Genomic DNA, 54,419 nt, shown 5'->3' with positions numbered 1-54,419 from the left:
CGCGGGGACCGCAGCCTCGCCTTATGTCGCGGTGTCGGGTGGCAACGACGTGCTGGGCTATGACAAGCTCAACAAATATCGCGTCTTCGGCTATATCGGCCAGGCGGATTACGACTTCGGCTTTGGCAAGCTGCGGCTCGGCGGCTGGTATGAATATGCCGTCACCGATCGCCACAATTTCGATCTCGACCGCACCACCAACCAGCCAAGCTACAACGAGAAGTTCAACAGCGGCACGGCCGCGACCAGCACGCTGCCGCCCATTTCCCAGGCGAACATCAACTTCGCGCAGCATTCGACCTGGCACCAGTATCAGCTGTTCGGCGAGGTCGAACTCCGCCCGATCGACGGCGTGTCGATCACGCCGGGCGTCAAATACGTCCACTTCACGCGCGGCGTGGATGCGGTCCTGCAACAGAAGACCCGCACGCCGCTCGACCTCAGCGCGACCTGGACCAAGACGCTGCCGTTCCTGACCGCCAATTGGCTGGTGACGAACAACTGGTCCTTCTATGGCCAATATGCGCAGGGCATGTACGTGCCCGACCTGTCGAGCTTCTATTCCGCCTCGGGCCAGCTCGTCACCGCGCTCGATCAGCTGAAGCCACAGACGACGACGAACTACCAGATCGGCACCGTCTGGCACGGCCACAGCATCTCGCTCGACGTCGACGGCTATATCATCAACGTCGACAACAAGATCGGCAATTGCACGACCACCGGCTGCGACACGACGCTGCTCGTGAACCAGGGGCAGGTCCGCTACAAGGGCGTCGAGGGGCAGCTCAGCGTCATGCCGATCCACGGCCTGACCCTGTTCGGCAATGCCAGCTACAACCAGGCGCGCAGCGTGCAGACTGATGCGCAGATCGGCAAGGCGCCCTTCGCCACCGCGGCGGCGGGCTTCATCTTCCGCAAGGACGGCTTCCGCGTGTCGTTCGACCAGAAATATACCGGCCCGCAATATGCCAATGATTACAACGGCAGCCCCGGGTTCCGCCTGTATCGCATCCGCCCCTACAGCATCGGCCAATTCGCGATCAGCCAGACATTCGAGGGCGGATTGAAGCTGGGCGTGACGGTTAACAACGTCTTCAACAGCCGCGCCGTGACGCAGATCGCGACCAGCAGCACCGGCGCCCCGACGACGACCATCAACGGCAAATCGTACCAGTCTGGCTATGGCCAGCTCGACCAGTTCAATTATTTGCCGCCGCGCTCCTTCCTGCTGACCGCGGGCATCTCCTTCCGGTAAATCCTGCCGGCCCGACGGCGTGGAGATCGACGAGGGGGCGTCCGCCCGACCGCGGCGGACATAAGAGGGCTTGGACGTGCCGGCTTTTGTGGCCGGCACGTTCATGCTGGCCCTCAGGCCGTTGCACCGCCATCGATGCTGAGCGTGGTGCCGGTGATGTAGCTGGCATCCGGGCCGGCGAGGAAGGCGACCGCCCCCGCAATCTCCTCGACCTTGCCATAGCGGCCGAGTGGTATGGATTGCAGCAGCTGTGCGGCGAAGTCGCTGTCGGCGGGGTTCATGTCGGTGTCGATCGGCCCCGGCTGCACGGTGTTGACCAGAATGTTGCGGGGAGCGAGGTCCTTGGCCCAGCCGCGTGCCAGCGCCGCCACCGCCGCCTTGGTCGCGCTGTAGACCGTGGTCGCGGGGAAGGCCATTTCGCCCGAGATGCTGCCGATCAGGATGATCCGGCCACCGTTGCGCAGGTGCGGCAGGGCCGCGCGGGTGCCGACGTGCAGGCCCTTCACGTTGACGGCGAACTGACGGTCGTAGGTCTCGTCGGTGTCCTCGGTGATGGACGCGAACTCGGCGACCCCGGCATTGTGGACCAGGATGTCGATCCCACCCAAAGCCGCGGCGGCTTGTTCGACGCCGGCGCGCTGCGACGCCGGATCGGCGGCATCGGCCAGGAAGGCGAAGGCGGTGCCGCCCGCACGCTCGATCGCCGCCACCGTGGCGTCGGCGGCTGCCTTATTGCCCGCATAGGTGATCGCCACGGTCGCGCCCTCCGCTGCCAGCCGCTTGGCGATGGCCGAGCCGATGCCGCGCGATCCACCGGTGACGAGCGCTGTCCTGCCCTGAATCGACATATAAAATCTCCAAAAATGCTGGCCCGCGATCACGGCATCGTGCGCTGTCGGCAGGCGAGAAATGGGGTGACGTTTCAACAGTCCAATAATGCCGAACTATTAAATTCGCTGCGACGTCCTATATCGCTGGCATGGCCCGCTTCACGCACCCCAGGCTGGAGGACGTTCCGCTCGATCTGGCGCTGCACGCGCTCGCCGATCCCAATCGGCTGGCCATGGTGGCGCGCCTGGCCGCGACCGAGCGGCTGAGCTGCACCGATGCCGCGCCGTGCGATACGATCCCGAAAAGCACGCTGTCCAACCATTTGAAGTTGCTGCGTGCGGCCGGGCTGATCGAGACGACGCAGGCCGGGCGAGAGATGATCAACACGCTGCGCCGGGACGAGTTCGACCGGCGTTTCCCGGGCCTGCTCGACGTGGTTCTCGCCAACCGGCCGGGCTGAGCCGGCCGATCGCGGCCGCCGCATCGTCGTCGCGGTTTGTTTCGCGCGTCTTGCATCTTGCCTAGTTTTTATAGACTTGGGTGACGGTCGGCACCGTCTTGGCTGGACTATGGTTCGTTCGAAGGTTGGGAGAGCGCGGGGAAAGGCCCCCCAGAGCCCGAAACGAGGACGGAGGGTGGTAGGATGCGGCCCCGCGCGGGATCGATGCAGAGGGTCGGGGCGATGCGGCGCAGCGGGGACGACGCATCGAACGAAGAAAATGCCGGTGCGAGTATATTTTTAAGGGGTGGTCATACGGACCACTTTGTCCGCATCCTTTGTACCCAAGGATAGGTAGAGCGTCCAGGAAGACGGCCTGAACCGCGCACATCCGCCATTCTGGCGAGCGCTGGTGACCCCTACGGGAATCGAACCCGTGTTTCAGCCGTGAAAGGGCCGCGTCCTAACCGCTAGACGAAGGGGCCGTGAAGGCGTTGGGGGCGGTTAGGGGAGGCGGCGCCGTCGGTCAAGCCTCTTTTCGTCAATCGGCCCAGGCGGCGTCTTCCAGATGCAGTTCGGCGGCGGGGCGGCTGCCCCAATCGTCGATCTTGGCGCGGCCGGCGAGCCACAGGCGACGGTGCGGGGCGGCGGCGAGCAGCGCCTGCCCCAGCGCGCTGTCGGCGGCGCGGAAGGCGACCGCCTTGAAACTGCGGCCGTCGTCGCCCGCGACGATGGCGCGGACATGGCCGTTGCCGACCACGTCGGCCTTGATGATGCGGACCGGGCCAGCGGCAATGCGCGGCGCGGGCCAGCCCATGCCATAGGGGCCGCCGACATCGAGCGAATCGACCAGTGCCGGATTGACGCCGCCGGGGGCGAGCACGGCGTCGACCAGCAGCGCACGCTCGCCGATCGCACGGGTGACGGCGGCGGCGAGGCGCTCTTCTAGAAAGTCGGTGAAAGCGGCGACCTGATCGGCGGCGATGGTGAGGCCTGCGGCCATCGCATGGCCACCGCCGGCGACGAGCAGGCCGTGTTCCTTGGCGGCGAGTACCGCAGCGCCCAAGTCGACGCCGGCGATCGACCGGCCCGATCCCTTGCCGACGCCGTGTTCGTCGATCGCGATGACGATCGCGGGGCGGCCGAGCTTTTCCTTCAATCGCCCGGCGACGATGCCGATGACGCCGGGGTGCCAGCCCTCGCCCGCGACGACGGCGACCGCGCGGTCGCTCGCGATCATCGCATCGGCGGCTTCCTGTACGCCGCTTTCGATCAGGCGGCGCTCGTCGTTGAGGCGGTCGAGCTCCTCGGCGATCGAGCGGGCTTCGGCGGGGTCTTGCGTGGTGAGCAGGCGTACGCCGAGGTCGGCCCGGCCGACGCGGCCACCCGCGTTGATGCGGGGGCCCAATGCGAAGCCGAGGTCGCTGCACGTCGGCGCGCGGGTGAGGCGCGACGCCTGGATCAGCGCGTCGACGCCGATGTTGCGGCGCTGCGCCATCACCTTCAGCCCCTGCGCGACGAACGCGCGGTTGAGGCCGCGCAATTGCGCGACGTCGGCGACGGTGCCGAGCGCGACGATGTCGAGATGGTCGATCAGCCTGGGTTCGGCGCGGCTGGCGAAGACACCGCGGCGGCGCAGCTCGCGGATCAGCGCGGCGGCGAGCAGGAAGCAAACGCCGACCGCGGCGAGGTGGCCATGCGCGGCGCCTTCGTCCTCGTCGAGCCGGTTGGGATTGACCAGAGCATGGGCGCGGGGGAGGGCGGCGGCGCATTTGTGGTGGTCGACGACGACGACGTCCACCGGGTGGGCGTGCGCCATGTCGAGCGCATCGAACGCCTGCGCGCCGCAATCGACGGTGACGATCAGCGAGGCGCCTTCCTGCGCCAGGCGGACGAGCGCGTCGCCCGACGGGCCATAGCCTTCGAGCAGGCGGTCGGGGATATAGGGGCGGGCCTCGATGCCGAGGTCGCGCAGAACGAGGATGAGAAGGGCGGCGGAGGTGGCGCCGTCGACGTCGTAATCGCCGAAGACGGCGATGCTCTCACGGGCTTCGACCGCGTCGGCGAGGCGGACGGCGGCGCGGTCCATGTCGCGGAAGACCGAGGGGTCGGGCATGAATGCGCGGATCGAGGGCGCGCGATGCTGCTCCAGCGCCTCGCGCGGGGCACCGCGGGCGAGCAGCAACTGTGTGACGAGATCGTCGGTGCCGAAGCCGTCTCGCCCGTCGGCGGCAAGACTGCGCCAATGCCAGGGCTGGCCGAGAATCGAGTGGGTAACGCCGAGAACGGGGGACATGGGAGCAGGATTTTCCGAAGGGCGCGCCGGGCCGCGCGCGACGTCTCCCTTAGGGCAGACCGAGAGCGGCCGCAAACATCAGGCGGTGGCGGGGCGCCTGCGGAACCACCAGAGCCACAGGACGGTAAACCCGGCGAGCGTGCCGATGCCGCGCATCACCAGCGCATCCGTCTCGCCCCCGAACGGCGCATTGCCCGTGTAGCGCGCGATCGCGTAGCCGAACGCGAGCATGAAGCCGCCGAATGCCGCGGGCAGGCGCGGGGCCAACCGGCCGAGTACTAGCCTGGTGACGAGCGCGATGAGCAACGTGGACGCGAAGGCGTTGAGCAGATGGGCAGCGAGTGGCATCGTGCCAGTCTACGCGGCGGCAGGCGTCTGCACCAGCGTCCGCCCTTCGACACCAACCCCTTGCGCTCCTATAGAGGAAGGTGATGGCCGATTCCTTTGACCTTGGCGAACCGCCCCAGCCTGCGAAGGCGAATCCCTACCGCGTGCTCGCGCGCAAATATCGTCCGCAGACCTTTTCCGAGCTGATCGGGCAGGATGCGATGGTGACGACGCTGGGCAACGCGATCAAGCGCGACCGGCTGGCGCATGCGTTTCTGATGACCGGGGTGCGCGGGGTCGGCAAGACGTCGACCGCGCGGCTGATCGCCAAGGCGCTGAACTGCGTCGGACCGGATGGGCAGGGTGGGCCGACGATCAATCCGTGCGGGGTGTGCGAGCCGTGCCGTGCCATCGCCGAAGGGCGCCATATCGACGTGATCGAGATGGACGCCGCTAGCCACACCGGCGTCGACGACGTGCGTGAGATCATCGACGCGGCGCGCTATGCGGCGGTCAGCGCGCGCTACAAGATCTACATCGTGGACGAAGTCCACATGCTGTCGAAAAATGCGTTCAACGCGCTGTTGAAGACGCTGGAAGAGCCGCCTGCGCACGTCAAATTCCTGTTCGCCACGACCGAGGTGAACAAGGTGCCGATCACGGTGCTGTCCCGCTGTCAGCGGTTTGATCTGCGGCGCATTTCGGCGGAGCAATTGGCGGAGCACTTCGCCTTCGTTTGCCGTGAGGAGGGGGTGGAGGCGGAGCCCGAAGCGCTGATGCTGATTGCGCGCGCGGCGGAGGGGTCGGCGCGCGATGGCCTGTCGATTCTGGACCAGGCGATTGCGCATGCCGGGCTGGAGGGCGGCGGGGTCAGCGCCGCGGCGGTGCGGCAGATGTTGGGCCTGTCCGATCGTGGCGCGGTGCGTGACCTGATGGCGTTGCTGCTGGCCGGCGATGCGGCGGGCGCGCTCGCCAGCCTGCGGCGGCAATATGACTATGGCGTCGATCCGCAATCGGTGCTGCGTGCGTTGCTGGAGACGGTACACGGCATCACGCTCGCCAAAGTCGGCACGGCGGAGGACCCGGCGCAGCCGGTCGAAGAGCGGCACGCGCGGGGCGAATGGGCGGCGAGCCTCTCCTTCCCGGCGCTGCATCGCCTGTGGCAGCTAATGCTGAAGGGGCATGACGAGGTCGCCAAGGCGGTGTTGCCGATCGAGGCGGCCGAGATGGCGCTGCTGCGCGTCATCCATGCGTCCAGCCTGCCCGATCCGGGCGAGTTGGCGAAGCAAATCGCGAGCGGCAAGATCGGTGGTGCTCCGCCCGCGTCCGCCCCGGCGGCGGCCCCGGCGCCCGCGCCGGTTGCGGCCATCGATGAAAAGCCAGCCATGCCGGCGGATTTCGAGGCGCTGGTCGCGATGCTGGAGGACAAGGGGCATCACGCCGTCGCCGCCCAATTGGGCTACGGCGCGCGCGTCGTGCGGTACGAACCGCCCGAGCTGATCCTCAGCGGATCGCGGCCGATGTCGGCGGATACGCTGCGCGATGCCGCTGATGCGCTGAAGCGCGCGACCGGGCAGGTGTGGAAGATAGTCTTGGAGGATGCGCCCGGCGCGCCTACCTTGCGCGAGAAGGACAAGGCCGAGGAAGAGGCGACGCGGCAGGCGATCCTGGCGACCCCGCTGGTACAGGCGGCGTTGGCGGCGTTTCCCGACGCGGAGCTGGAAACCTGGCCGGGTAAACGGAGTGTGGCATGAAGAACCTCGATGAAATCCTCGCAATGGCGCAGAACGTCCAGAGCGAACTGCAAAAGGCGCAGGACCAGCTCGACACGATCGAGGTCGAGGGTGTGTCGGGCGGCGGCCTGGTGAAGGTGAAGGCGACCGCCAAGGGCCGGATCATCGGCATCGCGATCGACGATTCGCTGATCGAGGTGAGCGAGAAGCAGATGCTGGAAGACCTGCTCGCCGCCGCCTTCAACGATGCGCGGGCCAAGGCCGATGCGGCGTCGGGCGCCGAAATGTCGAAGATGACGAGCGGCCTGCCGTTGCCGCCGGGCTTCAAGCTGCCGTTCTGATGGACGGTCCGCTGGGATCGGTCGCGCGTGCCGCACCGGCGATCGCGATGCTGGGGTGTTTCGCCTGCCTGATCGGCGGCGGCGCGCTGCTGGCGCGGGGCGGCGATCGGAAGAAGGCGGTGCTGTTGCTGGTGATGTCTGCCGTGCTGCTGGGGAATGTTCTGATCTGGCAGATGTGATGTTGTAGGTCCTCCCTCGCTTTAGCGGGGGAGGGGGACCGTTCGCGTAGCGAATGGTGGAGGGGGCGTTTCCGCGGACGCGGCCTGCCCGGGATTTTAGAGCGTCAGGCGGCGGTACGCCCGGTGCCGCGGCAACGGATAGGGGCGTCGTGTCCTCCCCCTCCGTCACGCCTTTGGCGTGCCACCTCCCCCTGGCGGGGGAGGAATTTCAGTGGCAGTTAGGCATAGGCGAAGCCCATGCCGTCAGTCGGGGCTGCGCCCCGCTGGCCGGGCTGGCGATGGTCGCGGAATAGCGGGGCTATTCCGCTACGCCAGCCTCACCGGATCGGCGAGTTCGGGTCTAGCCGCATATCCAGATAATTGTCGACCGAGCGCATCAGTTCGGGCGTCTCATTCTCGAAGAAGTGGTTCGCCTTCGGGATCGTGTCGTGATGGATCGTGATGTGCTTCTGGGTGCGCAGCTTGTCGACCAGCTTCTGCGTCGCGCCGGGGGTCGCGACTTCGTCGGCTTCGCCCTGGATGATGATGCCCGACGAGGGGCAGGGGGCGAGGAAGCTGAAATCGTACATGTTCGCCGGCGGCGCGATCGAGATGAAGCCGCGAATTTCGGGGCGGCGCATCAGCAGCTGCATGCCGATCCACGCGCCGAAGCTGACGCCCGCGATCCAGGTGGTCGAGGCCTCTGGGTGGAAGCTCTGCACCCAGTCGAGCGCGCTCGCCGCGTCGCTGAGTTCGCCGACGCCATTGTCGAACGTGCCCTGGCTCTTGCCGACGCCGCGGAAGTTGAAGCGCAGCGTCGCGAAGCCGCGGCGCTGGAACGTCTTGTAGAGCTCCTGCACCAGCCGGTTGTTCATCGTGCCGCCCGCGCTGGGGTGCGGGTGCAGGATCATCGCGACCGGTGCGCGGGGACGGGGAGCGGGGGCGAAACGCCCTTCGAGGCGGCCTTCGGGGCCGGGAAAGATGACTTCGGGCATGGGTCTCGCCACAGATAAGGGGCGCGCGGGTATGCGCAGAATGTTGCGCGCTATATAGGCCGCACACCCGTTTTCGCAATTGGAACGAATCCTGCCCGACCGTCTCTACCTGGATCATGCCGCGACGACGCCGATGACCGCCGCGGCGCGGGCGGCTGTGGCGAAGGGGTTCGATCTGTGGGCCAATCCGTCGTCGCCGCATCGCGAAGGGCGCGCGGCGCGTGCGGCGCTGGAAGAGGCGCGGCGCGCGATCGCGGCGGCGCATGGCTGGCGGGGGGAGACGATCCTGACCAGCGGGGCGAGCGAGTCGCTCGGCATCGCCCTGGGGCGGACGACGGCGCCGCGGCGATTGATGACCGCGGTGGAGCATGACGCGGCGTTGCGCGCTGGCGGCGATGCGGGCGTAGTGCCGGTGGACAGCGACGGGCTGGTCGACCTCGCTGCGCTGGAGGCGATGCTGGCGGCGGGGCCGGCACTGGTCTGCGTGCAATGGGCGAACAGCGAGACGGGGGTGCGCCAGCCGCTGGCCGCGATCGCCGAGCGCGTGCATGCGGCGGGGGGATGGTTGCTGGTCGATGCGGCGCAGATGCCCGCTTCGGTGGAATTGGCCGACCTTGCCGACATGGTCGCGCTGTCGGCGCACAAGCGCGGCGGGCCGCCGGGCGTAGGTGCGCTGCTGGTGCGCGATCTGACACTGCTACATCCAAGCGGGGGGCAGGAGCGCGGCTACCGGCCGGGCACCGAGAATCTGCTGGCGGTGCTGGGCTATGCCGCCGCGCTGGCCGAGCCGGAGCCGGATCATGGCGCGCTGCGGGCGAAGCTGGACGATGCGATCCGGCGCTCGGGCGGTGAGGTGGTCGCGGAAGGCGCGCTGCGGCATCCGGCGATCGGTTCGTATCGGTTGCGCGGATCCGCGGCGGCGGCGCAATTGATCCTGCTCGACAGCGCCGGCTTTGCAGTCTCGGCGGGCAGTGCCTGTTCGAGCGGGAGCATGAAGCCGAGCCATGTGCTCGCCGCGATGGGCTGGAGCGCGGACGCGGGGCGCGAGGTGATCCGGGTGAGCTTCGGCCGCACGACGACCGAGGCGGAGGTGGACGCGTTCATCGCCGCCTGGCGCGCCATGGCGAAGCAGATGCGGCGGGCGCCGTGATCTACGTCGATTATCAGGCGACGACGCCGCTCGCGCCGGAAGCGCTCGCGGCGATGCTGCCGTGGCTGGCGGATCAGCACGCGAACCCGCATTCGCCGCACCGTCCCGGCCGGGCCGCCAAGGCGGCGGTCGAGGTGGCGCGCGCGCAGGTCGCGGCGCTGCTGCCGCCGGGCGGGCGCGTGGTGTTCACCAGCGGTGCGACCGAGGCGCTCAACTGGGCGATCAAGGGAACGCAGGGGGCGATCGTCACGCTGGCGACGGAACATGCCGCGGTGCTCGATACGGTGCGGGCGTCGGGGCGGTCGGCCTCCGTGTTGGGCGTCGGTGAGGACGGACTGGTCGCAGCGACGGACGTGTCGGCCGAGGGTGGGCTGGTCGCGGCGATGCTCGTCAACAATGAGATCGGGGTGGTGCAACCGATCGCCGAGCTCGCCGCGCGGGCGCATGCCGGGTCTGCGCTGATGCTGTGCGACGCGGTGCAGGGCTATGGTCGCGTGGCGATTCCGGAACATGTCGATCTGGTCGCGGTGTCGGCGCACAAGATCTACGGACCGAAGGGGATCGGCGCGCTGTGGGTGCGCGATGGCGTCACGCTGGCGCCGTTGCTGCATGGTGGCGACCAGGAGGGCGGGCGATCGGGTACGCTGTCGCCGGCGCTCTGTGCCGGCTTCGGGGTGGCGGCGCGACTGATGGCGGACCGGTGGGACGCAGACGCAGCGCATGTCGAGCGATTGTGGGCCCGAGCGATCGAGCGGCTGCGCGGGTGGACGATCAACGGCGCGGTCCAGTCGCGCTATCGCGGCAATCTCAACGTGCGGTGCGACGGGCTGGATGTGGCGCGACTGATGTCCGATTGCCGCGACATCGCCTTTTCGGCGGGGTCTGCGTGCGCGAGCGGATCGGGGCGGTCGAGCCATGTGCTGCGCGCTTTGGGGCTGAGCGAAACGCAGGCGCGGTCGAGCATTCGGCTGGGCTGGGGACGCTATACGACCGAGGACGAATTGACGCAGGCGTTGGATGCGATCGCTGCGGCGGCGCGGGCGCAGGGGGTGGCGTGATCCGGGTGCGGTTCATCGGGGCGGACGGCAGCGTGCGCGAGGCGAAGGGCGTCCAGGGCGCGCGGCTGCTCGATGTGGCGCAGGCGGACGGGCAGCCGCTGGAGGGGACGTGCGATGGCGATATGGCCTGCGCGACGTGCCACGTGATCGTCGCGGCCGAGGATGCGGCCCGCCTGCCGCCGCCACGGGAGGAGGAGGAAGACCTGCTCGATATGGTGCCGCAGGCCACGCGGACCAGCCGGCTGGCGTGTCAGATCCGGTTGAGTGCGGCGCTCGACGGGCTGACGGTGCGGGTGCCGGGGTAGGGGTGACGGATAAGGGAGCGCTGCGAATCTCATCGTTGCTCCCACCAAAATGCTCCCGTCTTTCCTGACGGTTGGACAACGACGGGTTCAGGGATCGTGCATCGCGGATCGGCGATTGTACGCTCATGCCCGCTTTGGCGGGTTCATGAGAGGGAGTGTTCGATCATGAAGCTTGTCGCTCTATTCGGTGCCGCCGCGCTCGCCGCGGGCACCGTCGTCGCCGCCGCCCCGGCCGAGGCCGCTCCGGGGCCGCACGGCTGGCATGGCCCGCGTGGCGGACCGGGCTGGGATCGCGGACCCGGATGGGATCGCGGTCCGGGTTGGGATCGTGGGCCGGGTCGCCACCGCGGGTGGGATCGTGGTCCCGGCTGGGATCGGGGGCCGGGCTGGGGTCGCCCCGGTTATGGCTACGGCCGCAGCCGCGTCGTCTGCCGGTTGCAGCCGGGTTATTATGGGCCGGTGCGGCGCTGCTTCCGCGTATGGCGCTGATCTGACCACTTGATCCTGCCGCCCGACCCCGCCATATGCGCCGCGGGAGTCGGGCGGACGTGGTCGTCGCCAACCCGGTCAGGTCCGGAAGGAAGCAGCCGCAACGATTTCGCCGCGGGTCGTCCCGGCTCCCACCGCAGCATGCCAGGCATGCTGCGCGGCCGGCGGTGCTGAGCACTGTCCGACGTCATGGCTTCGCCATGATCCGTTTTTTTGTTTATTGAGCCTTCGGTCGCGGCATCCTCTGCGGCTCGCTCTGCTGATATGTGTGCGCAAAAGAAGCGGGACCCCGGATCAAGTCCGGGGTGACGGTGTACATGGGGCTAGGTGACCGAACGGCCCGAGCCTTATCCCCGTTTGAGCCACGATCCTTCGCGGAACCACTTGGTCACGATATATTTCGTGCCCTCCACCACATCCATGCCTTCGTGTAGCGTCAGCGTGTTGGGCGTGCCGTCCGGGTTCATGTTGTTCCAGGCGAGCAGTAGCCCGCGACGCGGGGCGATCTTGAAGCCGGCCTGCGGGAACCAGGTTTCGCCGCCTTCGGCGACGTCATTGAGGTAGATCATCGCGGTCCACGTTCGCTGCCCGCCCGACGCCTGGATCTGCGGCCAATAGCTTTCGGTGTCGTGGAAGTAATCGTGGTGCGCGCGGAAGTGCTGGCCGGGCGCGTAGCGCTGGCCCTGCATCGTCTCGCCCTTCTCATGGGGCAGGCCGAGCAGGTCGGCGATCGATTCGTCGATCGGCTGCACCTCTGGCGCATAGCGGTTCATGTCGCAGCTTTCGCTGGTACGAAAATCCGATTCAGGGCGGTCGGATAGCAGCGACGACGGCCGGCGGTCCGCGTCGATCATCGCGATCAGCGTGTCGCATTGCGCGGCATCGAGAAAATCGAGGTGGTAGAACAGCTCGACGCCCGACACCTCGGCCGCCGTCATCTGCGGATTGGCTGCAAGGCGGGTGGCGACCGCGCGACCCGTGTCGCGGCGTGCGGGCGAGGGGGCGGCGGCTTTCTTGCGGAAGAACATGGCGCGGGGAAAATGCCGTCGGGATAGGGACAAGACAAGAGGCCCGATGTCGCCACCGGGCCTCCCGTCATCCTGCCGATCGATCAGTAGAAGATGCCGTAGACCGCATCGACCACCAGCCCGCTGCGGACGTCGACGAGCAAGGCGTCGTCGTAATAGCGCACCCAGCGATACGGGCCGTAGGCTTCGGGCAGGCGATAGACGAAGGGATCGTCGATCCAGTAGCTCTGCGAGAAGAGCAGCGGCGCCAGCGAGATGCCGATCGAGAAGCGGCGGTAGCCATAGCCCCAGCCCGACGGCGCGTAATAGCGCGGCAGGCGGAAGACACCGCGGTTGGCCGCGCGCTCACGCGCCCAGTCATAGCGCCGGTCGTTGCGCCAGCCCCGATCCCAATTGTTACGGCCCCAGTCGTTGCGGCCCCAGTCGTTGCGGCGGTCGAAGCGGCCGCGCTGGTTCCAGCCCTGATCCCAGCCGCGCTGTTCGGTCCAGCGCCGGTCGATGTCCTGACGCCGCTGCCAGTCGCGCTGTTCGCGGTCACGGCGCTGCCAGTCCTGGCGTTCGCGGTCGCGGCGATCCTGATCGGCACGATCCGGTCCGGGGCGATTCCAGTCGGGGCGGGGACCCGGGTCGATGCCCGGTCCGGGCCGGCCCGGACGCTGCCAGTCGGGGCGGCGCTCCATGCCGGGATCGGGGCGATCCGGCCGATCGGGGCGCTGCCAGTCGGGGCGTTGCCCATCGGGGCCGGGGCGCCGATCCGGGCCGGGCGCGGGGCCTTGGCCGTCCGGGCCGCCGGGCCGGTCGCGGCGCCACTGACCGCCATCGGGGCCGCCGGGGCGCTCGCCGCGCCATTGCGGGCGCTCGGTACGAATCTGGGCATCCACGCCGACCTCGGCCGACAGCGGCGGACGACCACCGTCGGGGCGCGGGCCACCCGGCGCCTGCCAGTCGCCACGACGGCCGGGACCGCCAGGGCCGCGCTCGCCCACCTCCTGCGCCTGCACCGCAACCGGCATCAGCATCGATGCAGCCAGCAACGCCTTGATCACGCTCTTCATGACGAACGTTCGTCCTTCCACTGCCGGCGCACGAGCCGGCCCCGATGATGACGTCGGAATGACACACCGGCGCTGTGCCGAAGCTGAATTGGTTCGTCAGCGTTGCGAAAGCTTGGGCCCGTGGCGGACCCGTTTTCGCCTACCGCGCGGGCGGCGGCACCAGCGCGGGAACGACGCGGGCGGCGTCGGCGGGATCGATGCCGGGACGGGCGCCGGCGGGGATGGTTTCCTCACCCCGCGCGGCGCGGGCGGCGCGCTGGATCGCCTCGACCAGCCGCGGATAGATGCCGCAGCGGCACAGGTTGCGGATCGCTGCCTTGATCGCCGCTTCGTCGGGGTCGGTGTCGCGCTTCAGCAGTACCGACGCCGCCATGATGATGCCGGGAATGCAGAAGCCACATTGCGGCACGTTGGCGGCGATGAAGGCGAGTTGCAGCGGATGGTTGCGTTCGCGCGACAGCCCCTCGATCGTCGTGACGTAGCTGCCCTCGATCGACCCGATGGGAACGCGGCAGGACAAGACGGCGCGACCGTCAATATCGACGGTGCAGGCACCGCAATCGCCGGTGCCGCAGCCATATTTGGTGCCGGTCAGGTTCGATGCGTCGCGCAGCGCCCACAGCAGCGGCGTTGCGGGGTCGAGCCGATATTCGACCGGCTGGTTGTTGACCGTGAGGCGCGACATGAAAGCCCCATAAGCGAAACGCGGCGTTTCGATCCACAGCGATTGCGGACGCGACGGCGTGCGGCGATCTTGGCGGTATGACGCTTCCGACGCTTTTCGTGCCGCATGGCGGCGGCCCGTGCTTCTTCATGGATCCGCATGGCGGCCCGCCCGACCCAATGTGGCGGCCGATGCAGGCGTATCTTGCCGGGCTCATCGCGTCGCTGCCCGAACGGCCGCGTGCGATCCTGATGGTATCCGGTCATTGGGAGACGCCCGATCTGACCGTGCATGTCGGCGAGCGACCCGAGCTGCTGTTCGACTATTACGGCTTTCCCGAGCACACTTATCGCCTGCGTTGGGATGCCCCCGGGGCGGTCGATGTGGCACGGGCGGCGGCAGACCTGTTGCGCGCGGCAGGGCATGCCGTCGGCGAAGAGGCGGTGCGCGGCTGGGACCATGGCGTCTTCATCCCGATGATGGTCGCCAACCCGGACGCAGACATCCCGCTCGCCCAGCTGTCGCTGCGGGCCGATCTGGACCCCGCCGCGCATATCGCGATCGGGCGGGTACTGGCGCCGCTGCGCGATGCGGGGGTGCTGATCGTCGGATCGGGGATGAGCTTCCACAATCTGCGCGCGCGGGGGCCCGAGGTGACGCCGGTCGCGCGCGAATGGGACGATGCGCTGGTCGCCGCCGTGACCGATCCCGATCCGGCGCGGCGCGCGGCAAGGGTGGCAGCGTGGGAGACGCTGCCGTACGCGCGCTTCGCGCACCCCGAGGCGGAGCATCTGCTGCCGCTGATGGTCGCGCTGGGGGCGGGCGCCGACGATGCGGCGCTCTGTGATTATCGCGACGTGGTGATGGGCTGGGCGGTGTCGGGGTTTCGATTCGGGTGACGGGTATGCCGGGGGTCGGTGGTGCCGCTTGCCAGCGATGGCGGCGGGCGCCTATGCGCTGGGGATCATAATCTTCCCCAGGAGAGGCTGCCAGTCCATGGCCATGCATGTCGACACAACCCAAGCCGCGGCCCGCGGCGATGCCGCGCACGGCTATGACGCGCCCGACCTGCGCATCTTCGTCATCGCGCTGTTCTTCATCTTTGGCGGTATCACCAGCCTCAACGACATCATCATCCCGAAGCTGAAGGAGCTGTTCACGCTCGACCATGCGACGTCGATGCTGGTCCAGTCGGCCTTCTTCCTGGCCTATGCGCTGTTCTCGCTGCCAGCGGCGGCGATCGTGCGCAAGGCGGGCTATATGCGCACCGCATCGATCGGCCTCGTCACGATGATGGTCGGCTGCCTGCTCTTCATCCCGGCCGCGCAGAGCGCGACCTTCGCGATGTTCCTGGTAGCGCTGTTCGTGCTGGGCGCGGGCATCACGATCGTGCAGGTCGTCGCCAACCCGCTCATTTCGCTGCTCGGCAAGCCAGAAACGGCGTCGAGCCGCCTGACCTTCGCGCAGGCGTTCAACTCGCTGGGCACCACGATCTTCCCGCGCGTCGGCTCGTCGCTGATCCTCGGCGGGCTCGCCAGCGTCAGCGCGGCGTCGCTGAGCGGCGCGGCACTGGTAACGTACCGTCAGGAAGCGTCGCAGGCGATCGTCCACACCTATCTGGGCCTCGCCGTCGCACTGCTGGTGATCGCCGCCGTCGTATGGACGCGTCGCAACCGCCTGAAGGAAGAACAGGACCAGACGGGCAGCATCTTCCACGCCTTCACCCTGCTGAAGCGCCCGCGCTTCGCGATGGGGGCGGCGTGCATCTTCCTGTACGTCGGTGCGGAAGTCGCGATCGGGTCGGTCATCGTGCTGTATCTGATGCAGGCGTCTGTGTTCGGTATCGGGGATCAGGCCGCGGGCAATTACGTGCCTTATTATTGGGGTGGGGCGCTGGTCGGCCGGTTCATCGGTTCGTGGGTGCTGACGCGGGTTGCACCGGGCAAGGTGCTCGCCGCCGTGGCGACGGGCGCGATCGCGCTGATCCTGATTTCGGCGAACACCACCGGCGCGCTGTCGGGCTATGCGCTGCTGGCGATCGGCCTGATGAATTCGATCATGTTCCCGACGATCTTCAGCCTTGCCAGCGAAGGCCTGGGCAAGCGCGCCGCGGAAGGATCGGGCGTCATCGCCACCGCGATCGTCGGCGGCGCGATCATCCCGCCGCTGACCGGCAAGATCGCCGACGTCACCGGATCGATGCAGTTTTCGCTGACGCTGCCGGCGATCTGCTACGCGATCATCCTCGCCTATGGCCTGTATGCGCGCCGTTCGGCGGTGGCGGCCTGAGCTATAGGCCGAGGCTCGCGATCTCCGCGGGTGTGAAGCCCAGATCGGCGAGTGTGGCGGCATCGGTCCGCTCGCTCGCCAGCGCGGGGGACACAGTGGCGCTTGCCGAGTAGCGCGGGGCGGGGGCGGGCTGGACCACGCCGCCCGCCTCGACCAGCGTCCCCCGCGCGACATTATGCGGATGGGCGGTGGCTTCGTCGAAGTCGAGGACAGGGGCCACGCACGCCTCGCTGCCCGCAAACGCTGCGACCCAGGCATCGCGCGACTTGGTCCGGAAGACGGCCGCCAGACCGTCGCGCATCGCCGGCCACGCGGAGGGATCGAGCTGGCGGTCCCACAGCGGATCGCTGAGGCCGAGAACCCGGCGCAGCGCGGCGTAGAAGGCTGGCTCGATCGCGCCGACCGCGATCCATTTGCCATCCTGCGTTTCGTACGTGTCGTAGAAGGGGGCGCCGCCGTCGAGCAGGTTGGTGCCGCGCGTGTCGCTCCACCGGCCCATGCCGCGGAAGCCCCAGATCATGCTCATCAACAGTGCCGATCCGTCGGTCATCGCGGCGTCGACGACCTGTCCTTCGCCGCTGCGTTGCGCGTGGAGCAGCGCAGCGAGCATACCAAACGCCAGCATCATGCCGCCGCCGCCGAAATCGCCGACCATGTTGATCGGCGCCGTCGGCTTGTCGCCGGCGCGCCCGAAGGCGTGGAGCGCGCCGGAGATGGCGATATAGTCGATGTCGTGGCCAGGGTCGGCGGCAAGGGGGCCGGTCTGTCCCCAGCCGGTCATGCGACCGTACACGAGGCGCGGATTGTCGTTGAGCAGCACGTCGGGGCCGAGGCCCAACCGCTCCATCACGCCGGGGCGGTAGCCTTCGATCAGGCCATCGGCGCTCGCGACGATACGGCGGACCGCGGCGATGCCCTGCGGAGTCTTGAGGTCGATCGCGATGGAGCGACGCGAGCGCAGCAGCGGGTCCTTGGTCGGATCGCTGAACCCCGGCTGGGGGCCGCGATCGATACGGATCACCTCCGCGCCATGGTCGGCGAGCATCATGCCGCAGAACGGGCCGGGACCGATCCCCGCCATCTCGACGATACGCAGCCCGGTGAGCGGCGGTGGCGCCATGGGTTCTCTCCCTCTGTTTCGGGGGAGGGTAAGCGGCGCGACGAGCGAGCACAACAAATGTTATGCCATGTGCGCGACGTCTTAGCCCGGGCAATGCCCCACTTCCGTCACCCCGGACTTAATCCGGGGTCCCGCTACTCGGCTGCTGCCCAAGAAGCGGGACCCCGGCTCAAGGCCGGGGTGACGAGATATGTGACGGATCGCTGCGTCACAATCGAGCCTTCGTCGCCGTTACCGCGGAGACGGACGGGCGAACGGCCTTGGCGCCCCCGCGCGACGTCCTCAGAACGCCGCGATGCCGGTGATTGCGCGGCCTAGGATCAGCGCGTGGACGTCGTGCGCGCCTTCGTAGGTGTTGACCGTTTCCAGGTTCATCGCATGGCGCATCACCTGATATTCGCCGCTGATGCCGTTGCCGCCGTGCATGTCGCGCGCCATCCGGGCGATATCGAGCGCCTTGCCGACGTTGTTGCGCTTGACGATCGAGACCATCTCGGGCGCGAACCGCCCCTCGTCCATCAGGCGACCGACGCGCAGCGAGGCTTGCAGGCCAAGCGCGATCTCGGTCTCCATGTCGGCGAGCTTCTTCTGGTAGAGCTGGCGGCCGGCAAGCGGCGTGCCGAACTGCTTGCGGTCGAGGCCGTATTGGCGCGCGGCGTGGAAGCAGAATTCGGCCGCGCCTAATGCGCCCCAGCTGATGCCGTAACGCGCGCGATTGAGGCAGCCGAACGGACCCTTCAGCCCCTCGACATTGGGCAGCAGCGCGTTGTCGCCGACCTCGACATCCTCCATCACGATGCCGCCGGTGATCGAGGCGCGTAAGGAGAGCTTGCCCTCGATCTTCGGCGCGGACAGGCCCTTCAGTCCCTTGGTGAGGATGAAGCCGCGGATTGCGCCGCCGTGTGCGTCGCTCTTCGCCCAGACGACGAAGACGTCGGCGATCGGGCTGTTTGAAATCCAGGTCTTGGCGCCGTTGAGGACATAGCCGCCGTCCACCTTGCGCGCCCGCGTCGTCATGCCGCCGGGGTCGGAGCCGGCATCGGGTTCGGTCAGGCCGAAGCAGCCGATATATTCGCCGCTGGCGAGCTTGGGCAGGAAGGCGTGGCGCTGTTCCTCCGAACCGTAGGCGTAGATCGGGTACATCACGAGGCTCGACTGGACGCTCATCATCGAGCGGTAGCCGGAGTCGATCCGCTCGACCTCGCGGGCGACGAGGCCATAGGCGACGTAGCTGGCGCCGACGCCGCCATATTCTTCCGGGACGGTCGGGCCGAGCAGCCCCAGTTCGCCCATCTCTCGGAAGATCGCGGGGTCGGTATGTTCGTGCTGGAACGCCTCGACGATGCGCGGGGCGAGGCGATCCTGCGCATAGGCGCGCGCGGTGTCGCGGATCATCCGCTCGTCTTCGCTCAACTGTTCGTCGAGCAGGAAGGGATCCGCCCAGTCGAACTTGCCCATGCCGGCCATCGCATCGTCTCCTTTTGAAGAGCCGGTACGGGAGGATGGGGGAGGGGGCAAGGGGGCAGCCCATCCATCCCGTCACCCCGGAACACGTCCGGGGTGACGAGGGGCATGTGCCGGGCGGCGGTTACAGGCCGAAGCGCAGCGTCACGCGGATGTCGCGGCCGGCGAGCGGCGCGAAGTCCTTGAGGAAGCTCGAATGGCGGCGCGCCACGACATCGAAGATGTTGTTCGCCGACAGCAGCAGGCTGGTCTTGCTGTCCTGCCCGAACGGACGGATCGAGGCGCTGGCGTTGACCATCGTATAGCCTGGCGTGCGCGTTTCGAAGGCGGCGAGGCGATTTTGCGCGAACACATGCTCCGCCTCGATCCGGCCACCCAGCCGGTCGCCCTGCGCTTCCAGCCCGCCGAGGACACGGGCCGGCGGGATGCGGGGCACGGGGCCGACGTCGACGATATTGGCGTGGACGTAATCGCCGAGCAGGTCGGCGTTGATCGTGTATTTTCCGATGCGGGCGAGGCGGACCGAGGCGTCGGCCTCGAACCCGTAATAGCGCGCGTCGCCCTGCTGATACTGGAAGCAAGGCAGGCCCGACAGGTCGTCGGTGCGGGCGAGGCAGACGGCGGGGTCGACGCGGTTTTCCGAAATGTAGTTGGTGAACCAGTTGTAATAGGCCGAGGCATCGAGGCTGAAGCCGTCGCCATGCGCGTGCAGCGTCGCCTCGAGGCCCCAGCTCTTTTCCAGGCTGAAGTTCGGGTTGCCGAGCTCATAGGCCTGGGTGCCAGCGTGTGGGCCGTTGGCCAGCAACTCCTCCGCCGAGGGCGCACGCTCGGTACGCGAGCCGTTGAGGCCGATGCGCACTCCGTTGGCGATCGCATAAGAGGCGCCGATCGAGCCGGACAGCGCCTCGAAATGGCGCTTGCCCCCGAAGAAGCGGTCGTTGCCCACCGGCACGCGGCCGGCGACGTCGGTCAACTCGTAGCGCAGGCCACCCTCGGCGCGGAACGGGCCGTTGGCATATTGTTGCAGCGTGAAGAAGCCGGTCTGGTTGGTTTCGTTCTTGGGCAGGAAGGCTTCGTCGCCGACGACGTTGAAGATGCGGTTGAAATATTGAACGCCGCTGGCGCCCTGCCAACCACCGCGATTGGCCTGGACCAGCTCGAGACGCCCTTCGAGGCCCTTGTTGTAGAAGGCGGTGCCGACGCTGCCGTCCTCTTCGAGTTCGAAGTGGCGGTAGTTCGCCTGGCCGGCGCGGATGCGAATCTTCTCGAGGACGCTGCCGCCGGTCTGCACCTCGCCGCGCAGGTCGACGCGGTTCTGGACGACGGAGAGGCGCGGCGCTTCCTGTTCTTGGCCCACCGCGGTCGCGTAGCGGATGGGGACGCCGTACAGGCTGTCATAATGGCTGTACGACACGCCCAGATTGCCGGTGTCGGTGATGATCGATGCGCCGGCACCCGCAGTCCACGTCTCCGACGCCGAATTGGGCAGGCGGTTCCGCAGCGCGGCCGAGGCGGCGAAGTCGATGGGTTCGTCGGTATCCTGTGGCAGGCCGACCTGGCTGAGCGCGGCGGCACGGGCGGCGGGGGAGAGGATGTAGCCGCGGCCGGTGCGCAGGTCGTTCGACTTGAGGTACGATCCGTCGGCGTGCAGCACGATGTTCTTGGTGACCGCGACGTCACCCGCAGCACCGCCCGACCGCTCGGTCGCCGCCGAGCCGTACGCGGCGATCCCGTTCAGACGATAGCCGTTTTCGGGCACGGTGCGCGGAATGCGCGTGTCGATGACGTTGACGACGCCGCCGACCGCGGACGATCCGAACAGCAAGGCGGACGGGCCGCGCAGCACCTCGACCCGCTCGGCGAGCAGCGGATCGATGATGACGGCATGGTCGACGCTGGTGTTGCTGACGTCGATCGCGCCGATACCGTCGGTTAGCACGCGGATACGGTCGCCCTGGAAGCCGCGCAGGATGGGGCGCGAGGCGCTGGGGCCGAACGAGGTCGCGGATACGCCGGGCTGGCGGGCGAGCGTTTCACCGATCGTCGGGCGCAATTCGCGGGTCAGCTGCTCGCCCGACAGGACGGTGGTGCCCTGCAATACGTCGCGCTCGCTCTGCGGTACGGCGGCAGTGACGATGATGTCCTTGCCCTGCGGTGCGGCTTCGGGGGCGCCGGTCTGGGCGAAGGCGGGACTGGCGAGCAGGCTGGCGCCGGCGAGCAGGAAGGTGCGCATGAATACTCCGCGTAAGAACAGGCCCGGACCCGGGCCTTGTGCAAGTGCGAGGCGTCTGTGCGACGTGATACGTTATATCAAGATGAAATCGGTGTGACGGCGCGGTTACGTCAGCACTGTGGCCCCGATGCTACAGGCTGGTGCGGACGTTGAGCAGTTCGGGGAAGAAGCGCTGTTCGACCACACGCGCCAGATACGGGACCCCCGCGGTGCCGCCGGTGCCGGTCTTGAAGCCGATGACGCGCTCCACCGTCTTCAAATGGCCGAACCGCCACAATTGCACGTGATATTCGAGGTCCACCAGCTTTTCGGCGAGCGCGTACAGATCCCAATGGTCGTTGGGATGGCCGTAGATCGTCGCCCAGCAGGCTTCGACGTCGGGCGACGGGGGGACGCTTTGCGCGAAGTCCCGCTCCAGCCGGTCGGCGGGGATCGGCAGGCCGCGGCGCGCGAGCAGGCGCAACGCCTCGTCATACAGGCTGGGGCGGGCGAGTTCGTCGGACAGGCGGGCGCGGACGTCGCCCTCGTCGAACACGTCGACCATCGCCGGATTGCGATTGCCCATCACGAATTCCAGGCTGCGATACTGGTCGGACTGGAATCCCGAGCTCGACCCCAATTTGCCCCGCATCGCGGCGTAATCGGCGGGGGTCATCGTCGCCAGCACCTCCCACGACTGGATCAGCTGCGCCTGGATTCGGCTGACCCGTGCCATCATCTTGAGCGCCGGTGCGACGTCATCCGCAGCGATCCGCCGCCGCGCCTCGCCCAATTCGTGCAGGCACAATTTCATCCAGAGTTCGGACGCTTGGTGGATGGTGATGAACAGCAGTTCGTCGTGGACGCCGCTCAACGGGCTCTGCACGTCGAGCAGTTCGGGCAGGCGCAGATAGCTGCGGTAGGTGATCGTCATGGCGACAGCGTAGCGTGGCCTGATTCAGGCTTCCAGTAGCACCAGCAGTTCGAGCCGCATGGCGTCCGCGTCGCGTCGCAGCGCGAGGTCGGCAACGAGGCGACCGGGCGCAGACAGCTCTTCCTCCGGCAAGGCCGCGAACCAGACGGTGGCGTCGCCATCGACCGTCACCGCCATGGTCAGGCGATAGCCAAGGAAGGTGGCGCTGGACCAGGGCGTTTCCGAAAAGTCACTAAAAGTCGCACCGACGCCATAGTTTCGCGCACTGCGTTCCAAGGATTTCAACAGCCTGGCATGCGGGTCGTGGCCACGGCTCATGCGCGCCGCTCCGCCATGAAGCGTTCGATGCGATGTTCCAGATCCCGGCCGACGATCCGGCCGCGCATCATGTCGGTCACGAGCCGGGGATCGTTGACCGTCCGCCGCCCGAACTCGCTGCGCGACATCTTGGTCACGCGCAGATAGCGATCGATCTTCAACAGCAGGCACATGCATCTCCCTCCCGAGTCCGCGAATCATGTTCCTCATATGTTCTCATCGTTCCGGCTTGTCTAGGAAAAATCCTACGCTAAGGTCGGGCCTGTGGAGCAGGACGATCCAAGGGGGCGGCTGAAGGCCCTGGCCGATGCGCGAGGCGACAGCCTGGCGGCGCTGTCGGCGATGATTGGGCGCAACGCGGCCTATCTGCAGCAATTCGTGATGCGCGGTTCGCCGCGACGGCTGGCGGAGGACGACCGGCGGCGGCTGGCGGACTATTTCGGGGTCGACGAGGCGGCCTTGGGCGGGCCGCAACAGCGGCGGGCGTTCACGGTGCCGCGGCTGGACGTGGCGGCGTCGGCGGGGCCGGGTGCGCTGGTCGATAGCGAGATCGTGTTGGGGGCCGAGGCGCTCGATCCGGCGCTCGCCGCGCGACTTGGCTTGCGCGAAGGGCTGACGGGAATCGTGCGGGTGCGTGGCGATTCGATGGAGCCGGGGCTGATCGACGGCGACCTGATCGTGGTCGACCGGGCGCGGCGGTCACCGGATACGACGGGCGCGGTGTTCGTGCTGCGCGTCGACGATGCGGTGATGGTGAAGCGCGTGGCGCGCGGGCGGGACGGGCTGACGATCAGCAGCGACAATCCGTCCGCGCCGCCGGTGCCCGAGGGGACGGTCGAGGTGATCGGCCGCGTCGTCTGGCTGATGCGCGCGCCGCGTTAGCGCTGTCGGTCGCGCAGCCAGACCGCGACGGCACCGGCGGCGCCGATCGCCAGCCCTGCCAGGAAGCCGATCGTTACCTGTCCCTGCATCAGCCCGATGGCAGTGCCGCCGATCGAGCAGAGGGCGATCAGAATGCCGCCCGCGGCGGAAGGAGGAGTGTCGGCCATGGTCGAGCCCTGCCACGTCCCGCGCCGGGACGCCAGCGTCCCCGCTTGGGACGCGCGGGACGGCAGGCCGCACAGGCATTTACCATCGGACGCGGCAGGCGCGCGCCGATCCGCCGACATTGGCACGGCGATTGTAGATACGACTGGTGCCGCGTTCGCTTGAGGAGTTTTTCGCTTATGGTCGCTTTGTATGTCGCCGATGCGCAACAGGTCGCCGAGGCGGCCGAGCTGATCGCGACGTTCGGCGATCATGCCCCGGTCGAGGCCGCGATCCGCGCAGGCCATATGCGCGACATCGGCAACCACGTGCATTTCTGCCGCTGGCGTCAGACCGAGCGACTGGTGGAGCTGCTGGCGTCGGACGAGGTGGTCGGTACGGTCCACTGAGCCGCGCGCGCAGGATTCGGGATGCCGGCGCATGACGTCATCCGCCCGACAGTGTTTTGTCATGTGGGCGCTGCGATCCTCCGCAGATGGAGCAGCGCAAGGACAGGTGGCGGACGCCGTTGAGCTTGGGGAGCGCCGCCGTGGGTTTCGCCATCGCGCGGCTGGCGTTCAATAACGTCTGCCTCATCAAGCGACATGACCTTATCCTGTTGGCGGCCGTGACAGCGCCGTCGATTGTGCTCGATGTCTATCGGCTGGTACGCCAGCGCTGGCCCGTAACCGCCAAATAGCATCGCCGGCGTGTGGGCGGGGTACGTGCGAACGCAGGAGCACAAGCCCGGGCAAAACGTCGACACATGGGATGCGCGACTCTGGGCTTCGGCGTCTGCATGCGTCCGGCCGGTTCCTCGCCGCGTCGGGTCGATCGGGATTCGCGCCGGTGTGGGACTTTTGCGCCGGGGCGCCGCGCGCTAGGACAGGCGCATGGTGTCGCGTTGGGGGTGGTTCGGGCTAGGCGCGACTGCCGCGTTCCTTGTTGCCGGATCGGCTGCGGCGCAGACCTCGCCCGCGGGGGATACCACGCGTCCGCAGACCCCGCCGACCACGGATGGCGTGTCGCTCGATCCCAATGCCCCGCTCGCGGCATTGCCCGATATCGGGGTCGCCTGGCCCGAGCTGAAACCCGACGCGACCGAGGCGGCCGCGACGCAGGCGACCGATGCGGCGGGCGAGCGGCGCTATGGCTGGCGGATCGAGGGGATCGATAGCGCCGCGACGCCGCTGCTGCGCCGCCGGTTCGAGGAATTGTCGACACTGGCGGAGAATGACGGCAGCGCCGCCAATGCCGCGCAGCTCGACCGGCGTGCGCGCGAAGACGGCGACCTGCTGCGCACGTTGCTGCGCGGCGAGGGCTATTACGATGCGCGCGTCACGACGCGGATCGAACCGGGCGCCAAGCCGCAGGTGGTGCTCGCAGCCGAGCCCGGGACGCTGTATCGCTTCACCGCGGTGACACTGGGCGGCGTCGGCGCGGCGGGGGACAAGGCGCCGGTGCTCGACAAGGCCTTCGGGGTGAAAGCGGACGACCCGGTCAACGCCGACGCGATCGTTGCGGGCACGACGCAGCTGCGCGCGAAGGCGGGGCAGGCGGGCTTCCCCTTCGCCGACATCGGCGAGCCGCAGATCGTGGTGGATCATGCGACCAAGACCGCGACGCTCGACCTTGCCGTCGCGACCGGCAACGCGCGGCGGTTCGGGCGGATCGTCGCACTGCCCGGCAATCGGGTGTTCGACGCGGACCATGTGCAGGAGATCGCGCGCTTCCAGCCCGGGGATGCGTATAATGCCGCGTCGCTCGATGATCTGAAGCGCGCGCTGATCCAGACGGGCCTCGTGTCCTCCGTCGAGGTGAAGCCGATCGCGGACGCCGATCCGGGCACGGTGGATATCGGCGTCAAGATGGAGCCGGCGCCGCCGCGCACGATCGCGGGCGAGCTGGGTTATGGCACGGGCGAAGGCGCGCGCGCCGAAATCAGCTGGACGCACCGCAACCTGTTCCCGCCCGAGGGCGCGCTGACGCTGCGCAGCGTGCTGGGCACGCAGGAGCAATTGGGCAACATCGTCTTCCGCCGCAGCAATGTCGGCGGGCGCGACCGGGTGCTGACGCTGCAGGCCGCCGCCGCCCATACGGTGCGTGACGCCTATGACGCGAAGACGTTCACGCTGGCCGGCAGCCTGGAGCGGCAGACGACGATCTTCTTCCAGAAGGCGTGGACCTGGTCGCTGGGCGGCGAACTCATCGCGTCGGACGAGCGCGACGTGATCGCGGCGACGGGCGAGCCGCGGCGGCGCACCTTCTTCATCGGCGCGGTGCCGACCAGCCTGAATTACGACGGGTCGGACGACCTGCTTAATCCGACACGCGGCTTTCGCATCGGCGGGCGGTTCAGCCCGGAAGTGTCGTTGCAGGGCAATGTCTTCGGCTATGCGCGGATGCAGCTGGATGCCAGCGCCTACCAGCCCGTCCGTAGCGGCGTGGTGCTGGCGGAGCGCATCCGGCTGGGGTCGATCCTGGGCGCGCCGCGCGACCAGATCGCGCCGTCGCGGCGCTTCTATGCGGGCGGCGGCGCGTCGGTGCGCGGATACGGCTTCCAGGCGATCGGCCCGCGCGACGTCAACAACGATCCGATCGGCGGGCGCAGCCTGGCCGAATTTTCGATCGAGACGCGGGTCAAGACGTTCGGGAATTTCGGCATCGTGCCGTTCCTCGACGGCGGTACGGTCTACACCACCGCCTTCCCGGGGTTGGGCGATTTCCAATACGGCGCAGGCGTCGGCGTGCGCTATTATTCGAACTTCGGGCCGATCCGCCTCGACGTCGGCACGCCGCTGAACCCCAAGCCGGGCGATAGCCGCATCGCCGTCTACGTATCGCTGGGGCAGGCGTTTTGAGGCGCGCCTTGCGCTGGCTGGGGCTGGGCATCGCCGCGCTGGTGGCGGTGTTCGTCGCCGCGCTGGCGCTGGTCGACACCGGCATCGGCCATCGCTGGGTCACGGAGCGGATTGCGACGGTGCGCACCGCGAACGGGCTGCGCTTCGCGATCGGGCGGATCGACGGGTCGCTGTATGGCCGGGCGCGGCTGACCGATGTGCGAGTCTACGATCTCGATGGACTGTTGCTGCAGGCGCCATCGGTCGATCTCGATTGGCGGCCCTGGGCGTGGGTGCGGCATCGGCTGGTGATCCGGCGGCTGGCGGTGGGGCAGGCGATGCTGTTCCACGCGCCGCATACGCGGGCAAACCCGCAGCGCGGACCGATCTTGCCCGATTTTGATATCGCGATCGACGATCTGCGTGTCGATCGACTGGTGCTCGCGAAGCCGGTGCTCGGCACGCCGCGGGTCGGGCGGATCGCGGGGCGGGCGGATATTCGTGACGGACGTGCCCTCGTGCGGCTCGGCGCGGTGGTCGCGGGGACCGATCGGCTGGCGGTGCGGATCGATGCCGCGCCGGATCGTGACCGGTTCGATATCGACGTGCGCGCAGCCGGCGCTGCGACCGGTGTGCTCGCGCGCAGCCTCGGCGTGCGGCGGGCGGTGCGGCTGGACGTCGACGGCAAGGGCAGCTGGACGCATTGGCGTGGGCGCGCCGTCGGACGTATCGGTACGGCACGGGCGGTCGACCTCACGCTGGCGGCGGATGCCGGCCGCTATACGCTGGGGGGCGAGGTGGCGACGGCGGGATGGACCAGCGCGGTCGTCCAGCGGCTGACCAGCCCACGCGTGCGGATCGCAGGCTCGGCGACCTTCGCCGACCGGCGGCTCGACGGCACGCTGTCGCTGCGCAGCACGGCGCTGGCGATGACGACGACCGGGGTGATCGATCTCGGCACATCGGCCTGGCGCAACGTGCGGATCGAGGCGCGGCTTCTGCGCCCCGCCGCAGTGATCCCGACGATGAGCGGCAGCGGCGTCGTGCTGCGCGCGGTGCTGGATGGCGGGTTCCGCACCGCGCAGTTCGACTATCGCCTGCGCGCCGACCAGCTGGCGATCGACCGGACCGGCATGCGCGGGGTGCGGCTGGCGGGCAGCGGACGACTGGGCGGCCGTGTGCTGACGATGCCGACGCGCTTCGTCGCGGCGGAGGTGACGGGTGTGGGCGACGTCGCGGGCGGCATCCTGCGCAATCTCAGCCTCGACGGGCCGGTGCGGCTGACGGGATCGCTGCTGACCGCGGATGCGCTGCGGCTGCGATCGGACAAGCTCGACGGGCGGATCATGGTGTCGCTGAATCTGGCGACCGGGCGATACGAGGCGGGGCTGAACGGGACGCTCGGGCGGCTGTACATCAAGGGGCTGGGCGTCGTGGACGTCCGATCCGATCTGCGCGTCGTGCCGGAGCCGGGCGGCAAGGGCACGCGCATCGTCGGGCGTGGGATCGCGCAGGTCGTGCGGCTCGACAACGGCTTCCTGCGCACGCTGACCGGCGGTTTGCCGCGCGTCGTCGCGTCGCTGGAGCGCGCGCCCGACGGGACGATCCGCTTTGCCGATCTGGTGCTGACGTCGCCGCTGCTGACGTTGCGGGGCAGCGGTTATCGCCGCAACGACGAGACGTTCCATATCGACGCGACCGGGCGGCATGCGCGCTACGGCCCGGTGACGATGCTGCGGCTGGACGGGAAGATCGATCGGCCGACGCTCGATATCGTCTTCGCCGCGCCCAATGCGACGATGGGGCTGAGCCAGGTGCGACTGCACCTCGATCCGACGCCGACCGGCTTCAACGTCCAGGCGCAGGGCGGATCGCGGCTGGGGCCGTTCGCGGGGACGGGGCGCATCCTGCTGTTGCCGCCGGGCGTCGACGACGTGCTGTTCGTCGACCGGCTGGCGGTGAGCGGCACGGTTGCATCGGGTCGGCTCGCGATGCCGCCGGGCGGGTTCGAGGGCACGCTGGCGGTGGCGGGCGGCGGCCTGTCGGGTGCGCTGCGCTTCCACCCGGTGGGCACGGTGCAGCAGATCATGATGAGCCTGGATGCGGCTAATGCGCAGCTGTCGGGTGCGACGCTGCGGCGTGGGCATCTGGAGGCGACGCTGCTGCTCGATCCGGCGGGCGCGTCGATCGACGCGACCGCATCGGGGCAGGGGCTGCGACAGGGGCGGCTGAGCCTCGCGCGCTTTGCGGGGAACGCCAAGCTGCGTGGCGGCACGGGCGAAATTCGTGCGTCGATCGCCGGATCGCGGGGGCGCGCGTTCGACGTACAGACCGTGATCGCGGTGGCGCCGGATCGGTATACCGTGTCGGCGCAGGGTACGCTCGATCGCCGGCCGCTGAAATTGCTCGAACCCGCGATCGTCACGCGCGATGGCGACGGGTGGCAGCTGGCGCCGACCAAGCTCGCCTTCGCGGGTGGCGAGGGCAGCCTGGCGGGGCGGTTCGCCGACAACGCGCTGGCGGTGGATGCCAGCCTGACGCGCATGCCGCTCGCGATCCTCGACATCGGTTTCCCGCGGCTGGGGCTGGGCGGCACCGCGTCGGGGCGGATCGTCTATGCCAGCCGGGCGGGCGAGGCACCGACGGGACGGATCGACCTGACGCTGCGCGGGCTGAGCCGTGCGGGCCTCGTCCTCGCCTCGCGACCGATCGACGTGGGGCTGGCGGGCGTGCTGTCCGCCGACCGGCTGGGCGTGCGCGCGGTGATGGCGTCGGGCGGGCGGACGATCGGGCGGGCGCAGGCGCTGCTCAAGCCGCTGGGGGCGGGCGACCTTGCCAGCCGTATCGCCGCCGCGCCGCTGATCGCGCAGCTGCGCTATCAGGGGCCGGCGGATACCCTGTGGCGGCTGACCGGCGTCGAGCTGTTCGACCTGTCCGGCCCCGTCGCGATCGGCGCGGACGTCAGCGGGCGGATCGGCGCGCCGGTGATCCGGGGCGTGTTGCAGGCCAATGGCGCGCGGATCGAAAGCGCCGCGACCGGCACCGTGCTGACCAACGTCGTCGCCAGCGGCAAGTTCGGGGGATCGCAATTGCAGATCGACCGCTTCGCCGCCGATGCGGGCAAGGGCGGGCGCGTGACGGGTGTCGGCACGTTCGATTTCGGCGCGGCGCGCGGCGTGGGGGTCGACGTGCGCTTGCAGGCGGATCGTGCGGTGATGATCAACCGCGACGATTTCGGTGCGACCGTCACCGGGCCGCTGACCTTCTTGTCCAAGGGCGTCGGCGGTCAGATCGCGGGTAACGTCCTGCTCGATCGCAGCCGCTACCGCCTGGGCCAGGCGAGTGCCGCCACCGCCGTACCGCGGCTCAACATCCGCGAGATCAACCTGCCCGACGGCGGCGAGGAGGACGAGGCGCCGCCATCGCCCTGGACGCTGGCGATCAAGGCGAAGGCGCCCGACAAGATGATCGTCAGCGGCCTGGGCCTGTCGAGCGAATGGTCCGCCGATCTGTCGATCGCGGGCGAGCCGGGCAATCCGGCGATCACCGGCCAGGCGACGCTGGTCCGCGGTGACTACGAATTCGCCGGCCGCAAGTTCGAGCTGCGTCGCGGCATCATCCGCTTCGGCGGCGAGGTGCCGGCCAATCCCGCGCTGGATATCGAGGCGAATGCCGACAGCACGGGCCTGAGCGCCTCGATCCGCGTCACCGGCACCGCGCTGAAGCCCGAGATCAGCTTTACCAGCGTGCCGGCGCTGCCGCAGGACGAATTGCTGTCCCGCCTGCTGTTCGGCACATCGATCACCAAGCTGTCCGCGCCCGAGGCCTTGCAGCTCGCCGCGGCAGTGGCGGCGTTGCAGGACGGCGGCAATGGCCTCAACCCGATCAACGCGGTACGGCGTGCGGCGGGGCTCGACCGGTTGCGCATCCTGCCCGCCGATCCGCAGACGGGTCAGGGCACGTCGATCGCCGCGGGCAAGTTCGTGACGCGGCGGCTGTATGCGGAAATCGTCACCGACGGGCAGGGCTATTCGGCGACGCGGCTGGAATATCAGGTCACGCGCTGGCTCTCGCTGCTGTCCAGCATCTCCACCTTGGGCCGGCAAAGCGCGAACGTGCGCGTGTCGAAGGATTATTAACCCGCCGCCAGCGGTTCCGCTGAGCGCCATCGTCGGCTAGGGCCTGTCCATGTCCGACGCATCTGCCCCGTCGCCGCGTTCCCGCCGCTGGACGCTTTACCGCCTGCGCGCGCTGCTGCGATCGCGCGGGCCGACCAGCGTGCGCTTCCGGCGGCGGATCGCGGTGATCACCGGGGCGATCCTGATCGGCATCGTCGCGGTGCTGTTCGCCGAAGCGGCCGATTATACGGGACTGGTGTTCAGCGCCTATGCGCGCACCTGGCACTGGCTGCCGCTCGTCACGACGCCGCTGGGCTTCATGGCGCTCGTCTGGCTGACGCGGCGGTTCGTGCCGCTGGCGCGCGGTTCGGGCATTCCGCAGGTGATGGCGGCGCAGACCGACCCGACCGCCGCGATGGGCGGGCTGATCGCGGTGAAGACGGTGCTGGGCAAGGTCGTGCTGACGATGGCGGCGATCCTGTGCGGCGCGAGCGTCGGGCGCGAAGGGCCGACGGTGCAGATCGCCGCGGCGGTGATGGGGATCAGTCACCGCGTGCTGCGCGTGCCGTTGAAGGGCGCGGTGGTGATCGCGGGCGGCGCGGCGGGCGTCGCGGCGGCGTTCAACACGCCGCTGGCGGGCGTGATGTTCGCGATCGAGGAACTGGCCGCCGCCTATGAGCAGAAGGTGACGCTGCTGGTGCTGTCGGCGATCGTCATCGCCGGCCTCGTCGCGCAGAGCCTGGCGGGCGACTATATCTATTTCGGGGCGATCGGCGCGCATATGCCGACTGCGAGCGCGCTGATCGTCGTGCCGGTCGCGGGCGTCTTCGGCGGACTGGCCGGCGGGCTGTTCTCGCGCGTGCTGCTGGGGCTCGCCAGCGGGCCGGGTCGCGTGACGCGCTGGACGAAGGCGAACCCGGTGTTGTTCGCCGGCATTTGCGGCGTCGTCGTCGCGGTGCTGGGCGTGTTCTCGGCCGGGCTGACCTGGGGCACTGGCTATTCCGCGGCGCGGGCGATGATTATCGGCGTCGATGCACCCTTGTGGTTCGGGCCGGCGAAGGCGCTGGCGACGACGGCGACCGCGGTCGCCGGGCTGCCCGGCGGCATCTTCGCACCCAGCCTGGCGGTAGGGGCGGGCGTCGGCAATCTGCTGCATGCGGTGTTCCCGAACGATCCGGCGGGCGCGGTCGTGATCCTCGGCATGGTCGCCTATTTCGCGGGCGTCGTGCGCGCGCCGCTGACCGCGGTGATCATCCTGTCCGAAACGACGGTCAGCCGCGGGCTGTTGCTGCCGATGTTCGCCACCGCGTTCATCGCCGACTGGGCGAGCCAGCTGGTGTGCCGCGAGAAGCTGTATCACGGGTTGTCGCAGACGTTTCGGTGAGGCGCGCGACCACCAGCCCCTCCTCGTCATTCCCGCGAAGGCGGGAATCCAGATGCGCTACCGTTTCGCTTCTGTCGCTGAGGTTAGAAGTTATGGATTCCCGCCTTTGCGGGAATGACGGGGTGTGTTCGGTTTAGCGCAGCGCGCGCACCTCGGGCGTGTCGAGGCAGCGCATCATGTCGGCGGACTGCATCGCGCGGCCGGTCTGCGGCGCGGTGTAGACGGGCACGTCGAACGGCTTGCCGAGCCCTTCCGCGGTAAAGCCGCTGCCACCCGTGCAGCGCATCGCCGCCGCCAGCATTTTGGGCGGCGTGTCATAGCCTTCGTAGGACAGGCGGAACGTGCCCCAGTGGATCGCCATCGATCGCGCCGCGCCCAGGCGCTGGTGGATGAGCGCCGCCTCCGCAGGGCCGACATGGCTGCCCGACGACATTTGACCGGGCGCGAAGCGGAAGGCGCCGATCGGGATCATCGCAAAGCGGATCGGGCCGTAGGTCGCGGCCTCCGCCGGCCACAGGCCATCGCCGAAGCCGGTGTCGCCCGCGAAGAAGATGTTGCCGCCGCTGGGCAACGCGACGACGAAGCTGGACCAGAGCGCGCGGTTGCGATCGGTGAACCAGCGGCTGCCCCAATGGTGGTTGCGCGTCACGAAGACGCGGGCGCGGTCGCCGGGGCACCAGCTGTCCGGGTCACAGCGGATGTCGCTGCTGGTGTCCTGAATCCCGGCGGCGGTGAGCGTCGCGTTGCCGCCCCAGTCGAGTGCCGTCGCCTCCGCGCCGGTCTGGCCGATGACTCTGTCGTTGCCCAGGCTGGTGACGATCGCGGGGTGATCGCGCTCCCACAGCCGCTTCAGCGTCGCCTGATCGAGGTGATCGTAATGATTGTGGCTGACCAGCACGAGATCGATCTTGGGCAGATCGTCGAACCGGATGCCGGGTGCTGCCACGCGCTGCGGACCGAAGCCGAACGGGCCGGCGCGCTCCGCATAGATGGGGTCGGTGAGGATGTTGAGGCCGTGCGTCTGGATGAGGACGCTGGCGTGGCCGATCCACGTCACGACCATGCGATCGCCGTCGATCCGCGCGGCGGGGCGGGACGGTGTGACCGTCACGCTCTTCGGCCATTCGGGACGCCCGTCGTTTCCGGTCAAATAACGCCAGAAGAAGCCGGTGCGGCTGCCGCCCGTGGGCATGCGCATCGTGTCCTGATCGCCATCCGGATTGAAGAAGCGCTGCCCGTCGTAATGGTCGCTTTCGTCGCCTTCGTAATAGATGCGGTCGAGGAAGCGCGGGACGATCGTCACGGTGAGGCCGAATGCGATGACGAGCGCCAACACGATGCCGCCGATGATCTTCAGTGCCAGCGCCACGGCAGCCCCTTTGGAGATTGATGCGGGTGAACGCCGCGGAGGTGCCGTGGGTTCAATGGCGCGTCAATCGCGGGTGGGCATGGGGAGGGGACTTGTGCGGGCCGCGCGCTCGGCTAGCATCCCGCCGCAAAGGGGATGGATATGCGTCGGATCGCGTTGGGTTTTCTGCTGGCGAGCGCGGTGCTTGCAACGCCGGCTGTCGCGCGTCGGGTGACGGTCGAAGAGGTGCCGCTGGAGCAGGTGCAGGCGCTGATGACCGCGGGCAAGGCGACGAGCGTCGAGGTGACGCGCGCCTATCTCGACCGGATCGCCGCGCTGGATCGCAAGGGGCCGGCATTGCGCAGCGTCATCGCGATCAATCCCGACGCGCTGGCGCAGGCGAAGGCGCTGGATGCCGAACGCAAGGCGGGGCGTATCCGGGGGCCGCTGCATGGCGTGCCGGTGCTGATCAAGGACAATGTCGAAACCGCCGATCGGATGGCGACGACCGCGGGTAGCCTGGCGCTGAAGGACAATGTTACCGGGCGCGACGCGCCGGTGGTGGCGCGGCTGCGCGCGGCGGGCGCGGTGATCCTCGGCAAGACGAACCTCAGCGAATGGGCGAACATCCGATCGACGCACGCGATGAGCGGGTGGAGCGCGGTCGGCGGGTTGGTGAAGAACCCCTATGCGCTGGATCGTACCGCGTGCGGATCGTCGTCCGGTTCGGGCGCGGCGGTGGCCGCGAGCTTCGCCGCGGCGGCGGTGGGGACGGAAACCGACGGGTCGGTCGTGTGCCCGTCGTCGATCAATGGCCTTGTCGGGTTGAAGCCGTCGATCGGCCTCGTCAGTCGCACGCATGTGGTGCCGATCAGCCATTCGCAGGACACGCCCGGGCCGATGGCGCGCAGCGTGCGCGACGTCGCGGTGCTGTTTTCGGCGATGGTCGGGCCCGATCCCGCCGATCCGGTGACGGCGGGCGCGGTTCCGCGCGATTATGCGGCGGGGCTGTCGGTCAGCGCGCTGTCGGGGATGCGCGTGGGTGTCATTCGGCCGAAGGACATGCCGGCGGACCTCGCCGCGCGCTACGACGCAGCGCTGGCCGTGCTGACCGCGGCGGGCGCGGTGCTGGTGCCGGTGACGCCACCCAAGCTCGATGGGGTGGGCGATGCCGAGTTCATGGTGCTGAAGACCGAACTGAAGGCCGATCTGAACGCGTACCTCGCGACGACGCCGGCGGCGGTGACGGCACGCGACCTAGACCAGCTGATCGCCTTCAATCGCGATCATGCGACGCAGGAAATGCCGTTCTTCGGGCAGGAGATTTTCGAGATGGCGGCGCAGACCAAAGGCCTGCGCGATCCCGACTACGTAGCCGCGCGGGCGAAATCGCTGAAGGCGGCGAGCGGGGCGATCGACGGTATGCTGGCGGCGGCGGGCGCACAGATACTGGTCGAGCCGACCTATGCCGAGGCGTGGCTGAGCGATCCCGTGTATGGCGACCAGTATAACGGACCGTCGTCGTCAGAGCTGCCGGCCATCGCCGGTTATCCCAATCTCACCGTGCCGATGGGGCTGGTGAGGGGGCTGCCGGTGGGCTTGTCGTTCATCGCGACGAAGAACGGCGAGGCGACGGTGCTGGGCGCTGGCTATGCCTATGAGCAGCGGGCGAAGGCGCGTGTGGCACCGCGGTATCTCGCGCAGGCGGATGTGGGGGCGGGGCTGGAGGGGAGTCGCTGAGGTCCCGCACCCACCCTACCCCGCGGGTAAGGTGGATTAGGCGCGAAACCGCTTTTCCAGACGCCACTGCCACAGCATCAGCAGCGGCACCGCGCCAAGCTCCATCGCGAAGCCGAACACATGCCCCGCGGACGGTGCGCCGACCGCGAGCAGCGATACGATCCGGCTGAGACCGCCCGCCACCACCAGCGCACCCAGCAGGCGGAAGCGGGGGCCCTTGCGCTCGATGCCGGGGATGCACGTCGCGAACGCGATACCGACGGCGAAGAAGATGCCGGAGATGTAGCGGAAATGGCTGTCGAGATCGGTCGGGATCACCGGGGGATGGCCGAGAAAGCCGGGCCCCCGCGCCACGCTCCAGCCGCCGACCGACAGCGGCACGAGGCAGGCGAGCGCCACCACGATTTGTAGCGCACGGCGCTCCACCGCGGGGCTCACGACAGGATTTCCTTTCGCACGTGGATCGCGCGGAGCGACACACGCACCTCCCACATGAAGGCGGCGAGGCAACAGGTGAGCAGCGTCACCGCGACGATGAAGCAGAAGGCGATGCCGGTGCCGATGTGCAGCCGCGCAATATTGGCGACGAACAGCATCGCAATGACAATGCACGCCATCACCGCGCTCAACACTGCGAGGAACAGCGCCGCGTTGATGATCGACATGCGTTCGTCGAGCAGTTTCAATTCCCAGATGTCGCGTTGCTGATCGCGGCCGCTTTCGGCGATCACCCGTTCTTCCAGCACGCGGGCGCGATCGATGACGCGGGCGAGGCGGCCGGCGAGCACGTTCAGGATCTGGCCGATCGCCGCCAGCATGAAGACGGGGGCGAGCGACAGCTGGATCGTCTGCGCGATCGTGGACACCTGGAGCAACGTGGGCATGGCGCCATCATATCCGGGACGGCGCCGCGTGAAAGGGCCGATCCGTGCCGGGCGGGCAGTTTGTCGATCGGAGGGGCGCGCTCGGCGGATTTTCGTTGCCCGCCGCCGATCGAGCGATAGACCCGCGGACGTGCGGTCGCCGATGCGCCTCTCGACGTTCGAACGTCTGCCTCCCGCTGCGCGCGCGCGGATCGACGATGGCCTGTCCGTGGCGATCGACGCGGTGGCGACGCGGGCGCCGTCGACGCACGGCTTCCTGCGCTATGGGTGGTATGCCGCCGCGCTGGACGCCTATGGCGGCAGGGCCCGGACATTAGTGGTCGAGGAGGAGGGGCGGCCCGCGCTGGCGCTGCCATTCGTCGGTATCGGGCCGGGGTTCGCGCGCGCGGCGGCGGTGCCGGGCAGCTATTGGCCGTTTCGCAGCTTTCCGCTCGCCGCCGACGCGGGGGAGGCGGTACTGCGGGTGGCGCTGGCGACGCTGGCGTGCGCCGTCACACTGCTGCGGATCGGGCCGGTCTATGACGACGATGCTGCGGTGATGCCGCTGATCGCCGCGGCGCGGGCGCAGGGGTGGGCGGTGCTCGACCGGTTCGTCGCGGACAGCTGGCTGCTCGACATGGCGGCGCGGCAGCAGGAGGGGGCGTGGCCGCGCGGGTCGACGCTGCGCAAGAACCGCTTCCACGAAAAGCATCTCGCGAGCCATGGCGTGCCCGACTGGCGCTTCCTGTCGGGGGCGGACTGGCCGGCGGCATTCGACGATCTGGCGGCGGTGGAGCAGGCGAGCTGGATCGCATCGCGCACCGACGGCCGCGATGCCAAGTTCACACGGCCTGGCCATGGCGCCTTCTGGCGCGCGGCGGCGCAGGACCCGGTGCTGGCGCAGAGGATGCGCGCGGCCTTGCTGACCATCGACGGCACGCCTGCGGCCTTTTCGTTCGATCTGGACGCGGGAGCGCTGACCTACGCGATCGCGAACAGCTACGACCCCGCCTATGCCAAGCATTCGCCGGGCAAGCTGCTCTATTACCGCAATCTCGTGCAGGCACAGACGCGGGGGATCACGCGGGTCGACTGGGGGGCGGGCGACAGCGGGTACAAGCAGGTGATCGGCGCCGATCGGGGGCCGGCGATCCGCGACTGGGTTCTCGTGCGTCCGGGCATGCCTGCGCTGGTTGGACGGCTCGCTGCGGGCGCATGGCGGCGATCGGGGCAGTAGACGGAACCCGGCCCCAGCGCGTAGGCGTTGAGGCATCATGTTCGTCTTCCTCGATTTCGAAGCCTCGTCGCTCGCCAAGAAAAGCTATCCGATCGAGGTCGCCTGGGTGTTCGAGGACGGCACCGAGGAAAGCCACCTGATCCGCCCGCCGCTGCAATGGTCGGACTGGGACGACGAGGCGGAGGCGATCCATCACATCACGCGCGCCGAGATCGAGGCGAACGGCACGCCGCATGACGTGGTCGCGCAACGGATGATCGCCGTGCTCAGCGGCCATGCCCTGTTCGCGAGCGCGCCGTCGTGGGACGGCAAATGGCTGAGCGCGCTGCTGCGCGCGGCGAAACAGCCGCGTCATGCGCTGCGGTTGCGCGACAGCGAGGAGGCGCAGCGCGAGACGGCGACCGCGATCCTGCGCGGGGTGGTGCCGGATGTCGAACTGGGGCGGGCGGTGGCCGATGCCGTGGTGCTGGGCGAGGTGCGCGATCATGATGTGCCGGCGCACCGGGCGCTGGCCGACGCGCGCGACGAATGGCGTCGTTGGGGGCTGGTGAAGCGCGCCGCAGAAGAGCGGGCGGGGGCCTGATGGGCGAGGTGGTCAACTTCCGCCGCGCCCGCAAGGCACGGGACCGGGCTGCGGCGGGCAGGGTCGCCGATGCGAACCGCGCGAAGTTCGGGCGGACCAAGGCGGAGCGTGAGGCCGCAGACGCCGAGGCGGCGCGGATCGAGCGGACGCTGGATGGGGCGAAACTGGAGGATTGAGGAATAGGGCATCGCGCCCATCCTCACCCTTCCGGCGCTTCGCGCCTCCCTCCCTCTCCTATCGGGAGAGGGAAGAGCCGCCGAAGGCGCCGGAAGGGTGAGGGCAGGTGCTGCGCTCTAACGGCTCACACCCGCCGCCGCACCCGCCACGCCATCGCCGCGACCAGCGCGGCCAGTCCGAACCAGGTCAGCGCATACACCAGGTGGCTGTTGCGGAACCGCACCACGGTCAGCCCGCCACGCGGCCACCCGCTCCTGGGGTCGCTCGCATCGATGAAGTAAGGGGCGACCCGGCCCAATTCCCGCCGCGCCGCGATCGCGGCGATGTCGCGCGAATACCAGCGGTCTGCCGCCGGATCGTTGGTGCGCAGGAACGCGCCACCCGGTTCGCTCAGCCGCAACAGGCCACGAATGGATTGCATGGCGGGGGAGGGGGCGATGCCGGTCCGCCGGTCGGCGGGGACGAAGCCGCGGTTGACCAATAGGGTGAAGTCGCGGTCGGTATCGAAGGGCGTCATCACCCAAAAGCCGCCGCCGAGCTCCGTCACCGCCTGCACCAGCGTGTCGGCGCCGGTGCGATAGTGCCCACGCACGACGACGGGGCGGTAGACGTCGTCCTTGCCGATGGCGGGCCAGCGATCGGGTCCGGGGGCGGGCACCGGCGGCTGCGCCAGCATGGCCTCGGTATGCGCGATCAGCGCCAGTTTCCACGTCCGGCGTTCGAGCTGCCAGACGCCCAGTCCGATCAGCGCGGCGATCACGATCAGCAGCAGGCCGGTCGTGATCGCGCGCGCACGATTCATGGGGCTACATCGCCCCCATGTCGCCGCCGCTCATGCCCGGCATCATGTTGGCGTTCATGTGATACATGACCCACATCGAACCGGCGAGGCAGATCGCCACGATGATAACCGTGAAGATCAGCGCCATCAGCGTCCACCCATTCTCCGACTTGGAGTTCATGTGGAGGAAGTAGATCATGTGGACGACGATCTGCACCAGCGCGAACGCCATGCAGATGCCCGCCGTGATCCGCGGGTCGGCGATGACGCCGCTCATCACCAGTCCGAACGGAATGGCGGTGAGAATGACCGACAGGACGAAGCCGATCACATAATCGCGGCGGGTGCCGTGCGCCTCGCCCGAGGAATGGCCGTGGTCATGGCCATGGCCGTGATCGTGCGCATGATCGTGTGCGTTGTGCGCGCTCATCGCAGCACTCCCAGCAGGTAGACGAAGGTGAAGACGCCGATCCAGATCACGTCGAGGAAGTGCCAGAATAGCGACAGGCACTGCAGGCGACGCTGGTTGGCGGGGATCAGGCCCTTGCGACCGACCTGTACCATCAGCGTCACCAGCCAGATGATGCCGAAGGTGACGTGCAGGCCGTGCGTGCCGACGAGCGTGAAGAACGACGACAGGAACGCGCTGCGCTGCGGGCCGGCGCCCTCGGCGATCAGGTTCGAAAATTCGTAGAGTTCGATGCCCAGGAAGGCGAGGCCGAACAGGCCGGTGATCGCCAGCCACCCTTGCGTGCCCTTCACGTTGCCGTCGTTCATCGACAGCATCGCAAAGCCATAAGTGATCGACGACAGCAGCAGCATCGAGGTGTTGAGCGCCACCAGCGGCAGCTCGAAAATCTCGTGCGGCTGCGGGCCACCGGCATAGCTGCTGCCGAACACGCCATAGGCTGCGAACAGCATGGCGAAGATCAGGCAGTCGCTCATCAGGTACAGCCAGAAGCCCAGCATGGTGCTGCCGCCGGCGTCGTGATGATGTTCGTCGGTCTCGTAGAAGACCGGGGCCTGGGTGCCCGGGGGGATGGTCGCTTCGCTCATGGCTCCTCAGGCCCCCATTGCCGGGGTTTGGGCAGGCTGGGCCGCGCGGGCGGCGAGTTGCTGCGTGCGCAGGTCCTCGCACGCCGTCACTTCCTCGGCGGGGATGTAATAATCGCGGTCGTAGTTGAAGGTGTGGCCTATGCTGACCGCGACGATCCCGACGAAGGACAGGATGGCGAGCCACCACATGTACCAGATCATCGCGAGGCCGAAGACCACCGCCAGGCCCGCCAGGATCACGCCTGTGCCGGTGTTGCGCGGCATGTGGATGTCGCGGAAGCCGGTTGTCGGGCGCACGGCGTTGTTCGCCTTCATGTCGTACCAGGCGTCGACGTCGCGGACGACGGGCGTGAACGCGAAGTTATAGGCCGGCGGCGGCGACGAGGTCGCCCACTCCAGGCTGCGGCCCTGCCACGGGTCGCCAGTCTCGTCGCGCAGGCTGTCGCGATTCTTGATGCTGACGAAGATCTGCATCAGGAAGGCGCCGATCCCCACCGCGATCAGCAGCGCGCCGATCGCCGCGACGATGAACCAGATCTGCAACGACGGATCCTCGAAGTGGCGCAGGCGGCGCGTCACGCCCATCAGACCGAGCACGTAGAGCGGCATGAACGCGACGTAGAAGCCGACGACCCAGAACCAGAAGCTGATCGTGCCCCAGAACTTGTCGAGCTTGAAGCCGAACGCCTTCGGGAACCAGAAGTTGATGCCGGCGAACATGCCGAACAGCACGCCGCCGATGATCACGTTGTGGAAGTGCGCGATCAGGAACAGCGAATTGTGCAGCACGAAGTCGGCCGGCGGCACCGCGAGCAGCACGCCTGTCATGCCGCCGATCACGAAGGTGATCATGAACGCGACCGTCCACATCATCGGCAGTTCGAAGCGGATGCGCCCCTTGTACATGGTGAACAGCCAGTTGAAGATCTTCGCGCCCGTCGGGATCGAGATGATCATCGTGGTGATGCCGAAGAACGAATTGACGCTCGCCCCCGACCCCATGGTGAAGAAGTGGTGCAGCCAGACGAGGTACGCCAGGATGGTGATGACCAGCAGCGCGTAGACCATCGACGTATAGCCGAAGAGGCGCTTGCCGCAGAATGCGCTGGTGACTTCGCTGAACACGCCGAACGCCGGCAGGATCAGGATGTACACTTCCGGGTGACCCCAGATCCAGATCATGTTCACGTACATCATGGGGTTGCCGCCCATGGTGTTGGTGAAGAAATGCGTGCCGAGATAGCGATCGAGGCTGAGCAGCGCGAGCACCGCGGTCAGGATCGGGAAGGCGGCGACGATCAGCGTGTTGGTGGCGAGCGCCGACCAGGTGAAGATCGGCATCTTCATCAGCGACATGCCCGGCGCGCGCATCTTGACGATGGTCGCGAGCAGGTTGACGCCGGATAGCAGGGTGCCGACGCCGGCGACCTGCAACCCCCAGATGTAATAATCCACGCCGACGTCGGGCGAATAATCGAGGCCCGACAAGGGTGCCATCGCCAGCCAGCCGGTGCGGGCGAACTCACCCACGAACAGGCTGACCATGACGATCGCCGCACCCGCCGCGGTCATCCAGAAGCTGAAGTTGTTGAGGAACGGGAACGACACGTCGCGCGCGCCGATCTGCAGCGGCACGACATAGTTCATCAGACCGGTGACGAAGGGCATCGCCACGAAGAAGATCATGATGACGCCGTGCGCGGTGAACACCTGGTCGTAATGGTGCGCGGGCAGGAAGCCTTCGTTGGCGCCGAACGCCATCGCCTGCTGGGCGCGCATCATCAGTGCGTCGGCAAAGCCGCGCAGCAGCATGATGATGCCGAGCACCATGTACATCACGCCGATCTTCTTGTGATCGACGCTGGTGAACCATTCCTTCCAGAGGTAGCCCCACACCTTGAAGTAGGTGAGGGCGCCCAGCACCGCCGCACCGCCGATCGCGACCATGATGAAGGTCGCGACCAGGATCGGCTCGTGGATCGGGAAGCTGTCGAGCGTCAGGCGCCCGAAGATGGTCTTGAGAAAGCTATCGGACATCATGTCGGTCCTACGAACGGGCCACGGCGGTAACGCCGGGAAGGGGCAGCGGATCGATCGCGGTCATGCTGCGGTTGGCTTCGCTGCCCGGCTGGCTGCTGCCGGGGGCTTGCTGGCGGGGGGCGTTACGGTGCGGGCTGCTGCCCTTTTCCTCCGGCTCCTTCTGCAGCGCCCCCTTCGAGTCGCTGCCGCGCATGTGGCCGGTGTCGTTGACGGGAGGGGCATGGCCCATGTCCATCCCACCGTCCTTCATCATCGTCGCCTGCATGCAGGTTTCGCCGGGTTTGGTGCACATGCCCAGGATGCGGTCGAACAGGCCGGGCGCGAAGCCGGCGTAGCGGATCGCGGGGACCTTTTCGCTCGGGCGTTCCAGCTTCAGGTAGGTCGCATTGTCGAGCTTGCCCTGCGCGCTGCGCGTCTCCGACACCCACTTGGCGAAGCCGGCATCGTCGAAGCCGTCGACGGTGAAGCGCATGTCGGAGAAGCCGGCGCCGCTATAGTTCGCCGAAATGCCTTCGAACCGGCCGGGCTTGTTCAGCACGGCGTGCAACTGCGTCTCCATGCCGGGCATCGTATAGATCATGCCGGCCATGGTGGGGACGTAGAAGGTGTTCATCACCGACGACGAGGTCATCCGGAACACGACCTGGCGGTTCACCGGCAGAACCAGCTCGTTGACGGTCGCAATGCCCTGTTCGGGGTAGATGAACAGCCACTTCCAGTCGAGCGAGACGACCTGGATTTCCAACGGCTTCGCGTTCTTCGCCACCGGCTGGCCGGGCGCGATGCGCGCGAGCGGGCGATAGGGGTCGAGGCTGTGCGTGCTGATCCAGGTCAGCGCGCCCAGCGCAATGACGATCAGCAGCGGCGCCGACCAGATGATCAGCTCGAGCCCGGTCGAATGGTCCCAGTTCGGGCGATATTCGGCGTCTTCGTTCGTGTGGCGGTATTTCCACGCGAACAGGACGGTCAGCGCGATCACGGGCACGATGATCAGCAGCATCAGGCCGGTCGACCACAGGATCAGATGGGCCTGTTGCCGCGCGACATCGCCGGCCGGGTTCATCACCACCAGATCGCACCCACCCAAAAGGGCCGGCGCGAGGAGCGCGAGGGCGGCGGTGCGCATGCGCGCCGCGCGGAAAGACGGAAGGGTTCGCATCGTCATTCGCGCTAATCCCGTTCGCTGCACCGCAAAATAGGACATTTTGTCCTATCCCGTCCCCGCCGTTCGCGCGCTAGAAGGTCGTGCGCGCGCTGCGTCCGAAAGGACACGACGTGCGTTGACGACCGGTGGCCGAAAGGCCGTGAGACGACAGGACTGCGATACATGTCAGTGGCTTCCGCCCATTCCGCACCGCTTGAACGCGATGCCCGTGCCGTCAACACGCGGGGCGACCATGAGGTCCGTCCGGGCGAGATCGCGATCGGCGTTATCATCGGCCGCACGTCCGAATTCTTCGACTTCTTCTGTTATGCCATCGCTTCGGTCATCGTCTTTCCGGCGCTGGTGTTCCCCTATGTCGACCGGTTGACCGGCACGCTCTGGTCGTTCGCGCTCTTCCCGCTGGCGTTCATAGCACGACCGATCGGCACGCAGATCTTCATGTGGGTCGATCGCACCTACGGTCGCGGCACGAAGCTGACGATCGCCTTGTTCCTGCTCGGCACGTCCACCGTGTCGCTGGCTTTCCTGCCCGGTTATGAAGAAGTCGGCATCTGGTCGGCGATCCTGCTGTCGCTGTTCCGCATCGGCCAGGGCCTCGCGCTGGGCGGCGCGTGGGACGGCCTTGCCTCGCTGCTCGCGCTCAATGCGCCGGCCGAAAAGCGCGGCTGGTACGCGATGGTGCCGCAGCTCGGTGCGCCGCTCGGCCTGATCGTCGCCAGTGCGCTGTTCGCCTTCTTCCTGTCCAACATGGATATGGGCGATTTCCTGTCATGGGGCTGGCGCTATCCGTTCTTCGTCGCCTTCGCGCTGAACGTCGTCGCGCTGTTCGCGCGGCTGCGCATCGTCGTGACGCCGGAATATACCCAGCTGTTCAAGACGCGCGAGCTGACCCCCAGCCGCGTGACCGCGACGGTGAAGGCGCAGTGGCGCAACATCATCATCGGTGCCTTCGCACCGCTCGCCAGCTTCGCGCTGTTCCACATGGTGACGGTCTTCCCGCTGTCCTGGGTCGCGCTGTTCACCAAGGAAGACATCGCGCGCTTCCTGGGGATCGAGATCGTCGGCGCCTTCTTCGGTCTGGGCGCGGTCGTCATCTCGGGCCTGCTTGCCGATCGGATCGGGCGGCGTTCGGTGCTGGGCTATACCGCGGCGGCGATCGCGGTGTTCAGCGGTTTCGCGCCGCAGCTGCTCGGTGCGGGCAGCTCGGGTGAGCTCGCGTTCATGATCGGCGGCTTCATCCTGCTCGGCCTCGCGTTCGGCCAGTCGTCGGGCGCAGTGACCAACAACTTCCCCAAGGGCGCGCGCTATACGGGTGCGGCGCTGACGTCGGACCTGGCGTGGCTGTTCGGTGCGGGCTTCGCGCCGCTCGCCGCGCTGGTGCTGGCCAGCGAGTTCGGGCTGATCGCCGCGGGTGGCTATCTGCTGTCAGGGGCGATCGGCACGCTGGTGGCGCTGGGCCTCAACAAGGAACTGGCACGCCGTCTCGACTGATCGACGTTGCCTTACAGGGTATGCGAGCGCGCGTCGGCTTCTGGCCGGCGCGCGTTTTGCGTTTTGGGGCAGGCGGTTGAAGCGGCCGTCGTCACAGCGAGGGCTTAACTTCCCGGTGGCGGCGCTTGGCAAAGGCCGGCGGGGCCCCAGCTTGCGCTGGGGCGACGATGTTTTTGCGAAAGCGTGAAATGCGGCGCCGTCAGTCGATTGCGCGGACCGACAGCACCTCGATCGCGTCGTCGCGGCCGCCGAAGGGCAGGACGTCGCCGGGCTCGGCTCCCATGAGTGCGCGCGCGAGCGGTGACTGGAACGACAGCCGGTCGGCTTGCGGTTCCGATTCGTCATCGCCAACGATGCCGATCTCGCGCGTGCGACCGCCCATCCGGATCGTTACGATCGTGCCAAAGCCGGCGCTTCCGTCCGCGGGCGCTGGCGTCTCGATCGCGGTCGTGCGCCGCGTCTGCCAATAGCGCAAATCACGCCGGATCGCCTCCGCCTGTTCGGTATCGGCGTCGGCCAGTCTGGCGTCCAGGTCGGTTATCTGACGCTCGATCAATGCCTTGCCTGCTGCCGTCACCCAATTGGGGCCGGCTGGCAGGGGACGTTCGAACTTGGGTTCCAGATGCTCTTCGTCGCTCTCGCGGCGGAAGGCGACGCTCATCTCATCCTCTCCATCACTGTCCCACCATCGGACAGGCGGGGCTTAACCACCTTTGCCGCTGGTCCAAATCGTAAACGCGGCGTTAACGCCTTTGCTATGACCAGACGCCTCGTCCTCACCAACGAATCCGCCCGGCATCCTTTCCGTCGCGCGTTACCGCCGCCGAAGGTGGTCGATCCCCGCAAGAGCGACGACAGCGACTGGAAGCTGTTCCTGCTCAGCTTCGCCGCCTTCTTCACCTGCTTCTATACGTTCCTGTTCTGAACGCCGCGCGCCTGCCTCAGTCGCAGGCGAGATGCAGCCTCTGCGCGATCCATGCGGAGACGAGGCACATGGCGGCGACAAGGAACAGCATGTCGACCGCCTGAACGCCCGCGACGTTGATCCCGATCGCGGCGATCGAACCCAGCGTCATCGCGCCCGAGTTGACGACGTTGTTCGCCGCCACGGTGCGCGCGGTCTGGTCCTTCTCCACGGTCGTCGTCAGGAAGGCGTAGAGCGGCACGACGAACATTCCGCCCGTGGTCGCGATCGCGAGCAGGGTCAGCATGATCGGGATGGCGCGCGGTTGGGCGACGAATTGCGCCCAGTCGTAGAAATGGCCCGGCTCCGCAGGCGTCCAGCCGCGGCACAGGAACGAGAACAGGACGACGAACGCGCCCATCGCGATCACCGATACCGGCGAATAGCGCGCGCTGATCCGCCCCTTCAGCATCGTGTTGATGACCACGGAGCCGATCGCGACGCCAACCGAGAAGATCGCGATCGCACCGCTCGCCACGCGCTCGTCGGCGGTCAGCACGTTCTTCACCAGTGGCGGGAAGATGATGATGAGCACCGACCCGATCGTCCAGAAGAAGCTGATCGCGCAGATCGCCAGGAACAGCCGCGGGATGTGCATCGTCGTGCGGATCAGGCGGAACGAGGCGGTGAAGGGGTTGTAGTTGAGCTTCAGTCGCGGCCCTTCGCGCGGCGCGGGCGGCACCGCGCGGGCGGTAATCCAGCCGATGCCGGCAATGACGAGGACGAGGATCGCCGCGCCCTCGATCGGCACCCAGCCCGCCATGATCGTGCCCATCAGGATGGCGAGATACGTGCCCGCTTCGACGAGGCCGGTGCCGCCGAGGACGTCGTGCGCCTTCAGATGTTGCGGCAGGATGGCGTATTTGATCGGGCCGAAGAAGGTCGAATGGACGCCCAGGAACAGCACCGCGCCCAGCATCAGCCCGATGCCGACGTGCGGATAGCCCGCGCGGGCCACCATCAGGCCGCCCGCGCCGAGCAGCATGATGCCGATTTCCGCGGTCTTCACGATGCGGATGATGCGCGCCTTGTCGTGGCTGTCGGCGAGCTGACCCGCCAGCGCGGACAGCAGGAAGAAGGGCAGGATCGCGATGCCGGTGGCGACCGCGTTGAAGATCGTTTCCACCTTCGGATCGTTGAAGATCGCATAGGTCGCGAACAGCACCATCGACGTCTTGAACAGATTGTCGTTGAAGGCGCCCAGGAACTGCGTCGTGAAGAGGGGCAGGAAGCGGCGCTGCTTCAGCAACCCCAAAGCATTGATCATGCGGAACACGGCCTTCGATCGTGGCAGGATTGCGGCGGGCATAGCCCAGTGGCGGCGCGACGCCAACCGGGGTTGGGTGGGCGGGTGAGTGCCTTGTGTGGTCCGTCACCCCGGACTTGGTCCGGGGTCCACCGGGCCGCAAGGGCGAGACTGGAGCCTCTTGCCGTCTGCCTGGCCGCAGAGTGGACCCCGGACCAAGTCCGGGGTGACGGGCTGTGGAGGATGCGGACGCATTATCCTCATGAACCATTGCGTGGGCTTACCTCCGCCGCCGCAGCGGGTTAGGAGAGACCCACGATGCTGACCTTGCCCAATCTTCTGACGCTGTCGCGGATCGTCGCGGTGCCGTTGCTCGTCGCCTTTCTGTGGTGGCCGCGGTGGGAGGCGGGGTTCGCCATCGCCTTCACGCTCTACTGCCTGATGGGGATCACAGACTATTTCGACGGCTACCTTGCGCGCGCGCAAGGCGCGGTGTCGAAGCTGGGCGTCTTCCTCGATCCGATCGCGGACAAGATCATGGTCGCCGCGGTCATCCTGATGCTGGTGGGCACGCGGCACGACGACAGCGCGCTGATCACCGGCGTGCATCTGATTGCGGCGCTGATCATCCTGCTGCGCGAGATCGCCGTATCCGGGCTACGGGAGTTTCTAGCCGGGCTGCAGGTGTCGCTGCCGGTGTCGAAGCTCGCCAAGTGGAAGACGACGCTGCAACTCGTCGCCTTCGGCGCGCTGATCCTGGCGGGGGCTTTGCCGGCGCAGGTGTGGATCAAGGTCGCCGGTCTCGGCTGTTTGTGGGGCGCGGCGGCGCTGACGCTGGTGACGGGTTGGGATTACCTGCGCGTCGGCCTGAAGCACATGGACTGAGCGCGATGCGGATTGAGATGCTGTATTTCGCCTGGGTCCGGGAGGGCATGGGCCGGGCGAGCGAGACGGTGGACGCACCGGACACGCTGGCGAGCGTCGCCGATCTGGTCGATTGGCTGGCGGCGCGCGACGATGCGTCCGCCGCGGCGCTGACCGATCGCGCGCGGTTGCGGGCGGCGGTGGATCAGGCGTTCGTGACGGTCGACGCGCCGATCGCCGGCGCGCGCGAGGTGGCGCTGTTCCCTCCGGTGACGGGCGGATGATCCGTGTCCACGTCTCGCCCACGCCGATCGATCTGGCGGCGGAGATGGCCGGAGTCGAACGCGCGGATGGTGCCGGGGCGGTCGCGACCTTCACCGGCCTCGTGCGGAGCGACGATGGCGTGGGGACGCTGGAGCTAGAACATTATCCCGGCGCGACCGAGGCTGCGCTGACGCGGCTGGCGGAGGAGGCGACGGCGCGCTGGGCGCTGGGGGCGGCGACGATCGTCCACCGCGTCGGGCCGATGGCGCCGGGCGAGCGGATCGTGTTCGTGGCGGCGGCCGCGGCGCACCGGGGGGCTGCGCTGGAGGCGTGCGCCTATCTGATCGACCGGCTGAAGACCGATGCGCCGTTCTGGAAGCGCGAGACCCGCGGTGGCGAGGCGCGCTGGGTGGAGGCTCGCGAGAGTGACGCCGACGCGGCGGCGCGGTGGAGCGAGCGTTAGAGCCGCTCCGTCATTCCCGCGGGGGCGGGGATCCATCAGCTCCGACGTTTCGTCTTGAGTCGTGACGGTAGCGCGTCTGGATTCCCGCCTTCGTGGGAATGACGGAGTGGGTGGGCGCCGGAGATTTACGGCAGCCGCGGCACCAGCACGCCGTTGACGACGTGGATCACGCCGTTCGCCTGCGCGACATCCGCCGCCTCGACATAGCTGCGATTGCCGCTGGCGCTGGTCAGCGTGATGACGTCGCCGGTCATCGTCGCGGTCAGCGGCTGGCCGCCGAGCGTCGTCAGCGTCGCGCGGCCGCCGCCTGCTGCAATGCGCGCCTCCAGCTGCTCGGTGGTCATGGTGCCGGGGACGATATGGTAGCGCAGGAGTGCGACCAGCGTCGGCCGGTTCTCCGGCGCGAGCAGATCGCCTGCGATGCCCGGCGCCAGGCGGGTGAAGGCCATGTCGGTCGGCGCGAACAGCGTATAGGGGCCGTTGCCCGCCAGAAGCGGATCGAGTTCGGCGACCCGCAGCTCCCGCGCGAGCGTGGTGAGGCCGGGCGTCGTCGCGACCGACTGGGCGATCGTCGCTTCCGACTCCATCCGGCTGGGATCGACCGCCACCGGTGCCGGCGCGGAGACGACGGGCGGTGGCGCGACCACCGGCGCGGTGGCGGGCGGCACGCAGCCGGCAAGGCTGGCGAGCAGGACGGACGGGCCGAGCCGGCGGATCGATCGGGCGTAGGGTCGGGTCACGCGCACTCCTGTGTTTTTCGGCCCTCACCGGGCTTCGGCCAGCGCCTCGGCAAGCAGCTGGAAATCCTTTTCGCGTGGCGACGCGCGGCGCCAGACCAATGCGATACGCCGCACCGCATTGTCGGCGTCCAGCGGTTTGGCGACGATATTGGTGTGATCGAGGATGCCCGCCTTCAGCGCCATCTCGGGCAGCATCGTCATGCCCAGACCGTTATCGACCATCTGGACGATCGTGTGCAGCGAGGTGCCGAGCATCGTCGCTTCCGCGCGCAATTCCGGGCGATTGCACGCCGAGAGCGCATGGTCCTTCAGGCAATGCCCGTCCTCGAGCAGCAGCAGCCGCGTCTCGTCGATCAGCGCGGCAGGCACGGCGGGCGGGTCCGACGGCATGTCCTGCGGCTGATAGGCGACGAACAACCGATCGTCGAACAAAGGCTGGCTGGCGACGTCGCCGCAGGCAAAGGGCAGGGCAAGCAGCACGCAATCGGTGCGGCCGTTATGCAAGCCTTCGCACGCCGCGCCCGAAGGCTCTTCGCGCAGGAACAGCTTGAGGTCGGGATAGTCGCGACGCAGGCGGGGCAGGATGTGGGGCAGCATGAAGGGCGCGATCGTCGGGATCACGCTCATCCGCATCTCGCCCGACAGCGGCCGGCCGGCGGCGCGGGCGATGTCCCCCAATTCCTCCGCCTCGCGCAGCACGCGGCGCGCCTTGTCCGCGATCCGGTCGCCCAGCGGTGTAAAGCGGACGACGCGGCGGGTGCGTTCGACGAGGGTGACGCCGATCAGCGTTTCGAGCTCGCGCAGACCCGCCGACAGCGTGGACTGGGTGACGAAGCACGCTTCGGCCGCGCGGCCGAAATGGCCATGGTCCTTCAGCGCGACGAGATATTGCAGCTGTTTGAGCGTGGGGAGGTAGGTCGCCGCCATGGGCTGGCGAGATAGGGGGTGGGGCAGGGGGATGCCAGTCCTAAGTCTGGCGGGATGATTGGCGCGGCGGCTGCCCAACACCAACCGTCACCCCGGACTCGTTCCGGGGTCCACCGGGCGGCAAGGGGATGGCAAGAGGCTCCAGCCCTCCCCCGCGGCTCCGTGGACCCCGGAACGAGTCCGGGGTGACGGGTAGTGCTAGGCGATCGTTTCGCTCCGGGATTACTCCGCCGCTTCTTCCCAGTCGCGGGTTTCTTCCGCTGGAATGCGGATCAGGTGGTCGAATGCCGACAGCGCCGCCTTCGACCCTTCGCCCATTGCGATCACGATCTGCTTGTACGGCACGGTCGTCACGTCGCCCGCCGCGAAAATGCCGGACTGCGAAGTGTGGCCGCGGTGGTCGATCTCGATCTCGCCGCGCGGCGACAGCGCGATGGTTCCCGCCAGCCACTCGGTGTTGGGGACGAGGCCGATCTGAACGAAGATACCGGCGAGATCGACCCGATGTACCGCCTCGCTATTCCGGTCGCGGTAGGACAGAGCGACGACCTTGTCGCCATCGCCATGGACTTCGGTCGTCAGCGCAGAGGTGAGGACGGTGACGTTGGCGAGGCTGCGCAGCTTGCGCTGCAACACCGCGTCGGCGCGCAATTCGCTGTCATATTCGATCAGCGTGACGTGGGCGACGATGCCGGCGAGGTCGATCGCCGCTTCGACGCCCGAATTGCCGCCGCCGATCACCGCCACGCGCTTGCCCTTGAAGAGCGGGCCGTCGCAATGCGGGCAATAAGCGACACCCTTGTTGCGGTATTCCGCCTCGCCCGGCACGTTCATCGTACGCCAGCGCGCGCCGGTCGACAGGATGACGGTGCGCGCCTTGAGCGACGCGCCGTTTTCCAGCACGACTTCGTGCAGGCCATCGGCGCCCGCCGGCACCAGCTTTTCCGCGCGCTGCAGGTTCATGATGTCGACGTCATAGTCGCGCACGTGGCGTTCCAGCTCCGCGGCGAGCTTCGGACCTTCGGTGTGCGGCACCGAGATGAAATTCTCGATCCCCATCGTGTCGAGCACCTGCCCGCCGAAGCGTTCCGCCGCGATGCCGGTGCGGATGCCCTTGCGCGCGGTATAGATCGCCGCGGCGGCACCAGCGGGGCCGCCACCGACGACGAGGACATCGAACGGGTCCTTCGCCCCGATCTTTTCGGCCGCGCGCGCGGAGGCGCCGGTGTCGAGCTTCGCGACGATCTGTTCCAGCTCCATCCGGCCCTGGCCGAAGGGTTCGCCGTTCAGGAATACGGTCGGCACCGCCATCACCTTGCGGTTGGCGACCTCGTCCTGAAACAGCGCGCCGTCGATCGCGGTGTGCGTCACGCGCGGGTTGAGGACCGCCATCAGGTTCAGCGCCTGCACGACGTCGGGGCAATTGGCGCAGGACAGCGAGAAATAGGTTTCGAAATGATAGTCGCCGTCGAGCGCCACGACCTGCTCGATCAGGTCCTGCGCCGCCTTCGACGGGTGGCCACCGACCTGGAGCAGCGCGAGCACCAGCGAGGTGAATTCGTGGCCCATCGGCAGGCCGGCGAAGCGGACGCCGATGTCCGTGCCGGCGCGTCGGATCAGGAAGCTGGGGGTGCGGTCGTCATCGCCGGTGGTGACGCTGACCTTGTCCGACAGGCCGGCGATCTCGTCGAGCAGCTCGCGCATCTGGTGCGACTTGGCGTCCTGCCCCAGGCTCGCGACCAGCTCCACGGGGAAGCGGACGTGGACCAGATAGGCTTTGAGCTGCTGCGTCAGATTGGCGTCGAGCATGGCATTTTCCGTGGATTGTGATGGAGGATGGCGGGACGCCTCACGTCCTTAATTCCGCCATGACCTTCGTCGTCACCCCGGCCGGAGAGCCGGGGTCCCGCTGCTTCGACGATGGCGAGACGAAGCGGGACCCCGGATCAAGTCCGGGGTGACGGAGGTTGGGGGACGTAGGTGTCGCCCCCCTCAGACGAGTTAGATCTTGCCGACGAGGTCCAGGCTGGGGGCGAGCGTTTCTTCACCCTCTTCCCACTTCGCCGGGCAGACTTCGCCCGGATGCGCGGCGATGTACTGCGCGGCCTTGATCTTGCGCAGCAGTTCGGCGGCGTTGCGGCCGACGCCTTCCGACGTGACTTCGATCAGCTGGATCACGCCCTCGGGATCGATCACGAACGTGCCGCGATCGGCGAGGCCCTGGCCTTCGCGCAGGATTTCGAAGTTGTTGCTGATCGCGTGATTCTGGTCGCCCAGCATGTAATAGTTGATCTTGCCGATCGCGGGCGAGCTGTCATGCCACGCCTTGTGGCTGAAGTGGGTGTCGGTCGACACGCTGTACACCTCGACGCCCATCTTCTGGAGCGTGGGATATACGTCGGCGAGGTCTTCCAGCTCGGTCGGGCAGACGAACGTGAAGTCGGCCGGATAGAAGAAGAACACCGCCCAATTGCCGAGCACGTCGGTGTCGCTGACCGACACGAACTTGCCTTCCTTGTAGGCTTGCGTGGTGAAGGGCTTCAGCTTGCTGCCGATGAGGGCCATGGGTCGTCTCCGTTGAATGGTGTGGAGCCGATATAGGCGATCATGCTGCAATGCAAAATTGATCTGTTTGCGCCGCATGATCGATGTGATCGATTAGTACGAGAGCGCTGGCATTTTTCTACTGCAAGCGCGAGTGTATCACTTTGCAAGTGCGGAATAAATTGACCATGCGCTGGTGAGGGTCAGCAACCCGCCGACCAGCGCCATCAGGTGGCGGGTGGGGACGCGCTTGGCAAGAATGCCGCCGAACGGCGCCGCGACGATACCCCCGATGAGGATGCCGAGCGTGTGCAAGGTGAAGGCGGACCAGCCGAGCACGGAGAAAAAGGTGGCCGAGGCGGTGGCGGTGAGGAAAAACTCCGCCGTGTTGACCGTGCCGATCGTGTGGCGCGGCGTCGCGCCCTGAATCAGCAGGTTGGAGGTGACGACAGGTCCCCAGCCGCCGCCGCCCGCGGCATCGAGGAAGCCGCCGACCAAACCGAGCGGCGCGACGACGCGAGGTTTGCGCGGCTTGATCTCGCCCCCGACCGCGCGGAACAGCAGGTACAGGCCGATGCACGCGAGATAGGCCATGACGAACGGCTTGGCGACCGAGGCGTCGATCGTGCTGAGCAACGTCGCGCCGGCCACCGCGCCGATCATGCCGGGGATGACGAGCCGGCGGAACAGCTTCCAGTCGACGTTGCGGTGTACGACGTGGCTGACGCCCGACGCGGCGGTGGTGAAGGTTTCGACCGCATGGACGCTGGCGGAGGCGACCGCGGGCGGCACGCCCATCACCGTCACCAACAGGGTCGAGTTGATGACGCCGAACGCCATGCCGAGCGCGCCGTCGATGACCTGCGCCGCAAAGCCGATCGCGATGAACGGCAGCACCTGGGACCAGTCGATCGCAGTCAGAAAATCAGGCATCGCAGGCGGTAACTCCCGGCGCCCGGCAAAGACGCATTGGTCGCATCGTGCCCGCTATGGCCAATTCCCACAACAAAGCTGGGCTTTGCCGCCCCCAAGCCGCGGGGTCTCTGCCGACGGCTCTGCGGCGGAACCATGGAAATTACGCCGCCGAAGCGTTACATGCAGCGAATGACGAGCCGGAAGGGCAAGGGGAAGTAACGGATGTTCGGACGGCTGGCCGCCTATCTCGATTCAATCCGGGCGCGTGATCCGGCGCCGCATTCGCGCGCCGAGATCCTGCTGTATCCGGGCGTTTGGGCGCTGGGCCTGCACCGCGTCGCGCACGCGTTGTACCGGCGGCGGCTGTTCTTCCTGGCGCGGGCGGTCAATCACTTCGCGCGGGCATGGACCGCGATCGACATCCATCCGGGCGCGACGATCGGTCGCAACTTCTTCATCGACCATGGTTTCGTCGTGATCGGCGAGACGGCGGAGATCGGCGACGACGTCACCATCTATCAGTGCGTGACGCTGGGCGGGACCAGCCCCGACAATGGCGTCGCAGGGAAGCGCCACCCGACGCTGGCCGATGGCGTCATCATCGGATCGGGCGCGCAGGTGCTGGGACCCATCTTGGTCGGTCCGCGCGCGCGCGTCGGCGCTAATGCGGTGGTGACGCGCGACGTGCCGGCCGGCGCGGTGATGGTGGGCATCCCGGCGCGGCCGACGATGGTGGAGGGCGGTGCGGCCGAAGCGCCGTCGCGCTTCGTGCCCTATGGCACGCCGTGCAGAGAGATGTTCGACCCGGCGACGCAGAAGATCGAGATGATGCGCTGCGAGCTGGAATCGATGCGCAAGCGGCTGGACGCGCTGCTTGCCGAACGGGCGGACGACGTCGCGCCGCAGGCGGAGCGTGACAGAGCGTGATGGGCGGGGCCTGATGGGGATCGTCACGCCGTTTCCGCTGGGACGCGAGCCGGGACAGGTCGGGTTCGAACGCGTGGAGCTGAACCGCATTCTCGACCTGTACGGCCGCATGGTCGCGGCGGGGCATTGGAAAGACTATGCGATGGAACTGGGCAAGGATGCCGCGGTCTTCGCCGCCTTTCGCCGGACCGCCGAACGTCCCGAATTCCGTATCGAGAAACGCCCCGCGCTGCGTGCGCGGCAGGGCATGTGGGC

Annotated in this window: 57 protein-coding genes, 1 tRNA gene and 1 other RNA gene (2 of these 59 cut by a window edge); 29 read left to right on the top strand and 30 right to left on the bottom strand. The window is 68.0% G+C overall.

Annotated features, from left to right (window positions below):
- Positions 1-1,255, top strand: partial view of a TonB-dependent receptor gene (locus SPHME3_RS0118355; protein WP_018251137.1) — the final stretch only. Its footprint begins 1,289 nt before the window's first position; the window shows 1,255 of its 2,544 coding nt (coding positions 1,290-2,544); the start codon falls outside the window, past its left edge; it ends in the stop codon at positions 1,253-1,255.
- 113 nt (positions 1,256-1,368) lie between these two features.
- On the opposite strand, the gene SPHME3_RS0118350 is transcribed toward SPHME3_RS0118355, so the two are convergent.
- Positions 1,369-2,103 (bottom strand): SDR family oxidoreductase, encoded by a 735-nt coding sequence (locus tag SPHME3_RS0118350; protein ID WP_017977869.1) that lies wholly within the window; start codon positions 2,101-2,103, stop codon positions 1,369-1,371.
- 131 nt (positions 2,104-2,234) lie between these two features.
- Between SPHME3_RS0118350 and SPHME3_RS0118345 the strand changes: the two genes are divergently transcribed.
- Positions 2,235-2,546 (top strand): ArsR/SmtB family transcription factor, encoded by a 312-nt coding sequence (locus tag SPHME3_RS0118345; RefSeq protein ID WP_017977870.1) that lies wholly within the window; start codon positions 2,235-2,237, stop codon positions 2,544-2,546.
- Between the two features lie 389 nt (positions 2,547-2,935).
- On the opposite strand, the gene SPHME3_RS0118340 is transcribed toward SPHME3_RS0118345, so the two are convergent.
- The 3 genes from SPHME3_RS0118340 to SPHME3_RS0118330 all read right to left on the bottom strand — a co-directional run bounded on the left by SPHME3_RS0118340 (position 2,936) and on the right by SPHME3_RS0118330 (position 5,169).
- Positions 2,936-3,010, bottom strand: a tRNA-Glu gene (locus tag SPHME3_RS0118340).
- 56 nt (positions 3,011-3,066) lie between these two features.
- The gene (recJ, locus tag SPHME3_RS0118335; RefSeq protein WP_017977871.1) at positions 3,067-4,821 is read right to left on the bottom strand and encodes a single-stranded-DNA-specific exonuclease RecJ; all 1,755 of its coding nucleotides are present in this window, start codon (positions 4,819-4,821) and stop codon (positions 3,067-3,069) included.
- Between the two features lie 78 nt (positions 4,822-4,899).
- Positions 4,900-5,169, bottom strand: coding sequence for a hypothetical protein (locus tag SPHME3_RS0118330; RefSeq protein WP_017977872.1), 270 nt, complete (start codon positions 5,167-5,169; stop codon positions 4,900-4,902).
- 83 nt (positions 5,170-5,252) lie between these two features.
- Here SPHME3_RS0118330 and SPHME3_RS0118325 point away from each other — a divergent pair, with 83 nt between their 5' ends.
- Genes SPHME3_RS0118325 through SPHME3_RS0118315 form a run of 3 tightly spaced genes read left to right on the top strand, consistent with a single transcriptional unit; the run spans position 5,253 to position 7,401 of the window.
- Complete coding sequence (locus tag SPHME3_RS0118325; protein ID WP_017977873.1) at positions 5,253-6,902, top strand: DNA polymerase III subunit gamma/tau; 1,650 nt, start codon at positions 5,253-5,255, stop codon at positions 6,900-6,902.
- Positions 6,899-7,222: a YbaB/EbfC family nucleoid-associated protein gene (locus tag SPHME3_RS0118320; protein ID WP_018251134.1), complete on the top strand. Its 324-nt coding sequence runs from the start codon at positions 6,899-6,901 to the stop codon at positions 7,220-7,222. Before SPHME3_RS0118325 ends, SPHME3_RS0118320 begins: the two co-directional genes overlap by 4 nt.
- Complete coding sequence (locus SPHME3_RS0118315; RefSeq protein ID WP_017977875.1) at positions 7,222-7,401, top strand: hypothetical protein; 180 nt, start codon at positions 7,222-7,224, stop codon at positions 7,399-7,401. Before SPHME3_RS0118320 ends, SPHME3_RS0118315 begins: the two co-directional genes overlap by 1 nt.
- Before the next feature lie 317 nt (positions 7,402-7,718).
- Here SPHME3_RS0118315 and SPHME3_RS0118310 read toward each other — a convergent pair whose 3' ends face one another.
- On the bottom strand, positions 7,719-8,375 hold the full coding sequence (locus tag SPHME3_RS0118310) for an alpha/beta hydrolase (protein WP_018251133.1): 657 nt from the start codon (positions 8,373-8,375) through the stop codon (positions 7,719-7,721).
- Between the two features lie 133 nt (positions 8,376-8,508).
- On the opposite strand from SPHME3_RS0118310, the gene SPHME3_RS0118305 reads away from it, so the two are divergent.
- From SPHME3_RS0118305 to ffs, 5 genes are all read left to right on the top strand, one after another.
- Complete coding sequence (locus SPHME3_RS0118305; RefSeq protein WP_051066242.1) at positions 8,509-9,525, top strand: cysteine desulfurase family protein; 1,017 nt, start codon at positions 8,509-8,511, stop codon at positions 9,523-9,525.
- A complete protein-coding gene (locus SPHME3_RS0118300) occupies positions 9,522-10,583 on the top strand; it encodes a cysteine desulfurase family protein (RefSeq protein ID WP_017977878.1) in 1,062 nt (353 codons plus the stop codon). The genes SPHME3_RS0118305 and SPHME3_RS0118300 overlap by 4 nt, the downstream gene beginning before the upstream one ends.
- Positions 10,580-10,888: a 2Fe-2S iron-sulfur cluster-binding protein gene (locus SPHME3_RS0118295; protein WP_017977879.1), complete on the top strand. Its 309-nt coding sequence runs from the start codon at positions 10,580-10,582 to the stop codon at positions 10,886-10,888. The genes SPHME3_RS0118300 and SPHME3_RS0118295 overlap by 4 nt, the downstream gene beginning before the upstream one ends.
- A 165-nt stretch (positions 10,889-11,053) precedes the next feature.
- Positions 11,054-11,377, top strand: a complete 324-nt coding sequence (locus SPHME3_RS20305) for a hypothetical protein (RefSeq protein WP_081609117.1) — start codon at positions 11,054-11,056, stop codon at positions 11,375-11,377.
- 43 nt (positions 11,378-11,420) lie between these two features.
- Positions 11,421-11,514: signal recognition particle sRNA small type (ffs, locus tag SPHME3_RS20850), an RNA gene on the top strand.
- Between the two features lie 210 nt (positions 11,515-11,724).
- Here ffs and SPHME3_RS0118290 read toward each other — a convergent pair.
- The 3 genes from SPHME3_RS0118290 to SPHME3_RS0118280 all read right to left on the bottom strand — a co-directional run bounded on the left by SPHME3_RS0118290 (position 11,725) and on the right by SPHME3_RS0118280 (position 14,145).
- Complete coding sequence (locus SPHME3_RS0118290; protein WP_017977881.1) at positions 11,725-12,405, bottom strand: 2OG-Fe(II) oxygenase; 681 nt, start codon at positions 12,403-12,405, stop codon at positions 11,725-11,727.
- Between the two features lie 83 nt (positions 12,406-12,488).
- Positions 12,489-13,460 carry an RcnB family protein gene (locus SPHME3_RS0118285; protein WP_017977882.1) on the bottom strand — a complete coding sequence of 324 codons (972 nt, stop codon included), beginning with the start codon at positions 13,458-13,460 and terminating at the stop codon, positions 12,489-12,491.
- Between the two features lie 139 nt (positions 13,461-13,599).
- The gene (locus SPHME3_RS0118280; protein WP_017977883.1) at positions 13,600-14,145 is read right to left on the bottom strand and encodes a (2Fe-2S)-binding protein; all 546 of its coding nucleotides are present in this window, start codon (positions 14,143-14,145) and stop codon (positions 13,600-13,602) included.
- A 77-nt stretch (positions 14,146-14,222) separates the two neighbouring features.
- On the opposite strand from SPHME3_RS0118280, the gene SPHME3_RS0118275 reads away from it, so the two are divergent.
- Positions 14,223-15,023 (top strand): DODA-type extradiol aromatic ring-opening family dioxygenase, encoded by an 801-nt coding sequence (locus tag SPHME3_RS0118275; protein ID WP_017977884.1) that lies wholly within the window; start codon positions 14,223-14,225, stop codon positions 15,021-15,023.
- 97 nt (positions 15,024-15,120) lie between these two features.
- The gene (locus tag SPHME3_RS0118270) at positions 15,121-16,413 is read left to right on the top strand and encodes a sugar MFS transporter (RefSeq protein ID WP_017977885.1); all 1,293 of its coding nucleotides are present in this window, start codon (positions 15,121-15,123) and stop codon (positions 16,411-16,413) included.
- A gap of 1 nt (position 16,414) precedes the next feature.
- On the opposite strand, the gene SPHME3_RS0118265 is transcribed toward SPHME3_RS0118270, so the two are convergent.
- The 6 genes from SPHME3_RS0118265 to SPHME3_RS21455 all read right to left on the bottom strand — a co-directional run bounded on the left by SPHME3_RS0118265 (position 16,415) and on the right by SPHME3_RS21455 (position 22,634).
- Complete coding sequence (locus SPHME3_RS0118265) at positions 16,415-17,533, bottom strand: CaiB/BaiF CoA transferase family protein (RefSeq protein WP_017977886.1); 1,119 nt, start codon at positions 17,531-17,533, stop codon at positions 16,415-16,417.
- 282 nt (positions 17,534-17,815) lie between these two features.
- Positions 17,816-19,000 carry an acyl-CoA dehydrogenase gene (locus SPHME3_RS0118260; protein ID WP_017977887.1) on the bottom strand — a complete coding sequence of 395 codons (1,185 nt, stop codon included), beginning with the start codon at positions 18,998-19,000 and terminating at the stop codon, positions 17,816-17,818.
- Positions 19,001-19,121: 121 nt separating this feature from the next.
- Entirely contained in the window at positions 19,122-21,230 is a 2,109-nt protein-coding gene (locus SPHME3_RS0118255) for a TonB-dependent receptor (RefSeq protein WP_017977888.1), read from the bottom strand.
- A gap of 130 nt (positions 21,231-21,360) precedes the next feature.
- Entirely contained in the window at positions 21,361-22,143 is a 783-nt protein-coding gene (locus tag SPHME3_RS0118250; RefSeq protein ID WP_017977889.1) for a tryptophan 2,3-dioxygenase, read from the bottom strand.
- Between the two features lie 24 nt (positions 22,144-22,167).
- On the bottom strand, positions 22,168-22,461 hold the full coding sequence (locus SPHME3_RS0118245; protein WP_017977890.1) for a hypothetical protein: 294 nt from the start codon (positions 22,459-22,461) through the stop codon (positions 22,168-22,170).
- Positions 22,458-22,634 carry a hypothetical protein gene (locus SPHME3_RS21455; protein WP_017977891.1) on the bottom strand — a complete coding sequence of 59 codons (177 nt, stop codon included), beginning with the start codon at positions 22,632-22,634 and terminating at the stop codon, positions 22,458-22,460. The genes SPHME3_RS0118245 and SPHME3_RS21455 overlap by 4 nt, the downstream gene beginning before the upstream one ends.
- Positions 22,635-22,725: 91 nt before the next feature.
- Here SPHME3_RS21455 and SPHME3_RS0118235 point away from each other — a divergent pair, with 91 nt between their 5' ends.
- Complete coding sequence (locus SPHME3_RS0118235; RefSeq protein ID WP_017977892.1) at positions 22,726-23,343, top strand: S24 family peptidase; 618 nt, start codon at positions 22,726-22,728, stop codon at positions 23,341-23,343.
- On the opposite strand, the gene SPHME3_RS21450 is transcribed toward SPHME3_RS0118235, so the two are convergent.
- A complete protein-coding gene (locus SPHME3_RS21450) occupies positions 23,340-23,510 on the bottom strand; it encodes a hypothetical protein (RefSeq protein ID WP_017977893.1) in 171 nt (56 codons plus the stop codon). The genes SPHME3_RS0118235 and SPHME3_RS21450 overlap by 4 nt on opposite strands.
- A gap of 177 nt (positions 23,511-23,687) precedes the next feature.
- On the opposite strand from SPHME3_RS21450, the gene SPHME3_RS0118225 reads away from it, so the two are divergent.
- From SPHME3_RS0118225 to SPHME3_RS0118205, 5 genes are all read left to right on the top strand, one after another.
- Positions 23,688-23,897, top strand: a complete 210-nt coding sequence (locus SPHME3_RS0118225) for a hypothetical protein (RefSeq protein ID WP_017977894.1) — start codon at positions 23,688-23,690, stop codon at positions 23,895-23,897.
- Between the two features lie 140 nt (positions 23,898-24,037).
- Positions 24,038-24,187, top strand: coding sequence for a hypothetical protein (locus SPHME3_RS0118220; RefSeq protein WP_156021399.1), 150 nt, complete (start codon positions 24,038-24,040; stop codon positions 24,185-24,187).
- A 193-nt stretch (positions 24,188-24,380) separates the two neighbouring features.
- Complete coding sequence (locus SPHME3_RS0118215; protein WP_017977896.1) at positions 24,381-26,348, top strand: autotransporter assembly complex protein TamA; 1,968 nt, start codon at positions 24,381-24,383, stop codon at positions 26,346-26,348.
- A gap of 8 nt (positions 26,349-26,356) precedes the next feature.
- Positions 26,357-30,466: a translocation/assembly module TamB domain-containing protein gene (locus SPHME3_RS0118210; protein WP_017977897.1), complete on the top strand. Its 4,110-nt coding sequence runs from the start codon at positions 26,357-26,359 to the stop codon at positions 30,464-30,466.
- A gap of 49 nt (positions 30,467-30,515) precedes the next feature.
- Entirely contained in the window at positions 30,516-31,829 is a 1,314-nt protein-coding gene (locus tag SPHME3_RS0118205; protein WP_017977898.1) for a chloride channel protein, read from the top strand.
- A gap of 133 nt (positions 31,830-31,962) precedes the next feature.
- Here the strand turns inward: SPHME3_RS0118205 and SPHME3_RS0118200 are convergent, their stop codons facing one another.
- A complete protein-coding gene (locus SPHME3_RS0118200) occupies positions 31,963-33,198 on the bottom strand; it encodes an MBL fold metallo-hydrolase (RefSeq protein ID WP_017977899.1) in 1,236 nt (411 codons plus the stop codon).
- 135 nt (positions 33,199-33,333) lie between these two features.
- Here SPHME3_RS0118200 and SPHME3_RS0118195 point away from each other — a divergent pair, with 135 nt between their 5' ends.
- The gene (locus SPHME3_RS0118195; protein WP_017977900.1) at positions 33,334-34,917 is read left to right on the top strand and encodes an amidase; all 1,584 of its coding nucleotides are present in this window, start codon (positions 33,334-33,336) and stop codon (positions 34,915-34,917) included.
- Between the two features lie 36 nt (positions 34,918-34,953).
- On the opposite strand, the gene SPHME3_RS0118190 is transcribed toward SPHME3_RS0118195, so the two are convergent.
- Both SPHME3_RS0118190 and SPHME3_RS0118185 read right to left on the bottom strand, forming a co-directional pair.
- On the bottom strand, positions 34,954-35,355 hold the full coding sequence (locus tag SPHME3_RS0118190; protein ID WP_017977901.1) for a DUF4345 domain-containing protein: 402 nt from the start codon (positions 35,353-35,355) through the stop codon (positions 34,954-34,956).
- A complete protein-coding gene (locus SPHME3_RS0118185; protein ID WP_017977902.1) occupies positions 35,352-35,801 on the bottom strand; it encodes a DUF2721 domain-containing protein in 450 nt (149 codons plus the stop codon). The genes SPHME3_RS0118190 and SPHME3_RS0118185 overlap by 4 nt, the downstream gene beginning before the upstream one ends.
- Before the next feature lie 142 nt (positions 35,802-35,943).
- Here SPHME3_RS0118185 and SPHME3_RS0118180 point away from each other — a divergent pair, with 142 nt between their 5' ends.
- Genes SPHME3_RS0118180 through SPHME3_RS20845 form a run of 3 tightly spaced genes read left to right on the top strand, consistent with a single transcriptional unit; the run spans position 35,944 to position 37,776 of the window.
- Positions 35,944-37,017 carry a GNAT family N-acetyltransferase gene (locus SPHME3_RS0118180; RefSeq protein WP_017977903.1) on the top strand — a complete coding sequence of 358 codons (1,074 nt, stop codon included), beginning with the start codon at positions 35,944-35,946 and terminating at the stop codon, positions 37,015-37,017.
- A gap of 37 nt (positions 37,018-37,054) precedes the next feature.
- Positions 37,055-37,600 carry a 3'-5' exonuclease gene (locus SPHME3_RS0118175; protein ID WP_017977904.1) on the top strand — a complete coding sequence of 182 codons (546 nt, stop codon included), beginning with the start codon at positions 37,055-37,057 and terminating at the stop codon, positions 37,598-37,600.
- Positions 37,600-37,776 carry a DUF4169 family protein gene (locus SPHME3_RS20845; protein ID WP_017977905.1) on the top strand — a complete coding sequence of 59 codons (177 nt, stop codon included), beginning with the start codon at positions 37,600-37,602 and terminating at the stop codon, positions 37,774-37,776. The genes SPHME3_RS0118175 and SPHME3_RS20845 overlap by 1 nt, the downstream gene beginning before the upstream one ends.
- Positions 37,777-37,901: 125 nt before the next feature.
- On the opposite strand, the gene SPHME3_RS0118165 is transcribed toward SPHME3_RS20845, so the two are convergent.
- From SPHME3_RS0118165 to cyoA, 5 genes are read right to left on the bottom strand one after another with little or no spacing between them, the layout of a single operon-like run.
- Positions 37,902-38,579 (bottom strand): SURF1 family protein, encoded by a 678-nt coding sequence (locus SPHME3_RS0118165; RefSeq protein WP_018251131.1) that lies wholly within the window; start codon positions 38,577-38,579, stop codon positions 37,902-37,904.
- 4 nt (positions 38,580-38,583) lie between these two features.
- Entirely contained in the window at positions 38,584-38,988 is a 405-nt protein-coding gene (gene cyoD / locus SPHME3_RS0118160; RefSeq protein WP_017977907.1) for a cytochrome o ubiquinol oxidase subunit IV, read from the bottom strand.
- On the bottom strand, positions 38,985-39,614 hold the full coding sequence (gene cyoC, locus SPHME3_RS0118155; RefSeq protein ID WP_017977908.1) for a cytochrome o ubiquinol oxidase subunit III: 630 nt from the start codon (positions 39,612-39,614) through the stop codon (positions 38,985-38,987). The genes cyoD and cyoC overlap by 4 nt, the downstream gene beginning before the upstream one ends.
- 6 nt (positions 39,615-39,620) lie before the next feature.
- Positions 39,621-41,654: a cytochrome o ubiquinol oxidase subunit I gene (cyoB, locus tag SPHME3_RS0118150; protein ID WP_017977909.1), complete on the bottom strand. Its 2,034-nt coding sequence runs from the start codon at positions 41,652-41,654 to the stop codon at positions 39,621-39,623.
- Positions 41,655-41,661: 7 nt separating this feature from the next.
- Positions 41,662-42,780 carry a ubiquinol oxidase subunit II gene (gene cyoA, locus SPHME3_RS0118145; protein ID WP_017977910.1) on the bottom strand — a complete coding sequence of 373 codons (1,119 nt, stop codon included), beginning with the start codon at positions 42,778-42,780 and terminating at the stop codon, positions 41,662-41,664.
- 201 nt (positions 42,781-42,981) lie between these two features.
- Between cyoA and SPHME3_RS0118140 the strand changes: the two genes are divergently transcribed.
- Entirely contained in the window at positions 42,982-44,310 is a 1,329-nt protein-coding gene (locus SPHME3_RS0118140; RefSeq protein WP_020486401.1) for an MFS transporter, read from the top strand.
- Between the two features lie 199 nt (positions 44,311-44,509).
- Here SPHME3_RS0118140 and SPHME3_RS0118135 read toward each other — a convergent pair whose 3' ends face one another.
- A complete protein-coding gene (locus SPHME3_RS0118135; protein WP_017977912.1) occupies positions 44,510-44,971 on the bottom strand; it encodes a GreA/GreB family elongation factor in 462 nt (153 codons plus the stop codon).
- A gap of 96 nt (positions 44,972-45,067) precedes the next feature.
- Between SPHME3_RS0118135 and SPHME3_RS21445 the strand changes: the two genes are divergently transcribed.
- Positions 45,068-45,235, top strand: a complete 168-nt coding sequence (locus tag SPHME3_RS21445) for a hypothetical protein (protein ID WP_017977913.1) — start codon at positions 45,068-45,070, stop codon at positions 45,233-45,235.
- Positions 45,236-45,251: 16 nt separating this feature from the next.
- On the opposite strand, the gene SPHME3_RS0118125 is transcribed toward SPHME3_RS21445, so the two are convergent.
- The gene (locus tag SPHME3_RS0118125; protein ID WP_024310466.1) at positions 45,252-46,541 is read right to left on the bottom strand and encodes an MFS transporter; all 1,290 of its coding nucleotides are present in this window, start codon (positions 46,539-46,541) and stop codon (positions 45,252-45,254) included.
- Between the two features lie 297 nt (positions 46,542-46,838).
- Between SPHME3_RS0118125 and pgsA the strand changes: the two genes are divergently transcribed.
- The 3 genes from pgsA to SPHME3_RS0118110 are packed head-to-tail and all read left to right on the top strand — an operon-like array spanning position 46,839 to position 48,111.
- Positions 46,839-47,405 carry a CDP-diacylglycerol--glycerol-3-phosphate 3-phosphatidyltransferase gene (pgsA, locus tag SPHME3_RS0118120; protein ID WP_017977915.1) on the top strand — a complete coding sequence of 189 codons (567 nt, stop codon included), beginning with the start codon at positions 46,839-46,841 and terminating at the stop codon, positions 47,403-47,405.
- Positions 47,406-47,410: 5 nt separating this feature from the next.
- The gene (moaD, locus tag SPHME3_RS0118115; RefSeq protein WP_020486402.1) at positions 47,411-47,668 is read left to right on the top strand and encodes a molybdopterin converting factor subunit 1; all 258 of its coding nucleotides are present in this window, start codon (positions 47,411-47,413) and stop codon (positions 47,666-47,668) included.
- The gene (locus tag SPHME3_RS0118110; RefSeq protein ID WP_017977917.1) at positions 47,665-48,111 is read left to right on the top strand and encodes a molybdenum cofactor biosynthesis protein MoaE; all 447 of its coding nucleotides are present in this window, start codon (positions 47,665-47,667) and stop codon (positions 48,109-48,111) included. The genes moaD and SPHME3_RS0118110 overlap by 4 nt, the downstream gene beginning before the upstream one ends.
- A 125-nt stretch (positions 48,112-48,236) precedes the next feature.
- Here the strand turns inward: SPHME3_RS0118110 and SPHME3_RS0118105 are convergent, their stop codons facing one another.
- From SPHME3_RS0118105 to SPHME3_RS0118085, 5 genes are all read right to left on the bottom strand, one after another.
- The gene (locus tag SPHME3_RS0118105; protein WP_020486403.1) at positions 48,237-48,851 is read right to left on the bottom strand and encodes a fasciclin domain-containing protein; all 615 of its coding nucleotides are present in this window, start codon (positions 48,849-48,851) and stop codon (positions 48,237-48,239) included.
- A gap of 24 nt (positions 48,852-48,875) precedes the next feature.
- Positions 48,876-49,778: a hydrogen peroxide-inducible genes activator gene (locus tag SPHME3_RS0118100; protein WP_017977919.1), complete on the bottom strand. Its 903-nt coding sequence runs from the start codon at positions 49,776-49,778 to the stop codon at positions 48,876-48,878.
- A 222-nt stretch (positions 49,779-50,000) separates the two neighbouring features.
- Entirely contained in the window at positions 50,001-51,587 is a 1,587-nt protein-coding gene (gene ahpF, locus SPHME3_RS0118095; RefSeq protein WP_017977920.1) for an alkyl hydroperoxide reductase subunit F, read from the bottom strand.
- Between the two features lie 192 nt (positions 51,588-51,779).
- Complete coding sequence (ahpC, locus tag SPHME3_RS0118090) at positions 51,780-52,343, bottom strand: alkyl hydroperoxide reductase subunit C (RefSeq protein WP_018251130.1); 564 nt, start codon at positions 52,341-52,343, stop codon at positions 51,780-51,782.
- Between the two features lie 138 nt (positions 52,344-52,481).
- Positions 52,482-53,255, bottom strand: a complete 774-nt coding sequence (locus SPHME3_RS0118085; RefSeq protein WP_017977922.1) for a sulfite exporter TauE/SafE family protein — start codon at positions 53,253-53,255, stop codon at positions 52,482-52,484.
- Between the two features lie 204 nt (positions 53,256-53,459).
- Between SPHME3_RS0118085 and epsC the strand changes: the two genes are divergently transcribed.
- A complete protein-coding gene (gene epsC / locus SPHME3_RS0118080) occupies positions 53,460-54,164 on the top strand; it encodes a serine O-acetyltransferase EpsC (RefSeq protein WP_017977923.1) in 705 nt (234 codons plus the stop codon).
- A gap of 13 nt (positions 54,165-54,177) precedes the next feature.
- Positions 54,178-54,419, top strand: the 5' portion of a protein-coding gene (locus tag SPHME3_RS0118075) for a DUF2794 domain-containing protein (protein WP_017977924.1). Its footprint extends 97 nt past the window's final position; 242 of the gene's 339 nt are visible here — the first part of the coding sequence; the start codon lies at positions 54,178-54,180; the stop codon falls past the right edge of the window.

It is taken from the genome of Sphingomonas melonis DAPP-PG 224 (genome assembly GCF_000379045.1).
Lineage (GTDB): Bacteria > Pseudomonadota > Alphaproteobacteria > Sphingomonadales > Sphingomonadaceae > Sphingomonas > Sphingomonas aquatilis.
Note: the sequence above shows the minus strand (reverse complement) of the source record. Positions and strands in the feature narration are given on the sequence as shown.

Bases quoted from the DNA above. Each gene is read 5' to 3' on its own strand.
- SPHME3_RS0118350 (WP_017977869.1), bottom strand. From the start codon at position 2,103: ATGTCGATTCAGGGCAGGACAGCGCTCGTCACCGGTGGATCGCGCGGC.
- SPHME3_RS0118345 (WP_017977870.1), top strand. From the start codon at position 2,235: ATGGCCCGCTTCACGCACCCCAGGCTGGAGGACGTTCCGCTCGATCTG.
- recJ (WP_017977871.1), bottom strand. From the start codon at position 4,821: ATGTCCCCCGTTCTCGGCGTTACCCACTCGATTCTCGGCCAGCCCTGG.
- SPHME3_RS0118330 (WP_017977872.1), bottom strand. From the start codon at position 5,169: ATGCCACTCGCTGCCCATCTGCTCAACGCCTTCGCGTCCACGTTGCTC.
- SPHME3_RS0118325 (WP_017977873.1), top strand. From the start codon at position 5,253: ATGGCCGATTCCTTTGACCTTGGCGAACCGCCCCAGCCTGCGAAGGCG.
- SPHME3_RS0118320 (WP_018251134.1), top strand. From the start codon at position 6,899: ATGAAGAACCTCGATGAAATCCTCGCAATGGCGCAGAACGTCCAGAGC.
- SPHME3_RS0118315 (WP_017977875.1), top strand. From the start codon at position 7,222: ATGGACGGTCCGCTGGGATCGGTCGCGCGTGCCGCACCGGCGATCGCG.
- SPHME3_RS0118310 (WP_018251133.1), bottom strand. From the start codon at position 8,375: ATGCCCGAAGTCATCTTTCCCGGCCCCGAAGGCCGCCTCGAAGGGCGT.
- SPHME3_RS0118305 (WP_051066242.1), top strand. From the start codon at position 8,509: ATGACCGCCGCGGCGCGGGCGGCTGTGGCGAAGGGGTTCGATCTGTGG.
- SPHME3_RS20305 (WP_081609117.1), top strand. From the start codon at position 11,054: ATGAAGCTTGTCGCTCTATTCGGTGCCGCCGCGCTCGCCGCGGGCACC.
- SPHME3_RS0118290 (WP_017977881.1), bottom strand. From the start codon at position 12,405: ATGTTCTTCCGCAAGAAAGCCGCCGCCCCCTCGCCCGCACGCCGCGAC.
- SPHME3_RS0118285 (WP_017977882.1), bottom strand. From the start codon at position 13,460: ATGAAGAGCGTGATCAAGGCGTTGCTGGCTGCATCGATGCTGATGCCG.
- SPHME3_RS0118280 (WP_017977883.1), bottom strand. From the start codon at position 14,145: ATGTCGCGCCTCACGGTCAACAACCAGCCGGTCGAATATCGGCTCGAC.
- SPHME3_RS0118275 (WP_017977884.1), top strand. From the start codon at position 14,223: ATGACGCTTCCGACGCTTTTCGTGCCGCATGGCGGCGGCCCGTGCTTC.
- SPHME3_RS0118270 (WP_017977885.1), top strand. From the start codon at position 15,121: ATGGCCATGCATGTCGACACAACCCAAGCCGCGGCCCGCGGCGATGCC.
- SPHME3_RS0118265 (WP_017977886.1), bottom strand. From the start codon at position 17,533: ATGGCGCCACCGCCGCTCACCGGGCTGCGTATCGTCGAGATGGCGGGG.
- SPHME3_RS0118260 (WP_017977887.1), bottom strand. From the start codon at position 19,000: ATGGCCGGCATGGGCAAGTTCGACTGGGCGGATCCCTTCCTGCTCGAC.
- SPHME3_RS0118255 (WP_017977888.1), bottom strand. From the start codon at position 21,230: ATGCGCACCTTCCTGCTCGCCGGCGCCAGCCTGCTCGCCAGTCCCGCC.
- SPHME3_RS0118250 (WP_017977889.1), bottom strand. From the start codon at position 22,143: ATGACGATCACCTACCGCAGCTATCTGCGCCTGCCCGAACTGCTCGAC.
- SPHME3_RS0118245 (WP_017977890.1), bottom strand. From the start codon at position 22,461: ATGAGCCGTGGCCACGACCCGCATGCCAGGCTGTTGAAATCCTTGGAA.
- SPHME3_RS21455 (WP_017977891.1), bottom strand. From the start codon at position 22,634: ATGTGCCTGCTGTTGAAGATCGATCGCTATCTGCGCGTGACCAAGATG.
- SPHME3_RS21450 (WP_017977893.1), bottom strand. From the start codon at position 23,510: ATGGCCGACACTCCTCCTTCCGCCGCGGGCGGCATTCTGATCGCCCTC.
- SPHME3_RS0118225 (WP_017977894.1), top strand. From the start codon at position 23,688: ATGGTCGCTTTGTATGTCGCCGATGCGCAACAGGTCGCCGAGGCGGCC.
- SPHME3_RS0118215 (WP_017977896.1), top strand. From the start codon at position 24,381: ATGGTGTCGCGTTGGGGGTGGTTCGGGCTAGGCGCGACTGCCGCGTTC.
- SPHME3_RS0118205 (WP_017977898.1), top strand. From the start codon at position 30,516: ATGTCCGACGCATCTGCCCCGTCGCCGCGTTCCCGCCGCTGGACGCTT.
- SPHME3_RS0118195 (WP_017977900.1), top strand. From the start codon at position 33,334: ATGGATATGCGTCGGATCGCGTTGGGTTTTCTGCTGGCGAGCGCGGTG.
- SPHME3_RS0118185 (WP_017977902.1), bottom strand. From the start codon at position 35,801: ATGCCCACGTTGCTCCAGGTGTCCACGATCGCGCAGACGATCCAGCTG.
- SPHME3_RS0118180 (WP_017977903.1), top strand. From the start codon at position 35,944: ATGCGCCTCTCGACGTTCGAACGTCTGCCTCCCGCTGCGCGCGCGCGG.
- SPHME3_RS0118175 (WP_017977904.1), top strand. From the start codon at position 37,055: ATGTTCGTCTTCCTCGATTTCGAAGCCTCGTCGCTCGCCAAGAAAAGC.
- SPHME3_RS20845 (WP_017977905.1), top strand. From the start codon at position 37,600: ATGGGCGAGGTGGTCAACTTCCGCCGCGCCCGCAAGGCACGGGACCGG.
- SPHME3_RS0118165 (WP_018251131.1), bottom strand. From the start codon at position 38,579: ATGAATCGTGCGCGCGCGATCACGACCGGCCTGCTGCTGATCGTGATC.
- cyoD (WP_017977907.1), bottom strand. From the start codon at position 38,988: ATGAGCGCGCACAACGCACACGATCATGCGCACGATCACGGCCATGGC.
- cyoC (WP_017977908.1), bottom strand. From the start codon at position 39,614: ATGAGCGAAGCGACCATCCCCCCGGGCACCCAGGCCCCGGTCTTCTAC.
- cyoB (WP_017977909.1), bottom strand. From the start codon at position 41,654: ATGATGTCCGATAGCTTTCTCAAGACCATCTTCGGGCGCCTGACGCTC.
- cyoA (WP_017977910.1), bottom strand. From the start codon at position 42,780: ATGCGCACCGCCGCCCTCGCGCTCCTCGCGCCGGCCCTTTTGGGTGGG.
- SPHME3_RS0118140 (WP_020486401.1), top strand. From the start codon at position 42,982: ATGTCAGTGGCTTCCGCCCATTCCGCACCGCTTGAACGCGATGCCCGT.
- SPHME3_RS0118135 (WP_017977912.1), bottom strand. From the start codon at position 44,971: ATGAGCGTCGCCTTCCGCCGCGAGAGCGACGAAGAGCATCTGGAACCC.
- SPHME3_RS21445 (WP_017977913.1), top strand. From the start codon at position 45,068: ATGACCAGACGCCTCGTCCTCACCAACGAATCCGCCCGGCATCCTTTC.
- SPHME3_RS0118125 (WP_024310466.1), bottom strand. From the start codon at position 46,541: ATGATCAATGCTTTGGGGTTGCTGAAGCAGCGCCGCTTCCTGCCCCTC.
- pgsA (WP_017977915.1), top strand. From the start codon at position 46,839: ATGCTGACCTTGCCCAATCTTCTGACGCTGTCGCGGATCGTCGCGGTG.
- moaD (WP_020486402.1), top strand. From the start codon at position 47,411: ATGCGGATTGAGATGCTGTATTTCGCCTGGGTCCGGGAGGGCATGGGC.
- SPHME3_RS0118110 (WP_017977917.1), top strand. From the start codon at position 47,665: ATGATCCGTGTCCACGTCTCGCCCACGCCGATCGATCTGGCGGCGGAG.
- SPHME3_RS0118100 (WP_017977919.1), bottom strand. From the start codon at position 49,778: ATGGCGGCGACCTACCTCCCCACGCTCAAACAGCTGCAATATCTCGTC.
- ahpF (WP_017977920.1), bottom strand. From the start codon at position 51,587: ATGCTCGACGCCAATCTGACGCAGCAGCTCAAAGCCTATCTGGTCCAC.
- ahpC (WP_018251130.1), bottom strand. From the start codon at position 52,343: ATGGCCCTCATCGGCAGCAAGCTGAAGCCCTTCACCACGCAAGCCTAC.
- SPHME3_RS0118085 (WP_017977922.1), bottom strand. From the start codon at position 53,255: ATGCCTGATTTTCTGACTGCGATCGACTGGTCCCAGGTGCTGCCGTTC.
- epsC (WP_017977923.1), top strand. From the start codon at position 53,460: ATGTTCGGACGGCTGGCCGCCTATCTCGATTCAATCCGGGCGCGTGAT.